Genomic DNA, 54,245 nt, shown 5'->3' with positions numbered 1-54,245 from the left:
GCACCTCGGCGAAGCTGCGCCGGCCCCAGAGCCCGACGGCGGTCTCCCAGGTGGCCGGGGAGCCGGGGACACCCACCGACAGGCCGCTGGTGACGGCGTCGGCGAACGGCAGCGGTGCGCCGTTCTCCAGGAAGAGCGAGGTGTCGGCCTTGCGGGAGGCGGTCTCCCGGCCGTCGATGGTGTGCACCCGGCCGGTGGCGTGGTCGTAGTAGACGAAGTACCCGCCGCCGCCGATCCCGGCCGAGTACGGTTCGGTGACCCCGAGCGCCGCGGCGACCGCGACCGCCGCGTCCACGGCGTTGCCGCCCTTGCGCAGGACCTCGATGCCGGCCGCCGTGGCGTCGGCGTCCACGCTGGCCACCGCCCCGCCCCAGCCCACCGCCTCGGGCACCTTGGCCGGCGGCGGCGCCGCCCCGGCGGGTCCGGTGGCGGACCACACCAGGGCGGTGGCGAGCAGGAGCGACGGGGCGACGCGGGCCAGTGCTCTCATCCGATACTCCTCTGAGTCGACGTCAACTCCGTTGTTTCACAGGAGCCATGACCCCGACAACAGTGCCGCGTCGCTACCAACGGGTAGTTGACGGCGGGCAACCGTTCGGACGACGCCCCGCCGCTACGGCACGGCGCGCTCGACCCGGCGGCGCTTGATGGTGCGGAAGCGGCGGGCGACCTGGCGGGCGAGGTCGGCGGCGCCGACCAGCCCGGCCTCGTTGCCGAGGGCCGCGTGCACGATGGTCGCCTCCGGGCGGAATCCGCGGCCGGTGAGGGTGCGGCGGAAGGTGTCGCGGGCCGGGCCGAGCAGCAGGTCGCCGGCCTCGGAGACGCCGCCGCCGATGACGAAACGGCCCGGGTCGAGGGCGGCGGCCAGGTTGGCGATGCCCACGCCGAGCCAGGTGCCGACCTCGTAGAGCAGCTCGGTGGCGGTCGGGTCGCCGGCCCGGGCGGCCTCGGTGACCAGCGGCCCGGTGATGCCCTCGACGGTGCCGCCGGCCCGGGCCAGCAGCGGCTGGACCACCGGGGACTCCTCGGCGACCAGCTCGCGGGCGTCGCGCACCAGCGCGTTGCCGGAGGAGTACTGCTCCCAGCAGCCGCGGTTGCCGCACGGGCAGCGGTGGCCGCCGGGCACCACCTGCATGTGCCCGAACTCGCCGGCCAGCCCGTACTTCCCCCGGTCCACGAAGCCGTCGCGGACGACGGCGCCGCCGATGCCGGTGCCCAGGGTGAGCATCACCATGTGCTCCTCGCCCCGGCCGGCGCCGAAGCGCCACTCGGCCCAGGCGGCGGCGTTGGCGTCGTTCTCGACGACCACGGGGAACCGCAGCCGGGCGCTGAGCGCCTCCCGCAGCGGCTCGCCGCGCCAGTTGAGGTGCGGGGCGAAGAGCACGGTGGAGCGCTCGGCGTCGACCCAGCCGGCCGCGCCGACGCCGACCGCGTGGACGTCGTGCCGGTCGGCGAGCTCCAGCACCAGGTCGACGATGACGTCCTCGACGACCTTGGGGCTCTTGGACTTGTGGGGCGTGTCGGTGCGCAGCTTCTCCAGCACCTTGCCCTCGCCGTCGACCACGCCGGCGACGACCTTGGTGCCGCCGATGTCGATGCCGATCGTCGGCAGCCGGAGCACGCCGGCGGGCAGCGCCCGGCGGCGGCGCTCGGCGCGCGGCCCGAGGCCGAGCAGGGTGGGCAGGACCGGCGGACGGCTGCCTCCGTGGGGGCTGGTCACGGCTGCGGACGCTCCTTGGTGCCGGGATCGGTGGTCGGACCGGGGGTCGGACCGGCGGCCGGACCGGCGGCCGGACCGGCGGCCGGGTCTGCGGGGGTGCCGGCCCGGGACAGCTCGTGGGAGAGCTCGGCGAGGTCGGAGCCGCCGGCCATCTCGGTGGTGAGCTGTTCGAGGCCGATCTCCGCCCGGGGGTGGCTGCCGGCCATCCGGCCCCGCTTGAGCAGGGTGAAGTGGTCCCCGACCAGGTACGCGTGGTGCGGGTTGTGGGTGATCAGCACGACGCCGAGTCCGGCGTCGCGGGCGGCGGTGACGTACTTGAGCACCACCCCGGACTGCTTGACGCCGAGCGCGGCGGTCGGTTCGTCCAGGACGAGCACCTTGGCACCGAAGTGCACGGCGCGGGCGATGGCCACGCACTGGCGCTGCCCGCCGGAGAGGGTGCCGATCGGGCGGTCGACGTCGGGCAGGTCGATGCCCATGTCGGCGAGCGCCCGGCGGGTGGTGGCGCGCATGGCGTCGGCGTCGATCCGCAGCCCGCCCCAGCGCTTGTGCCCCTGCTCGGAGCCGAGGAAGAAGTTGCGCCAGACGGGCATCAGCGGCACCACGGCGAGGTCCTGGTAGACGGTGGCGATGCCGCGGTCCAGGGCCTGGCGCGGGGAGTCCAGGCGGACCTCCTCGCCGGCCACCGTGAAGGTGCCCTCGTCGTGCCGGTGCAGCCCGGCGATGATCTTGATCAGGGTGGACTTCCCGGCGCCGTTGTCACCGAGCACGCAGCTGATCTCGCCGGAGCGCAGGGTCAGCGAGACGTCCTCCAGGGCGCGCACGGTGCCGTAGGTCTTGCCGACACCCCGCAGGGAGAGGAGCTCGGTCATCGGGGCCCCCGTTCGGCGCGGCGCTTGACGAAGGAGTTCAGCAGGGCGGCCAGCAGCAGCATCGCACCGAGGAAGAACTTGAACCAGTCGGGGTTCCACTGGGCGTAGATGATGCCCTTGCTGGCCATCCCGAAGATCAGCGCGCCCAGCGCGGAGCCCACCACCGAGCCGTAGCCGCCGGTGATCAGGCAGCCGCCGATGACGGCCGCGACGATGTAGATCAGCTCGTTGCCGACGCCCTCGCCGGACTGCACGGTGTCGAAGGAGAACAGCAGGTGCTGGCCGAGCACCCAGGCGCCGAAGCCGACGAACAGGTAGAGCACGGTCTTCGTCCGGGCGACCGGGACGCCCACCGCGCGGGCCGCGGCCGCGTCCCCGCCGACCGCGAAGATCCAGTTGCCGAACCGGGTGCGCAGCAGCACCCAGCTGCCGGCCACCAGCAGGCCCAGCCACCACCAGACGGTGGCCTTGATCGTCAGCCCGCCGACGGTGACCTCGGAGGCGAACAGCCAGCGGCAGGAGGCGAAGCCCTCCATGTCGGAGATCGGCTTGGTGGAGACGGTGCCGGAGACCGCCTTGGTGACGCCGAGGTTGGCGCCGGTCAGCATCAGGAAGGTGCCGAGGGTGACGATGAAGCTCGGCAGCTTGGTGCGCGCCAGCATCCAGCCGTTGAACAGGCCGACCGCCAGCGTGACGGCCAGCGAGACCAGCACGCCCACCCAGGTGACGGCGGTGAGCTGGTAGGAGACCATCGACGAGGTCAGCGCGGCGGTGGTGACCAGGACACCGGCCGACAGGTCGAACTCGCCGCCGATCATCAGCAGGGCGACCGGGACGGCCATGATCCCGATGGTGGAGGCGGCGTACAGCACGGTGCCCAGCGAGGAGACCCGCAGGAAGGGCTCGGCCACGGCGGCGAAGACCAGGAAGACCGCGGCGGCCGCCAGCAGCGCGCCCAGCTCGGGCCGGCCGGCCAGCCGGCGCAGCGCGGCCGGGCGCTCCCGGCGTCCGCCGGCCAGGACGTCGGAGGTGCTCACCTGGTCCCCCTCGCGACGTACTCGGCCAGGGCGTCCGCGTTCTCCCTGGTGAGGATCTGCGGGCCGGTGGCCACCGGCTTGCCGCCGCCGAGCATGTTGAGGTTGAAGCGGTAGAGCCAGAGCAGGTCGACGCCCTCGTAGCCCTGGAGGTAGGGCTGCTGGTCGACGGCGAAGCCGACGGTGCCCGCCTTGAGGCCGGCCACCACCTGGGTGCCCAGGTCGAAGGTGTCGAGCTCGACCGGGCGGCGGGCGTCCTGGACCGCCTGCAGTCCGGTGGCCGCCATCGGGCCGGAGAGGGTGAGCACGGTGTCGATCGCCTGGTCGGCCTGGAGCTTGGCGGAGATCGCCGCCCGGGCGTCGGGCATGTTGACGCCGTCGACGTACAGCACCTGGAAGGCGCCGCCGGAGGTGCCCTGGGCGCCGGAGCAGCGCTGCTCCTGGCCGACGTTGCCCTGCTCGTGGATCACGCACAGGACGTTCTTGCGCCCGCGTTTGGCCAGCTCGGTGCCGGCGGCCTGGCCGGCGGTGGCCTCGTCCTGGCCGATGTGGGTGAGCGCGCCGAACTTCGCGGAGAACTCCTGGCCGGAGTTGATGGTGATCACGGGGATGCCGGCGGCCTTGGCCTTGCCGAGCACGTCGGCCATCGCGTCGCCCTTGGCGAGGGTGACCAGCAGGCCGTCGACCTTCTGGTCGACGGCGGCCTGGACGAGCTGGACCTGGTTCTGGGTCTGCGCGTCGTTGGAGTACAGGAAGGTGATGTTGTCCTTGGCCGCGGCCTGCTCGGCGCCCTTGCGCACGGTGTCCCAGAAGGCGTCGCCGGCGCCCGCGTGGGTCACCATGGCGACCTTCCAGCGCGGGGTGGTGACGGCGCCTCCGGCGGCGGCCGCGGCCTTGGCGCGGGCCTCCTCGGCGCGTCTGCCTCCGGTGCTGCTGCAGCCGGCGACGGCGACCGTGAGGGCCAGGACGGCCAGCGCGGCGGCGAGGGGCCTCAGCCGGCGGACGGGACTCATGCGGGTTGTGCTCATCCCCATAGTCTCGCTTCCCGGCGCACGCGCTTTCGCACCGCCTCGCCCGGTGGGGCGATCCGTCCGGACGGTATCGTGCCCCGCGGGGGGATTCCTGGGAGTCCGCTGGGTGCGACGTCCGGACGAGGTCCGCCGGGGTGGCAGACTGGTCCGGGCCCGGAAAGGGGAGCGTCGCGCGAACGTGATGTTCCTCTCAGGTTCCGCACAGATTCGGACGGCAACCGATCCCCGTTCCAGGCCGTCTGATGCCATTGAGGTGGCGCTCCGGGCGAGTGGGGCCCGGACGGCTTCGAACCCGGATACGAGAACTTCATGCAACTGACAGGTACGCCATTCTTCATCTGCACGGTCATTCTCGTGCCGGTCTCCATCGCGGTGGCGATGTGGTTCTGGGGACGGGTCAAGGGCCCCAAGCCGGTGCGCGTCCTGTCCAGGCTCGCCATGCTCGTGTTCTGCCAGGTCACCGCGGTGGTCATGGTCTTCGTCATGGTCAACAACGCCAACCTCATCTACGGCAACTGGGACGACCTGCTCGGCACCGGCAACCACGTGCGGGCGGTGCCCTCCGTCCCGCCGCAGGAGCCGGCCACGGCCGGCGGCCAGGGCGCGGCCCCGGCGGCCGGTGCCGGGGGCGGCGGCGGTGCGCCGGCCGGTGACGCGGCCCACCCGCCGGCCGCCAAGGTCCAGCAGTCCTTCCGCGGCGTGGACGACCCGAAGGTGCCGGGCGACGTCCAGAAGACCGACCTGAAGGGCCAGCTGTCCGGCGTCGACGGCGAGGTGCTGGTCTGGCTGCCGCCGCAGTACAACGACCCGGCGTTCAAGGACCGGAAGTTCCCGGTGGTCGAGCTGATCCCCGGCTACCCGGGCTCCTCCTCCACCTGGTACGGCACCCTGAAGGTCTCCGAGCAGCTCAAGCCGCTGATGCAGCAGGGCAAGGTGGCGCCGTTCATCCTGGTCTCGCCGCGCACCCTGCTGCTGGGCAACCACACCGACGCGGGCTGCACCGACGTGCCGGGCAAGGTCAACGCGGACACCTGGCTCACCCGGGACGTGCCGCAGATGATCCTGGACAACTTCCGGGCCGACCCGTCCTCCGACCGCTGGGCGATCGCCGGCTACTCGGCGGGCGCGCACTGCGCCGCCAAGCTCTCGCTCGCCCACCCGAACCGCTACCGGGCCGGCGTCAGCCTCTCGGGCTACAACGACCCGGCGACCGAGAAGGACTCGCTGGTCGGCAAGGACCCGAAGCTGCGGGAGGCCAACAACCCGGTCACCCTCGTCAAGGGCGCCGCCCAGCCGCCGAAGGTCGCGCTGTACGTCTCCGGCAACAAGGGCGACGGCTACGAGGACGGCCAGGCGATCGCCGCCGCCGCCAAGGCGCCCACCACCGTCCAGGTCGTCGAGACCACCGGTCCGCACTCCAGCGACGTGTGGAAGGACATGGTGCCGGGCGTCTTCGAGTGGCTGACCGGGATCATCCCGGCCCAGTGACCCGCGCGCGCCGAGGCCCCCGGAGCGTGCCGCTCCGGGGGCCTCGGCCGTCGCGGCGCGCTCAGCCCAGTTCGAGCGCCAGGTAGAAGTCCACCCGGTCCTCCAGGCGGGACAGGTCACGGCCGGTCAACTCCTCGATGCGGCCGATCCGGTAGCGCAGGGTGTTGACGTGGACGTGCAGCTGCGCGGCGCACCTGGTCCACGAGCCGTCCGAGCGCAGGAACGCCTCCAGGGTGCGCAGCAGCTCCGCCTGGTGCTCCTGGTCGTAGGCGATCACGGTGTCCAGCAGCCGGCCGCGGAAGGCCCGGCGGACCTCGTCGGGGACGGCCGCGAGCAGCAGCACGTGCGAGGCCAGCTCCTCCGGCCCGGCCACGCCGACCCGGCCGGCCCTGGCGTCCGCGATCCGGCGGGCGTGGCGGGCCTCCTCCAGCGCACCGCGCAGGCCGGCCGCCTCCCGGGCGGGGGCGGAGACGCCGACGGTGATCCGGCCGTCCGGCCCGAGCCCGGCCTCCAGCGGGGCGAGCAGTTCGCGCAGCGCCTCGGCGGGCACCGGGCCGGCCGGCGCGGGCATCACCACCACCGCGCCGGTCCCGGCCCCGGCGACGAGCGCGCGGTCGGCGCCGCCGTCGAGGGCCTCCTCCAGGACGGCCCGCACCACGCCCTCGGGCAGACCGGTGCCCTCGGCGCTGGCCACCAGCCAGGCGCCCTGCCCCGGCGGGCCCGCCGGGCCGGGCCCCTGATGGCGGGCGGCCGTCGCCGCGGACGCCTCCAGGGTGCGGCCGATCTCCGCCGGGTCGGCGTCGCGCCGCAGCAGGGCGAGCAGGTCGTCGGCGAGGCCGCGGCGCAGCCGGCGGCCCTCGTCGCGGCGGTGGCGCTCGGCGGCGACCAGCCGGGCGAGGTTCTCGGCGAGCTGCTGGCGCTTGGCGCTCCACTCGGTGACGTCGCCGGCGACCACGAGCATCCAGTCGGCGAGCGGGACCGGGACCGGCGGGGCCGGGGCCGGGGGCGCGGCGGGCGCGGGCAGCAGCGAGTAGGTGCCGGACGCCAGCCGGAGCCGGTGCGGGGGGCGGCGGCGCTGGCGCTGGGCGGTGAGGTGGGTGCGGACCAGCTGGTCGCGGTCGTCGGCGGTCAGCCGGTCGGCGGGGCCGGCGATCACCGCGCCGGTCGGGGCGAGCACCCAGCAGTCGAGGTCGAGGTCGCCGCCCAGCAGGTCGAGGACGGCGTCCAGCCCCCCGCCGCCGGCCGCCGAGACCAGCATCCGGTGCCGGTCGACGAGGGCGGCGAGGTCCGAGGCCCGGTCCGCGGAGACCTGTCGGCCGACGAACTCGGTGACGGTGCCGAAGGCGATGTCGTCGGGCACCGCGAGCAGCGGCATCCGGTGCCGGCGGCAGGCCTCGACGAGGTCCTCGGGGACCGGCCCGACCTCGGCCTCGCCGGCCGCGAGGGCGACGGCGCCGCCGGCCGCGAGGGTGCGCACGAACCGCTCGGAGTCGGCCGGGCCGGAGCGCCAGAGCATGCCGGTGAGGACCAGTTCGCCGCCGTGCAGGTACCGGCCCGGGTCGTGCAGGTCGGTCGTCATCACCCCGCTGACCTGCCGGTCCAGCTCCTCCTCGGCCGCGAGCAGGCGCAGGCGCGGGGCGCCGGGGGCGAGCAGGTCACGGACACGCATCCGCGGGCTCCTTCGGGGCTGGGGGTGGGTGGGAGTGGTCCGAGCGCTCGGTCCGCGGTCACAGTCTGCCCGAACACGCGTGCTCGGCGTCACGACCCACGGGTGCCCGGGAGGCGCGGCCGGGCTACGGTCGTAGGTGGGGCCGCGCGCGGGCCGGACCGCGGCGCTGTCCCGCCGCACCGGCCCCTTGGAGGAACGTACAGGATGCCGGGCGTCCCGGCCGCCGGGGTTTCATGCCATCGGTGACTGCCCGGCGCCCGGTCGCGGGGGTTCACTGGCCGGACGGCGCCGGACACACCCCGTGACCGGACGGCGACCACGCGAGGAGGCACCCGTGGAGTTCCTCCGCCCCGCGAGCTGGGACGAGGCGCTCGCCGCGAAGGCCGCGCACCCGGACGCGCTGCCGGTCTGCGGCGGCACGGACGTCATGGTCGAGCTGAACCTCGACCTGCGCCGCCCGCCCGCGCTCCTCGACCTGACCCGCGTCGCCGAGCTCACCACCTGGTCGGACGACGGCGCGATGGTCCGGCTCGGCGCCGCCGTCCCGTACAGCCGGATCATCGCCGAACTGTCCGGTCCGCTGCCCGGCCTGGCGCTGGCCGCCCGCACCGTCGGCTCCCCGCAGATCCGCAACCGGGGCAGCGTCGGCGGCAACCTGGGCGCGGCCTCGCCGGCCGGTGACGCGCACCCGGCGCTGCTGGCGGCCGGCCGGGAGGCCGCCGTCGAGGCGGCCTCGGTGCGCGGCACCCGGCTGATCCCGATCGACGCGTTCTTCACCGGGGTGAAGCGCAACGCCCTGGCGGACGACGAGCTGATCCGCGCGGTGCGGATCCCGGTCGCCGACGGGCCGCAGCAGTTCGCCAAGGTCGGGCCCCGCAACGCGATGGTGATCGCGGTCTGCGCGTTCGGCCTCGCGCTGCACCCGCGCACCGGCACCGTCGGCACCGGGATCGGCTCGGCCGCCCCCACCCCGCGCCGCGCCGTCGAGGCCGAGGAGTACCTGCGCGGGGAGTTCGCCGGGCGCGGCCTGTGGGAGGGCGGCGGGGCGCTGGACGCCGGGCTGGTCCGGCGCTTCGGCGAGCTGGTCGCGGCCGCCGCCGCACCGATCGACGACGTCCGCGGCAGCGCCGCCTACCGGCGGCACGCGCTCGCCGTGATCGCGCGGCGCACCCTCACCTGGGCCTGGAACGATCACCGCCGGCAGATCAGGAGCGCGGCATGAGGATCACCTTCACCGCCAACGGCAGACCGGTCGAGGCCGACGACGTGTGGGAGGGCGAGAGCCTTCTGTACGTTCTGCGCGAACGCGTCGGCCTGCCCGGTTCGAAGAACGCCTGCGAGCAGGGCGAGTGCGGCTCCTGCACGGTCTACCTGGACGGCGTGCCGGTCTGCGCCTGCCTGGTGGCGGCCGGCCAGGCGCAGGACCGCGAGGTGCGCACCGTCGAGGGCCTGGGCGGGGAGGACGGCGCCCTCGGCCCCGTCCAGCAGGCGTTCCTGGACGCCGGCGCCGTCCAGTGCGGCTTCTGCACCCCGGGGCTGCTGGTGCAGACCGACGCGCTGCTGGCCCGGGACCCGCGGCCGTCCGACGCCGACATCCGCGAGGCGCTGTCGGGCAACCTGTGCCGGTGCACCGGGTACGAGAAGATCATGGACGCGGTGCGGCTGGCGGCCGCCCGGACGGCGGGACGGTGAGCGGATGGACGCGCACGCCCGGAACGTGACCGCACGCGCCCGGACCGCGGAGGCGCCGGCCGCCGCCGCGCCCGCGCCGGCCCGCGGCGTGCGGGGGGAGAAGAGCCTCCAGGACCTCCGGCAGAGCAGCCCGGACGGCATCGGCGGCTCGCCGCTGCGCCCGGACGGCGCGCTGAAGGCACGCGGCGAGTTCGCCTACTCCTCCGACCTGTGGCACGAGGACATGCTCTGGGGCACGGCGCTGCGCTCGCCCCACCCCCGGGCCGCGATCCTCTCGGTGGACGTCTCCGGCGCGCTCGCGGTGCCCGGGGTCGCGACGGTGCTCACCCACGAGGACATCCCCGGCACCCCGTACTACGGACTGGACGTCGCCGACCAGCCGGCCCTGGCCGTCGACCGGGTCCGCTACCACGGCGAGCCGATCGCCCTGGTGGCCGCCGACCACCCCGAGACCGCCCGGCGCGCGGCGAAACGGATCGCGGTCGCGTACGAGGTGCTGACCCCGATCGTCACCGAGGAGCAGTGCCTCGACCCGCAGACCCACGGCCACGTGCACGAGCCGGGCGAGGAGCGGTCGCACGCCCGGGGCAACGTCTGCCACGAGCAGTGGGTGGTCTCCGGCCTCGGCGTCACCGACGAGGTGCGGGCGCGGGCCGACGTGGTGGTCCGCGGCACCTACGCGGTGGGGATGCAGGACCAGGCCTTCCTCGGCCCGGAGTCCGGGCTGGCGGTACCGGCCGAGGACGGCGGCGTCGACCTCTACGTCGCCACCCAGTGGCTGCACGCGGACCGGCGGCAGATGGCGCCGGTGCTGGGGCTGCCGGAGGAGAAGGTCCGGCTCACCCTGGCCGGCGTCGGCGGGGCGTTCGGCGGCCGCGAGGACCTCTCGATGCAGATCCACGCCTGCCTGCTGGCCCTGCGCACCGGCCGGCCGGTCAAGATCGTCTACTCCCGGGACGAGTCGTTCTTCGGCCACGTCCACCGCCACCCGGCGCGGATGACCTACGAGCACGGCGCCACCCGGGACGGCCGGCTGGTCTACTCCGACGCCCGGATCGTGCTGGACGGCGGCGCGTACACCTCCACCTCCCCGGCGGTGGTCGGCAACGCGGCCTCGCTCGGCAACGGCCCCTACGTGATCCCGAACGTCCGGATGCACGCCCTCGCGCTGTACAGCAACAACCCTCCCTGCGGGGCGATGCGCGGCTTCGGCGCGGTGCAGGCGGCCTTCGGCTACGAGAGCCAGATGGACCGGCTGGCCGCCGAACTGGGCATGGACCCGGTGGAGTTCCGGCAGCTCAACGCCGTCCGGCAGGGCGACCGGATGCCCACCGGCCAGGAGATCGACGCGCCCGCGCCGGTCGCCGAACTGCTGCGGCGGGTCAAGGAGATGCCGCTGCCGCCGCCGCTCGCCCCGGACGGCCCCGACCAGCGGGAGCTGCCCGGCGCGCTGTCCAACTCCACCCACGGCGAGGGCGTGGTGCGCGGCGTCGGCTACTCGGTGGGCATCAAGAACGTCGGCTTCTCCGAGGGCTTCGACGACTACTCCACCGCGCGGGTGCGGCTGGAGGTGATCGGCGGCGAGCCGGTCGCCCTGGTGCACACCGCGATGGCCGAGGTGGGCCAGGGCGGGGTCACCGTGCAGGCGCAGATCGCCCGCACCGAGCTGGGCGTCGAACACGTGACCATCCAGCCGGCCGCCACCACCGGGATCGGCTCGGCCGGTTCGACCTCGGCCTCCCGGCAGACCTACATGACGGGCGGCGCGGTCAAGCTGGCCGCCGAGGCGGTCGCGCGGGAGCTGATCGAACGGGGCCGGCGCCGCCACGGCTGGACCCAGCGGGACCTCGCGCTCGCCGGCGGCGCGGTCGTCTCCGCGGCGGACGGCCCGCTGGCCGCCGTCGCCGACCTGCTCGGCGACGAGCCGATCGACCTGACCCGGGTCCACCGCCACCGTCCGACCTTCCCCTTCGACCGGGAGACCGGGCAGGGCCGGGGCCACGTCCAGTACAGCTTCTGCGCCAACCGCGCGGTGGTCGACGTGGACGTCGAACTGGGCCTGGTCAGGGTGGTCGAGCTGAGCGCCGTCCAGGACGTCGGCCGGGCGCTCAACCCGCTGGCGGTGGTCGGCCAGATCCAGGGCGCCTGCACCCAGGCGCTGGGGCTCGCGGTGATGGAGGAGATCCTGCTGCGGGACGGCGAGGTGCGCAACGCCTCCTTCACCGACTACCTCGTCCCGACCGTCCTGGACACCCCGCCGATCCCGGTCGAGCTCCTCGAACTGCCCGACCCGCACGCCCCGTACGGGCTGCGCGGGGCGGGCGAGGCGCCGACCGTCTCGGCCACGCCGTCCATCGTGGCGGCCGTGCGCGCCGCCACCGGGCTGGCGCTGAACCGGATCCCGGTGCGGCCCGAGCACCTGACCACCGAACGGCCCGGGCCGCTCTGACCGGCCGCGGGGCCGCCGCACCGCGGCCCTGCCCGCGCGGGAACGCGCCGGGCCTCGCGGGTGCCCGCCGCCGTACGGGATCGTTCTCCCTGCGGCGGCGGTGCCCCCGGCGGCCCGGTTCGCCTACCCTCGAAAGCGCGAAGGAGCTCCCGTCATGCAGGACATCGCCGAGCAGCTGCTGGCCTGGCACGCGTCCGGCCGCCCCTTCGCCGTGGCCACCGTCGTCGGCGTCACCGGCAGCGCCCCGCGCGGGCCGGGCGCCGCGCTCGCCGTCGACGCGGACGGCGAGGCCGTCGGCAGCGTCTCCGGCGGCTGCGTGGAGGGGGCCGTCTACGAGCTGTGCCGGGCCGCCCTCGCCTCCGGCGAACCGGTGCTCCAACGGTTCGGCTACAGCGACGAGGACGCCTTCGCCGTCGGCCTGACCTGCGGCGGGATCCTGGACGTGCTCGTCCAGCCGGTCGTCCCCGGCGCCGCTCCGGCGCTCGACGCCGGCCTCGCGCTCATCGCCGCCGGCACCCCCGTGGCGCTCGCCCGGGTCGTCGCCGGGGGCGCGGGGCCGCTCGGTGCGACCCTCGCCGTCACGGCCGCCGCCCACCACGGCGCCCTCTCCCCCGCCGCCGCGCCGCCGACGCCCCTGGAACGGGCCGTGGTCGCCGAGGCGCGCGCCATGCTCGACGCGGGCCGCACCGGCCGGCTCGTGCTCGGCCCCGACGGGCACCCCTGCGACGACCGCGCGCGGGGCACCGTCACCCTGTTCGTCGAGTCGTACGTGCCCGCGCCCCGGATGCTGGTGTTCGGCGCGATCGACTTCGCCGCGGCGGTCGTGCGGATCGGCCGGTTCCTCGGCTACCACGTCACCGTCTGCGACGCCCGGCCGGTCTTCGCCACGGAACGGCGCTTCCCCGACGCCGACCGGGTGGTCGTCGACTGGCCGCACCGCTACCTGGACTCCCAGCTGGACCGGCTGGACGGGCGCACGGTGGTGTGCGTGCTCACCCACGACCCCAAGTTCGACCTCCCGCTGCTGGAACGGGCGCTGCGCCGGCCGCTCGGCTTCGTCGGCGCGATGGGCTCGCGCCGCACCCACCGCGAGCGCGTGGCCGGGCTGCGCGCCGCCGGGCTGACGGAGGCCGAACTCGCCCGGCTGCGCTCCCCCATCGGCCTCGACCTCGGCGCCCGCACGCCCGAGGAGACCGCCGTGTCGGTCGCCGCCGAGATCGTCGCCCACCGGCGGGGCGGCGGGTGCCTGCCGCTGAGCGCCGGGGACGGGCCGATCCACCACGACCTCGCGGACGGCGGCGCCCCCGGCGGCGCGGCGCACGGCCTCGCCGGGCACCGCCCCACGGCGGGCCGGGCTCAGCTCACCACGTTGTAGGCCTCGCAGATCATCGGTGCGGCGGTCGCCATGCCCACCTCGCGCAGGATCGGCAGCAGCACGGCCGCGAAGCGCTCGAAGGCCTCCCGGGACTCCCAGACGTCGGTGACGTGCCAGCCCCCGCCGTCCGGCAGCGGACCGGCCGCGTGCAGCAGCAGACCGCGCACCGGCCAGTCCTCGGGCCGGTTCAGCCCGGTGCCGCCGGTCAGCCGGTCGACCGACTCCTCGTACTGCTCCCGGGTGACCCCGGGGAGGTCGAACACCGCGATGATCGCCATGGGGCGGCTCCTGTGCCTGCCTGCCGACGGCCCGTCACCGCCCGGTCGCCTCCAGTGCAGCCCGCGGATCCGCGCGGCAGCCAACCCGGTACCGCCGAACGGGTGAATTGCGGCCCCCGCGCGGCGGCGGGAGGCTGGAGACGAGGACTCATCCGAGCCCGGGAAAGGGGCACCGCCATGCGCGCGTTGCTGGAGATCGAACTCGACACCCAGACGGCCAACCGGGCCGTCGCGGACGGCGCCGTCGCGGCGACGTTCGACCGGATCATGGCCGACCTGAAGCCCGAGGCCGCCTACGCCTTCCCCCGCAACGGCCGGCGCTGCCAGATCATCGTGGTGGACGTCCCCGACGAGGCCGCCGTCGTCAGGATCTGCGAGCCGTTCTGGCTGGAGTTCAACGCCCACATCGACCTGCACATCTGCATGGACCCGGAGCAGCTGAACGAGGGTCTGAAGCGGCTGGGCCGCTGAGCCCCGCCGCTCCGTCAGTCGGAGACCGCCAGCTTCAGGCCGAACCCGACCACCACCACACCGGTCACCCGGTCCATCGCCCGGCGCGCCGCCGGCCGGCGCAGCCAGCCGCGCAGTGCCCGGGCGAAGCCCACCAGCACCAGCGACCAGAGCAGCCCCTCCGCCACGTGCACGCAGGTCAGCGCCACCCCGGCGGCGAAGTGCGGCGCCCCCGCCGGGATGAACTGCGGCAGCATCGCCACGTAGAAGACGCCCACCTTGGGGTTGAGCAGATTGGTCAGCAGACCGCGCCGCCAGCCGGCCGCCAGGCCGCCCGCCGGGGCCGCCTTCTCCCCGTCCGCTCCCGGCTCCGGCTGCTCCTCGTCGCCGCCCCCGACCCGGGCGCGGATCATCCCGATCCCCATCCACACCAGGTACGCGGCGCCCGCCCAGCGCAGCACCTCGTAGCCGACCCGCGAGGCGGTGAGCAGCGCCGTCACCCCGGCCGAGGTGAACGTCCCCCAGAGCAGCGTGCCGCTCTGGATGCCCAGCACCACGCCCCAGGCCTGCCGCCGGTGGCCGAGGGCGGACGTCCGCAGGATCAGGGCGGTGTCCAGCCCGGGGGTGAGGGTCAGCAGCCCCACGACGAGGGCGAAGGACCAGAGGGCGGTCGTCATTTCCATGGATCCTCATCGTACGGGGGCACGGAACGCCGGCCGGAACCGGCCTTCCGCCTGCGCCTTCCCGGGGCCGGCAGGGTCAGGCCAGCCGCCGGACCCGCTCGGCGACCCGGCGGCCCTCCTGCCGGGTCTGGTCGTACTCCACCCGCTGGCCCTCGGTCAGCACCCGCTCCTCGCCCCCCGCCGTCAGGATCGAGTCGTAGTACACGTACAGCGGCGGCCCGTCGTCGTCGGGGGTGATCAGGCCGTACCCGTGGTTCGCGTGGTAGGACTGCACGGTGCCGGTGGCCATCGGGTCTCCTCGGGTCCGGTGGTGGGCGCGTGGGCCGGAACACCCCCCGGCCCTCCATGATCGGTGCTGGACCGGCCGGGCGCGCCCCGGCCCCGAACGGGAGGACGGCCCGCCGATGCGCACCGCACGGGCGATCTCACTGCTCCTGCTGCTCCAGGCGCGCCGCAGCATGACCGGGGCCGAACTGGCCGCCGAGCTGGAGGTCTCCGAGCGCACCGTGCAGCGCGACGTGCTGGCCCTGGCCGAGGCCGGCGTCCCCGTGTACGCCGACCGGGGGCGGGCCGGCGGCTACCGGCTGCTCGACGGCTACCGCACCCGGCTGACCGGCCTCGACCGCGCCGAGGCGGAGGTGCTGCTGCTGGCCGGACTGCCCGGGCCGCTCGGGGACATGGGTCTCGCCGACCCGGCGCTGGCCGCCCGGCTCAAGGTCGCCGGCGAGCTGGGCGGCGCCCCGGCCGCCGGGGCCCGGCGGTTCCACCTGGACGCGCCCGGGTGGTTCCGCGACGCGCCCGTGCCGCCGCTGCTGGCCGAGGTCGCGCGGGCGGTCTGGGGCGGGCGGCTGCTGCGGGTCCAGTACCGGCGGCGCCCCGGGGCGGACCCCGGCGCCGGCCCGGTCGAGCGGGTGCTGCGGCCGTACGGGCTGGTGCTGAAGGCGGGCACCTGGTACCTGGTCGCCCGGCCGGACGAGGACGGCCCGGCCCAGGGCCCCGCCGAGGTCCCCGGAAGCGGCCCCGGCAGCGGCCCCGGCAGCGGTCCGGACGACGGCCCGGCGGTGCCGCACCGCGTCTACCGGGTCGACCGGCTGGCCGCCGCCGAGCCGCTGGCCGACCGGCCGTTCGAACGCGACGAGGCGTTCGACCTCGCGGCGTTCTGGGACGCCAAGGCCGCCGGGTTCGCCCGTTCGCTGCTGCGCGAGCGGGTGACCGTGCGGCTCAGCCCACACGGCGTCGATCGCCTGCCGCACCTGCTCGAACCGGTCGCCGTCCGGGAGGCGCTCGACGGCGCCGGGGAGCCGGACGGACACGGGTGGGTGACCGTCCGGCTCCCCGTCGAGTCCCTGGACGTCGGCTACGAGGAGCTGCTGCGGCTCGGACCGGAGGCCGAGGTGCTCGACCCGCCGGCGCTGCGGCAGCGGCTGGCCGGGGCGGCGGCCCGCGCCGCCGCCCTCTACGGCCCGCCTCAGCGGTAGCCGGCCGGGTCCACCGGGCCGTCCGCGCCCTCGACGTCCACCAGGTAGCGGAAGGCGTCCGGGCGGCTGCCGTCCAGGTCGGTGAAGCCGTACTCCGCGGCCAGGGCGCCGCTGGAGAGCGAGGTGCCGTTGAACCGCGCCACCCCGGGGTCGGCGGCCAGCGCCACCACCGCGCGGCCGACGTACAGCGGGGACTCCGAGATGCCGAACTGCGGCTCGGCCGCCGTCGCCTCGCGCCAGGTCTCCTCGGTGACGCCGAAGTGCTCCAGCATCATCTCCGAGCGCATCCACCCGGGCGTCAGCGCCACCGCCGTCGCCCCGCGCGGACCCAGCTCGTGCCCCAGCGCGAACGCCATCCGCAGCACGGCCGCCTTGGCGACGTCGTAGAAGAAGGAGTTGCGGTAACGGGTGGCGTTGTACTCGGCGGTGCCGTCCGTCATCTCCACCACCAGCCCGCCGGGGCGGCGCAGCAGCAGGGGCAGCAGGTGGTGGCTGGTGATCGCGTGCGTCTCGACGGCCAGCCGCAGCAGCCGCAGCCCCTTGTCGAGGTCGTGCTCCCAGACCGGGAGGTCCCACGCGAACAGCTGCTCACCGCCCCAGATGTCGTTCACCAGGATGTCCAGCCCGCCCTGCTCGGCCTCGATCCGCGCGGCCACCGCCGCCACCTCGCCGGGCACCAGGTGGTCGGCACGCACCGCGATGCCGTGCCCGCCGGCCGCCGTCACCAGCGCCGCCGTCTCCTCCAGGGTCTCCGGGCGCCCGTAGTCGCCCCGGTGTCCCCCGGCGCTGCGCCCCGTCCCGTACACCGTCGCCCCGGCGGCGCCCAGCGCCACCGCGATCCCCCGCCCGGCCCCGCGCGTCGCTCCCGCGACCAGCGCGACCTTGCCCTTCAGCGGCTGCTCCGTCATCCCTCGCCCTTCCTCGTGACCGGTGGTGTCTCCACCCGTCACCCCCGATGCTCCCCCGGAATCCCGACACCTCCTGTCGGGATTCGGAAACGGATCAAGGCCGGCTGACGTATGGCGTCGGTACCATACGCATATGGCTCTCAAGCGCACGACCGTCTATGTCGAAGCCGAAGACCTCGCCGTGATCAAGGAGGCTGCGGCCCGTGAAGGGATAGCGGAGGCGGAGATCATCCGGGAGGGCGTCCATCTCGCCGCCATGTCCCGGCGCACCTGGGACGAACCGTTCTTCAGCCGGACCTACAAGCCGATCGGCGAGGCCACCGAGGACGACGTCTGGGCCGAGCAGGCGGCGGCGTACGAGCGGACGAAGCACGCCGCCGCCTCACCCGGGCGGGAGCAGGGCGCCGCGTGATCGTTGTGGTGGCGGACACGTCCGGCCTCCTCGCGGCCCTCGACGAGAGTCACCCGACCGGCCCCGCCGCACGCGAGGTCCTGGACGGCTCGGGCCTCCTGGTGATCTCTCCCGTGCTGCTGAGCGAGCTCGACCACCTGGCCCGGCGGATCCTGGGATTCGACGCGGCCCTCGACGCGGTGAACGACGTCGGGCGACGGGTGCGGTCAGGGCGCGCGGTGATGCCCGAGATCACCGGAGACACCCTGGCGACCGCGCAGGACGTTCGCATTCGTCATCGGGATCTTCGCCTGGACCTCACCGACGCCGTCAACATCGCGCTCGCCGCGAGGTACGGAACCGACGCGATCCTGACGCTCGATCAACGCGATTTCCGGGCGGTCCGACCTCTCACCCTGCACAAGTCCTTTCGCATCCTGCCCTTCGACCTGTGAAGGTCCCGGGTCGCACAGCGTCACCGTGCGACCCGGCCGGTCTCAGGTGACGTTGAGGCGGGCGGCGAGGCGGAGGAGGCCGGGGGCGAGGCGGCTGAGGAAGCGGGCGGCCTTGGCCTCGGGGGTGACGGGGACGACGGCCTTCCCGGTGCGCACCGCGGCGAGGATGGCGGCGGCGACCTTCTCCGGCGGGAAGCCCCGGCGGGCGTAGAGGCGGGCGGCGCGGGCCTGCTTGGCGGCCTGTTCGTCGGCGGTGGTGGCGGAGAAGGTGGAGGTGCGGGTGATGTTGGTGTTGACGATGCCGGGGCAGATGGTGGACACCCCGATGCCGTGGCCGGCGAGTTCGGCGCGCAGGCAGTCGGAGAGCATGAACACCGCGGCCTTGCTGGTGGCGTAGGCGGTGAGCGCCTTGGACGGCAGGTAGGCGGCCGCGGAGGCGAGGTTGACGATGTGGCCGCCCTCGTCGCGCTCGGCCATCAGGGCGCCGAAGGCCCGGCAGCCGTGGATGACGCCCCAGAGGTTGACGTCCAGGACCCGCTGCCACTCCTTCTCGGTGGTCTCCAGGAAGGTGCCGGAGTGACCGATGCCCGCGTTGTTGACGACCACGTCCGGCACCCCGTGCTCGGCGGCGACCTGCTGGGCGAAGGCATCGACCGCGGCGCCGTCGCCGACGTCGACCCGGTAGGCGTACGCGGCCGGGCCGAGCAGCCCGGCCAGCTCGGCGGTGCGGCGGGCCGCGTCGAGGTCGAGGTCGCAGACCACCACCCGGGCGCCCTCCTCGGCGAAGGCGAGCGCGGTGGCCCGGCCGATGCCGCTGCCGCCGCCGGTGATGACGACCAGCCGGCCGTCCCCGGGCCCGGGAGCGCCGGGCGCGGCCGCGCCGGCCTCGGCGCGGGTGATGTGTTCGCGGACCATTCCTGCCACGGTGGTTCCCTTCTCCAGCAGCGCGGACCAGTGGGTGGCGCGCAGGGTGCGGCGGGTCAGCCTGGGCGCCCAGCGCTCCAGGCCCTCGGTGAGGTGGCCCCCGACGAAGCGGTCCTCGGTGAGGGTGATCACCTGGACCGGCACCTCGGTGGGGCGTTCGCGCGGGTCGCGCAGGACCGGGCGCATGTTGGCCCGGTAGAGCTCGATGCCGCGCACCGCGTCGCGCCGCAGGCTCGGCTGCGGGTGGCCGGGGCGCGGGGTGATGCCCTCCAGCCCGTGCAGCAGCCGGGGCCAGGCGCGGGCGAGACCGAGCCGCCAGACGCCGGGGGCGAGGAAGGGCAGGTGGAAGGCGGTGATGTACCAGGAGTCGAGGGTCTGGGCGAGCAGCTGCTTCAGGTGGCGCGGGGTGGGGCGGCGCAGGCGCTCGCGCAGCCAGAAGCCCACGTGGTCGAGGCAGGGGCCGGAGAGGGTGGTGAAGGAGGCGAGGCGGCGTTCGGCCCCGGGGGCGGTGACGGCCTCCCAGGACTGCAGCGAGCCCCAGTCGTGGGCGACGAGGTGCACCGGGCGGTCGGGGCTGACCGCGTCGGCGACGGCGAACAGGTCGGCGGCGAGCTGTTCGAGGCGGTAGCCGGAGCGGTCGGCGGGGACGCCGGAGGCGCCGGCGCCGCGCACGTCGTAGCGGACCACGTGGTGGTCGCGGGCGAGGTCGGCGGCGACGTCGTCCCAGACGGCGTGGGTGTCGGGGTAGCCGTGGACCAGCAGGACGGTGGGCGCGGTCGGGTCGCCCTGCTCGTGGACGGCGAGCGGCAGGCCTCCGGAGTGGACCGTGCGGCGGCGGGTGGGGGTGCTCATCGGGTCGCCTCCTGGCCGGTCGTCAGTGCGTGGGCATTCTGCCAGCGGCGGACGTGCGGGAGGTCGTCGTCCAGCCAGTAGGCGTCGTCCTCCGTGACCACCAGCAGTTCCTCGAACTTGATGCCGGTGTCGCGGAACCCGATGTGCGGCTCCACCGCCCACAGGCCGGGGGTGGGCGCGTGCCGGGAGGAGCGGCCGTCCGCCCAGAGCGGGGAGCGGCCGTGCAGGCGCTCGCTGATGAGTTCGCGGCCGAGCGTCTGCAGGGTGCGCACGCCGAAGCCGAACAGATTCACCCCCGCGGGGCCGCGCGCCGTCGTCCGGGTGACCTGATGGCCGATCACCCGGCCCGGGTAGACCCGGTGGCGGTTGTCGTAGCCGTGCGCCTCGATCTGTGCGTCGACGGCCGCGTAGACCTCGGAGAGCGGCTTGCGGGCGCGGACCTCGGCGAGGATCAGTTCGCGGTAGACCCGCAGGTCGGCGGCGAGGCGGTCCCAGACGCGGTTCTCGCCGACCTTGCCGCCGTAGCCGATGTCCGCGGTGTAGCCGTCGACCACGGGCGCGCAGTCCAGCACGTACGGCATGCCCTCCTGGAGGCGGCGGTTGCCGGCGAAGAACTGCAGCGGGGTGTGGAAGTGACGGAACGCCGTCCGGTCGCCGAACCACGCGAAGGGGACGTGGAAGAAGTCCTGCACGCCGGCGGCGACCAGGCGGCGGCGCAGTTCGGCGGTGGCCTGGCGCTCGGTGACGCCGGGTTCGATCCAGGCGGCGACCTGTTCGGCGCAGTCGTAGGCGAGCTGCTGGGTCTCCCGGAAGCGGGCGAGGTCGCGCTCGGTGAACGGGAAGGCGGGGGTGCGCGGCACGGCGGGGCTCTCCTTCTAGAGGTCCAGCACGAGGGTCTCGCCCTCGGCGGCGCGGGAGACGCAGGGCAGCAGGGCGCCGGCGGCGCGCTGCCCGGGGGTGAGGCGGCGGTCGCGGTGGTCGGCGGTGCCGGCCAGCAGCCGGACCTCGCAGGTGCCACAGAAGCCCTGCGTGCAGGAGTACGCGAGGTCGGGGCGGGCCTCGCGGAGCACGTCCAGGGCGGAGCGGTCGGCGGGGACGGCGAGGTCGGGGCCGTCGACGCCGAGGCGGACGGTGAACGGCTCGCCGTCGGTGACCGGGGCGGCGCCGAAGCGTTCGACGTGCAGGGAGGCGGCGGGCGAGGCATCCAGCGCCTGCTGCACGGCGGCCAGCATCGGGGCGGGGCCGCAGCAGTAGACGGCGGCGCCGCGCGGGGCGTGGGCGAGCAGTTCGGCACCGGTGGGCGGGCCGCCGTGCTCGTCGTCGGTGCGCAGGTGGACCCGGTCCGGGTCGAGGGCGCGCAGCTCGGCGGCGAACGGGAGGGTGCCGGCGCCGCGGCCGGTGTGGACCAGCCGCCAGTCCAGGCCGTGCCGGCGGGCCTCGCGCACCATCGGGAGCAGCGGGGTGATGCCGATGCCGCCGGCCAGCAGCAGCACGGCCGGCTCGGCGCAGAAGGCGAAGCCGTTGCGCGGGCGGCGGGCGGTGAGGCGGGTGCCGGGCCCGACGGTGTCGTGGATCTCGACGGAGCCGCCGCCCCCGTCGGGCAGGCGGCGCACCGCGATCCGGTAGGCGGCACGGTCGGCGGGGTCGCCGCAGAGCGAGTAGTGGCGTTCGCGGCCGGAGGGGAGGGTGAGGCGCAGGTGGGCGCCGGGCTGCCAGGCCGGGAGGCGGCCGCCGGAGGGGGCGGCGAGGGTCAGCTCGACGGCGTCGGCGGCGACGGCGCGGCGGGCGGCGACGACCAGGTCCAGTGCCGGGACGGGGGCGGCCGGGGGGCGCCGGGGGTTGCGGCGCAGCAGCGGGCCGCCGAGGGCGGGGCTGTAGCGGTCGCCGAACGCGGTGAGGAAGCGGAGGAAGGTGTCGGCGCGGGGGCGGCCGTAGAGGTCGGGGGGCGGGGTGCGCAGGTCCATCCGGCGGGGTCCTTGGGGGCTCGGGTGGTACGGGCTCGGGTCCTGGGGCGGCGGGGCGGTCCGGCGGCGGGCCGGCGGCCGGGCCGGTCAGCGGCCGGCGGCGGCGCGGGCGGCCGGGGAGGTGGCGAGGTAGCCGAGGGCCTGGCTGGAGGAGCCCTCCTGGGTGGGGTGGTAGCCGGGCCGCAGGTAGCGCAGGCCGGAGCGCAGCGACCGGACGGGGTCGGGCAGCAGCCCGCGCCGGGCGATCCGGCCCGCCTCGCGCCAGGTGGGCTTGAGCCGGCCGTCGAGGGTGGGGTCGGCGGCGAGCAGGAAGCGGGCGCCGCGCACCCAGAGGTGGACCAGCAGGGGGCCGGAGACCAGCATGCCGCGGATCCGCCGTGCGTAGCCGGGATCGAGGTGGACCATCAGGTCGTAGGCGACGCTGCGGTGCTCGACCTCCTCGGCGCCGTGCCAGCGCAGCAGGTCCAGCATCGTCGGGTCGGCCTTGGCGCGGTCCAGGCCCGGGGAGTTGAGCGCCCAGTCGCCGAGGAAGGCGGTGAAGTGCTCGATCGCCGCGACGAAGGCGACCCGCTCGATGATGTTCTCGCGCCGCCGGGCGGGCGGCAGGCCGGGCCTGTCCCCGAGGACGCGCTGGAACAGCCAGGCGATCTGGCGCACGTAGGGCCGGGGGTCGAGGCCCTGGCCGAGCAGGTGGTCGAGGACTTCCTGGTGCGCCTCGGCGTGGATCGCCTCCTGGCCGATGAACCCGAGGACCTCCTCGCGCAGTTGCTCGTCGCGGACCATCGGCAGGGCCTCTTTGAAGACCTTGACGAACCAGCGCTCGCCCTCGGGCAGGAGCAGGTGCAGGACGTTGATGACGTGGGTGGCCATCGGCTCGTCGGGGATCCAGTGCAGCGGCAGGTCCGCCCAGTCGAAGCGGACGTCGCGGGGCTCCAGGACGAGGCCCTCGTGCACCCGGGCGGCGGGCGCGGCGAGGGCGGGGACGGGGGTGGGGCTGGGCATGGGAGGGCCCTCCTGACCTGCGGGTGGCGGCTCGACCCGGCACAACGTACTCGCGGGTAGCCCCGGCCACAAGGGTTTCGGCCCCCCTTATCGACATCGAGTCTAATAAGTGGCCCGCCCTCGCGCCCGGCCCGGGCCGGCGGCGGGACGATGCCCCTGGAAAGCGCGAGGACCCCGCCGGAGCGGGGTCCCTGGGCGCGGGCGCGCGGTCCGGCCGGACCGCTCAGACCGCCATCGCGAGCATCAGCGGCGCGGCGCGGGCCGCGAGCACCTCGGCCGCCGCCTTCAGCCGGTACACGTTGTCGACCGGCATCGAGGTGGCCAGGCAGCCGACCGTGCTGCCGGCGGTCACCGGCACGGCCGCGCAGACCGTGCCGAGGGCGTACTCCTGGATGTCCAGCACCGGCACGGTGGCCGGCTGGCGCTCCAGACGGTGCATCAGCTGGTCGGTGTCGGTGACCGTGCGCGAGGTGAGGCGGGCCACCGGGTGGCGGGACAGGTGGTCCCGGCGGCCGTCGTGGTCGAGCTGGCTGAGCAGACACTTGCCGATCGCGCTGGCGTGCGCGGTGGCCCGGAAGTCCACCCACTCCTGCACGGCCGGCGCGCGCTCGGAGGCCGAGACCGCCTCGACCGACAACTCCCCGTCGTGGTAGCGGCCGAAGTACACCGCGGCCCCCAACTCGTCGCGGAGCTCGGCGAGCTTGCTGTCCAGCCGGGCGCGGACCAGCTGCTCCCGGTTGTGCTGACCGAGCAACGCGAGGGTCCCGCCGAAGACCCAGCCGCCGTCCTGGCAGAGCAGATAGCCCTCGGTCTCCAGGATCTCCGCGAGCCGGCGGACCGTCGGCAGCCCCAGGGACGTCTCCCTCGCCAGGGCCACCAGGGTGGCACCGCCCGGGTGCCGGTCGACGGCCTCCAGCAGTCTGAGGGCCTGCTGCAGGGAGGTGAACGAACCGGGCACGCCCTGCTCCGGTACGGCGTGACGGCCCGGGGCTGGTGTCGACATGTCGTCCCCTTCCGATGTCCCCGCGCGGCGTGACCGGCGGGTAGGGTCCAGCCTATCGACCGCCGGACACCGCCATCGCCCCCTTCGCCGGAATCCCCGTCAGATGCGGTGGAGCACTTGACTGGCATATGCCTCACCGCGCCCCCTCGTACCCCCTTGCGGCGGACCGGCCCGCCGGACTCGCTCACCAGTGCGTCACCGCCGGGGCGGAGCCGGCCGCCCCGGGAGGCGTGGCCGGGGGGTCAGCCGGGGCGCAGCAGCTGGACGCCGGAGGGCTCGCCGCCGACGTCCACCACCCGCCCGCGCAGCCAGGTGGTGCGCACGGTTCCGGTGAGCGTGCGGCCCGCGTAGGGGGTGACCGGGTGGCGGTGGTGCAGTCCGGCGGCGTGGACGGTGAACGCGCCGTCCGGGTCGAAGGCGACCAGATCGGCGTCGCGGCCGACCGCGACGGCCCCCTTCCGCCCGTCGAGACCGGCCAGCCGGGCGGGCCCCGCGGACATCCACCCCGCCAGGTCGGCGAGGGTGTGGCCGCGTCCACGGGCCTCGGTCCAGACCGCCGGCAGGCCGAGCTGGAGGGAGGAGATGCCGCCCCAGGCCGCCGCGAAGTCGCCGCTGCCGCCGTGCTCGGGCAGCAGCTTCAGCCCGGGGACGGACGGGGAGTGGTCGGAGACCACGGCCGTGAACTCCCCCGCCGCCAGGGCCGTCCAGAGCGCCTCGCGGTTGGCCTCGTCGCGGATCGGCGGGCAGCACTTGAACGCGGTGGCGCCGTCCGGGACGTGCTCGGCGGCCAGCGCGAGGTAGTGCGGGCAGGTCTCGGCGGTGACCTCGACGCCCTGCGCGCGGGCCCGGCGCAGCAGCGGCAGCACCGCCGCCGAGGAGACGTGCAGCACGTGCACCCGGGCGCCGGTGCGGCGGGCCGCCGCCAGCAGCCGGGCGACGGCGGCGGTCTCCGCGCCGGGCGGGCGGGAGGCGAGGAAGTCCCGGTAGCGGACGCCGGCGCGCTGCGGGGCGGCGGCCAGCACGGCCGGGTCCTCGGCGTGGACGACGGCCAGCGCCCCGAGCCTGGCCTGCTCGGCGAGCGCGGCCTCCAGCGCGGTCGGCTCCAGGTGCGGGAACTCCTCGACGCCGCTCGGCGCGAGGAACGACTTGAAGCCGAACACGCCCGCACGGTGCAGGGGTTCGAGATCGGCGAGGTTGCCGGGCACGGCGCCGCCCCAGAAGCCGAGGTCCACCCAGGCCCGGCCGTCGGCGGCCCTCCGCTTGGCCTCCAGACCGGCGGGGGTGGTGGTGGGGGGCACCGAGTTGAGCGGCATGTCGACGATGGTGGTGACGCCGCCGGCCGCGGCGGCCCGGGTGGCGGTGGCGAAGCCCTCCCACGCGGTGCGGCCGGGCTCGTTGACGTGCACGTGGGTGTCGACCAGGCCCGGCAGCAGGGCGGTGCCGCCGAGGTCGGTCAGCCGGCCGCCGCCGGCCGGGAGGGAGCCGTGTGCGGCGATCCGGGCGATCCGCCCGTCCCGGACCAGTACGTCCGCCGGGCGCTCGCCCTCCGGCAGGACCACCCGGCGGGAGCGGATCACCTCGGTCTCGCTGCGGGGCATGGGGCCTCCGGGACCTGGCCTGGACGACGGGCGGGGCGCGGTGCGGCGGTGCGGGGCGCGGTGCGGCGGTGCGGGGCGCGGCAGGGCGCGGTGCGGCGGTGCAGGGCGCGGTGCGGCGGTGCAGGGCGCGGCAGGGCGGTGCAGGGCGCGGCAGGGCGGCGGGGCGGCTCGACGAGGTCCGCCCGGTCGAAGGGCGGGCCCGGAGCGTAGGGCCGCCTCCGACCGGGCGTCAAGGGAACGGACGGCGCCGGGCGGGGGGCGGCGTCAGCCGTGCAGGAGGTCCGCCGCCAGCCGCTCCCCCGCGACCTCGGCCAGCTCTCCGGCCTTGGCCGGGGCGTCCGACGGGCCTCTGCCCAGCTCGCCCAGCGCGTAGGCGGCCACGAAGCCGGCCTCCCGCCACTCGCGTTCGGACAGCTCCACCCGTCCGGCCACGGCGGCCACCGGGACCCCCGCCCGCGCGGCGGCCGCGGCCACCCCGGCGGGGGCCTTGCCGTGGAGCGTCTGCGCGTCCAGGCAGCCCTCGCCGGTGACGACCAGACGTGCCCCGCGCACCGCCGCGTCGAAGCCCAGCAGGTCGAGCAGCAGCCCGATGCCGGGCCGCACGGTGGCGCCCAGCAGGGCCAGCGCGGCGAATCCGACCCCGCCCGCCGCCCCGGCGCCGGGTGCGTCACGGACGTCCCGGCCGACCGTCGCCGCGACCACGTCGGCGAAGCGGGTCAGGCCCTCCTCCAGCACCGCCACGTCCTCGGCGCTCGCGCCCTTCTGCGGACCGTAGACGGCCGCGGCGCCGCGCGGGCCCAGCAGCGGGTTGTCGACGTCGCAGGCCACCACCACCTCGACGCCCGCCAGGACGCGGGCCGACGGGCCGGGGTCCAGCCGCGCCAGCCGTCGCAACGCCGCTCCGCCGGACGGCAGTTCGGTGCCATCGGCGTCCAGCAGGGACACCCCCAGCGCCTGGAGCAGCCCGGCCCCGCCGTCGGTGCAGGCGCTGCCGCCGAGGCCGAGCACGATCCGCCGGGCGCCCTCGTCGAGGGCCCGGACGATCAAGGTGCCGACCCCGGCGGAGCCGGCCGACAGCGGGGCGGGCCGGCCGCCGGGGAGCCGGGCCAGGCCGGCGGCCTGGGCGAGTTCGACCACGGCCGTCCCGCCGTGGACGGCGAACGCGGCGTCCACCGGCAGCCCGGTGGGGCCGGTCACCTCCACCGGGACCCTGGTGAAGCCGGCCGCGAGGGCGGCGGCCAGCGTTCCCTCGCCGCCGTCGGCGACGGGCAGTTCGCGCACCTCGGTCCCGGGGGCGGCGCGGCGGATGCCGGCGGCGATCCGGGCGGCCGCCTCGGCGGCCTCCAGGGTGCCCTTGAACTTGTCGGGCGCTACGACCACATGGCCCTGGCGGGGGTCGGCGGGCATGGCGTGGGCCTCACTTCCGGAAACCGGTCGGGTTCGTCCAGCAGGGGCGGGGGGCGACCGGCGGCTTCCGGCCGTCACTCCCCCTCACGAGCCTGCCACGGACCGGGGAAGCGCCGTACCGCCCCGGTCCGTGAGCGCTGGAGCCCGCCTTCGGACGCCCGTCGACCGCTCGGACGGCGGGCCGGGCGGCGTCCGGCGGGCGGGGGCCGACGACGGACCCCGACGTGAGCGGGTGCGACGGACGGTGGAGCCCGTGACCGGGCCCCCTCGGACCGGACGAGGCGAGGCCCGAGGGCGCCGCCCCGGAGCGGGGCGGCGCCGGGCGGCGCCCCGCTCCACCGGGGACGACCGCCTCAAGGGCGGTTCGAAGTCGAACCGGATCGGGGCCCGAACCGGGGCACACTTGTCTCATCGCACAGAATCCGCCCGGCGAGCGGGCCCGCCGGGGACGTCGGCACCAAAGGTTCACCGACGTGTTGCCGACCCGACCGGGCCGACCTACCTTGTGCGGGTGGTGGCACCAGTCCCCAGGAGGTCCACGCGTGACCGACCGCCCTCATGACCCGGACGTCCTGCACGCCCTGGCGGCCGCGGACGCCGCCGGGCTGAGGGCGACCCTCCTGGACGTGTGCGCCAGCCCCGCCTGGGCCGAGGCCGTCGCCGCGACCCGCCCGTGGCGGGACCGCCGGGCCCTGCTGGACGCCGCCGCCGAGGCGACGGCCGCACTCTCCGCCGCCGACCTGCGCGAGGCGATGGCCGGCCACGCCCGGATCGGCGCACCCGGGGCGGGCGACGCCACCGCCGAACGCGAACAGTCCCGGATCCGCGGGGCCGACCGGGCCCTGCTCGACGAGCTGGACCGGGCGAACGCCGCCTACGAGGCCAAGTTCGGCCATGTGTTCCTGATCTGCGCGACCGGCCGCACCGCGGCCACCGTGCTCGCCGCGCTGCGCGAGCGCCACGCCCATGACCCCGCCACCGAGACGGAGATCGCCCGAGGAGAGCTACGGAAGATCAATGACCTCCGCATCGCCCGCCTGCTCGACGGCCCCTGACGGCCCGTCGCCCCCCACCCGTGAGGCCACCCCCATGACCGGCATCTCCACCCATGTGCTCGACACCAGCCTCGGCCGCCCCGCCGAGGGCGTCCCGGTGGAGCTGGCGCTGCGCACCGCGGACGGCTGGCAGGTGCTCGGCACCACCGCCACCGACTCCGACGGCCGGGCCCGGGACCTCCCGGCCGTGGCGGCCGGCTCGGTCGTCCGGCTGGTCTTCGACACCGCCGCCCACCTCGCGCGGACGGCCGGCGGCGACCCGCCGTTCTTCCCGGAGGTCTCGGTCGTCCTCACCGTGGCGCCCGGGCAGCACCACTACCACGTGCCGCTGCTGCTGAACCCGTTCGGCTACTCGGTCTACCGCGGAAGCTAGGCCCACCCACTGACAGGGGACCCCTCATGGCCCACGTGCTCGGCCAGAACCAGTACGGCAAGGCGGAGAACCGCATCGTGCACGTCCGCCGGGGCAGCGCCCGCCACGAGATCAAGGACCTGAACGTCTCGGTCTCCCTCTCCGGAGCGTTCGAGGACGTCCACCTCCACGGGTCCAACGCCGACTGCCTGCCCACCGACACCGTCAAGAACACCGTCTTCGCCTTCGCCAAGCAGTACGGCATCGACTCCGCCGAGGACTTCGGCATCCTGCTGGCCCGGCACTTCGTGGACGACACCGAGCGCGGCGTCGTCCACCGGGCCCGGGTCCGGATCGAGGAGTACGCCTGGGAGCGGATCCCCGCGGCCGACGGAGGGGAGGGGACCGGCCACTCCTTCGTCCGCAGCGGCCAGGAGACCCGCACCGCCGAGATCGGCTACGACGGCGCGTCCGTCCGGGTGATCTCCGGCCTCAGGGACCTGGTCGTGCTGAACTCCACCGGCTCGGAGTTCCGGGGCTACCTCAAGGACCGCTACACCACCCTCCAGGAGGCCCGCGACCGGATCCTCGCCACCCAGGTCACCGCCCGCTGGAGGTACGGCCACACCGGCCGCGACGACGACAGCGCGCCGCACTGGGACCACTGCTACGCCCGGGTGAAGCGGCAGCTGCTGGAGGCCTTCGCCGGCACCTACTCCCACTCGCTGCAGCAGACCCTGCACGCGATGGGCACCCACGTCCTCGACCACAGCGCCGAGGTCGACGAGATCCGCCTCGAACTCCCCAACAAGCACCACTTCCTGGTCGACCTGGAGCCGTTCGGCCTGCACAACGACGACGAGGTCTACTACGCCGCCGACCGGATGTACGGCCTCATCGAGGGCACCGTGCACCGCGAGGGCGTCGTCCCGGTCATCCCGGTCACCTGACCACTTGGAGCCACCCCATGGCAGTCCAGCCCCCGCCCGCCGACCGGCGGACCGTCATCGAGAACGCGGCGATCGCCACCGTCGACGCCCACGGCACCGAGTACGCCCGCGGCCACGTGGTCGTCCTCGGCAACCGGATCGAGGCGGTCGGCGACGGCCCCGCCCCCACCCGGCCGGACGGCGCGGCCCGCCGGATCGACGCCGAGGGCCACCTGCTCACCCCCGGCCTGGTCAACACCCACCACCACTTCTACCAGTGGATCACCCGCGGCCTCGCCCAGGACGACGTCCTCTTCGACTGGCTGGTCGCCCTCTACCCCTCCTGGGCCCGGATCGACGACCGGCTGGTGCACACCGCCGCCCTGGGCTCCGCCGCCGCGCTGCTCAGGTCCGGCTGCACCACCGCCGCCGACCACCACTACGTCTTCCCCCGCGGCGGCGGCGACCTCCTCGGCGCCGAGATCGAGGCGGTGCGCGAACTCGGTCTGCGGTTCACCGCCTCGCGCGGCTCCATGGACCGGGGCAGGAGCGACGGCGGCCTGCCCCCGGACCACGCCGTCGAGGAGCCCGACGCCATCCTGGCCGCCTCCGAGGAGGCCGTCGACCGCCACCACGACCCCTCCCCCGGCTCCATGCTGCGGATCGCCCTGGCGCCCTGCTCGCCGTTCTCGGTCTCCACCCGGCTGATGCGCGAGTCCGCCGAGCTCGCCCGCCGCAAGGGCGTGCGGCTGCACACCCACGGCTCCGAGACGGCCGAGGAGGCGGCGTACTGCCGGAAGCAGTTCGGCATGGGCCCCACCGACTACTTCGAGTCGGTCGGCTGGCTCGGCGAGGACGTCTGGATGGCGCACTGCGTCCACCTGGACGACTCCGACATCGCCAAGTTCGCCGCGACGGGCACCGGCGTCGCGCACTGCCCGTCCTCCAACGCCCGCCTGGCCGCCGGGACGGCGCGGGTGCCCGACATGCTGGCGGCCGGCGTCCCGGTCGGCCTCGGCGTCGACGGCACCGCCTCCAACGAGTCCGGCGAACTCGGCACCGAACTGCGCAACGCCCTGCTGGTCAACCGCCTGCACGGCGGCCCGAAGGCGCTCACCACCCGCCAGGCGCTGCGGCTGGGCACCATGGGCGGCGCCCGGGTGCTCGGGCGCCAGGACGAGATCGGCTCGATCGAGGCCGGCAAGCTCGCCGACCTCGCGCTGTGGAAGGTCGACGGCCTGATGCACTCCTCGGTCGCCGACCCGGTGGCCGCGCTCGTCCTCGGCGCGCTGCCGCCGCTGGCCGCCCTCCTCGTCAACGGCAACACCGTCGTCGAGGACGGCCGGCTGACCACGGCGGACGAGGAGCGGATCGCGCGCTCCTGCGCCCTGGCCGCCAAGGAGCTGGCGGACCGCGCCGGGTGACGGCGCCAGCGGGTGACAGCGGAAGACCGGCGCCGGCTCCCACCCCCGTGGGGCGCCGGCACCGGTCCGGCTCACGGGGCCGCCGGCGCGGGCGCGACCGCCGCCCCTCGCACGGCCGGCAGCAGCGCGGGCCCGGCCAGTGCGAACAGCCCCGCCAGCACCAGCCAGCCGGCCGCCCCGTGGTCCACCGCCGTCAGCGTGACCACCAGCGGCCCGATCACATGCGCGGCCGCCTGCCCGCTCAGGAACACCCCCTGGTACTCACCGTGCGCCCGCGGGTCCGCCAGGTCCAGACTGAGCGTCCAGCCGCCCGCGGAGGTCAGCAGCTCACCCAGCGTGTGCACCAGCGCAGCGGCCAGCAGCGCCGCACCGGCCGCCCAGGCCGGGCCGTACTGCGCCGCCGCGTAGCCCGCGCAGCCGGCCGCCAGCAGCAGCGCCCCGACCGCACAGGCCCGGGCCGCCGACCGGACGTCCGTCACCCCCCGGCTCGCCCGCACCTGGAACAGCACCACCAGCAGGCAGTTGACCACGTTCACCGCCGCGACCAGCGCGGCCGGGGCCCGTGTCCCGAGCACGATCCACAGCGGCAATCCGACGGTCAGCACGGCGAGTTGCAGCTCCAGAACGGCGTGCAGCGCGGTGACCAGCAGATAGCGGCGGTCCCCCAGCGCCGTCCGGCGCCCGCCCGCCGCACCGCCGCGCACCGGCTCCCCGGGGGCGGGCGCCGCGGGAACCGGCAGCCCCGCCAGCAGCGCGGTCACCCCCAGGAAGCTCGCCGCGTCCAGCGCCAGCACCGTCACGTACCCGGCGTAGGAGTCCGCCTGCAGGGCGAGCGCCGCGCCGCCCGAGCCGACCACCAGGCCCGCGTTCGCCACCGAGCGCAGCAGCGCCCGCGACCGCACCTGCCCCTCGGCCGGCAGCGCCCGCGCGATCAGCGCGCTGCGCACCGCCGCCGCCCCGCGCGACAGCACCGTGGCCACGCAGGCCAGCACCACGAAGGCGGCGAAGGAGCGCACGAAGGCGTAGCCGAGCACCGCCGCCGCCTCCAGCGGGCCGAGCACCAGCAGCAGCCGCCTGCTCCCGGTCCGGTCGGCGAGCCGCCCCATCGGCACCCCGGCGAACACCCCGCACACCCCGGCGACGGTGAGGCCGAGCGCCACCGAACCCGGTGTCAGGCCGAGCGAGCGGGTGAAGAACAGCACGTTCACGGTGACGAACAGCCCGTCGCCGACGGCGTTCACCAGGGTCATCAGCACGAGTCCGCGCAGCAGTGGACCGGCGGGCAGCAGGCGGCGGCCGAGGGCACGCGGGCGCGCCCCCGCCGGGGCGGAGGAGGTCATGGCAGAAGCACAGCGGGGTTCCCGGGCGGGCGGAATTCTTTTACCGTTACGGTCAATGTTCGAGTTCCGTCTCGGCGTCGAGGACCTCGCCGCCACCTGGTTCGCCTACTCCCCGCTGCAGGAGGCGGTGTTGGGCCTGCGCGCCCGCCGCCGGCCGTCGTACTACCCGGAGCAGCAGCCGTGGATCGCCGGCTGGCGGGACCGCTACGCCGCCCTGGACACCGAACTGCTGGACGTGCTGACCGCGCCGAACGGCTTCGTGCCGGACTTCCTGACGCCCCGTCCGGCGGTGCCCCGGCCGGCCTTCGAGGACGAGCTCGCCCGGATGGCCCGCACCCCCGCGGAGGTGGTGCGGGCGGATCTGCTGGCCGCCTACCCGGGCGGCGGGTGCCCGCTGCCGCCGGTGCTGGCGGCGGCGGTCGACGACCCGGCGGCGCTGGCCGCGCTGACCGCCCGGGCGGCGGAGGCGCTGGCGGCGTACTGGGCGCGGTGCCTGGCCCCCGCGTGGTGGCCGAGGGCACGGTCGGTGCTGGAGGCGGACCTCGCGTACCGGGCCCGGCTGCTCTCCGAGCGCGGCGCGGAGGGGCTGTTCGCGGACCTGGACGGCCGGATCTCCTGGCGGGACGGAGTGCTGCGGCTGGTCGACAGCACTCCGGTGGTCGTGGCGCTGGGCACCTCGGTGGTGGACGTGGCCGGGCGGGGGCTGGTGCTGATCCCGACGCTGGGCGGGCGCGGCGCGCAGACCGACATCACCCAGGACGGCCCGCCGCTGATCACCTATCCGGCGCGCGGCCGGGCCACCATGGCGGAGGGCCTGCCGGGGTCCGCCGGTGCGCCGGGAGCGGCGGACGCGGCCGGCGCGGCCGGCGCGGCCGGCGCACCCGCCGGGCTGGTGGGGCTGATCGGCCCGGCCCGGGCGCGGCTGCTGATGCTGCTGGCGGCCCCGGCCGCCACCACGGAACTCGCCCACCGGCTGGGCGTGACGCCGGGCGCGGTCAGCCGGCACCTGGGCGCGCTGGCGGCGGCCGGGCTGCTGGAGCGCACCCGGCACGGCCGCCGGGTGCTCTACCGGCGCAGCGGGCTGGGCGACGCGCTGGCCCGCGACCGGTCCTGAGCCCGGCGGCGGCGTCGAAGCCCTGACCCGCACAGCCCCGGGAGAAGGACGCGATTCTGTAGGGTGGATCCTTGTTTCCACGATGCAGAATTCCGACGGGAAGGGAACGCCGGTGGCCCCGACCTCCTCCGACGGCACGGAGCGAACGACCGAGGGAACGACGACCGAGGGAACGACGACCGGGGGAACGGCGACCGGGGGACCGAGGACGGAGCGAACGACGACCGAGCGCGCGAGCGGCGGGGTCCAGTCCGTCGAGCGGGCCTTCCAGCTGCTGGAGGCGCTCGCCGACGCGGGCGGCGTGGCGACGCTCAGCGAGCTGTCCACCTCCTCGGGCCTGCCCATGCCGACCATCCACCGCCTGGTCCGCACCCTCGTCCAGCAGGGCTACGTCCGCCAGGACGCCACCCGGCGCTACACCCTCGGCCCCCGGCTGATCCGGCTCGGCGAGACCGCCGGCCGGCTGCTCGGCAACTGGGCCCGCCCCTACCTGGCGGAGCTGATGGAGGCCACCGGCGAGACCGCCAACCTGGCGGTGCTGGAGGGCGGCGAGGTGGTGTACGTCGGCCAGGTGCAGTCCCGGCGCTCGATGCGGACGTTCACCGAGGTCGGCCGCCGGGTGCAGCCGCACTGCACCGGCGTCGGGAAGGCGCTGCTGGCACAGCTGCCGGCGGAGGAGGCCCGCGCCGTCCTCGGCCCCGGACCGCTGCCCGCACTCACCCCGCACACGGTGACCGATCCGCAGGAGCTGATGCGGCGGCTGGCCGGGGCGCGCGAGCACGGCTACGTGGTGGACGACCAGGAGCAGGAGATCGGGGTGCGCTGCATCGCGCTCGCCGTCCCCGGCTCGCCGACCCCGGCGGCGCTCTCGGTCTCCGGCCCGGAGGCCCGGATCCGGGCGCTGGAGGAGCGGGCCGGCGCGGCGTCCCTGGTGCCGGTGATGCAGGGGATCGCCGCCCGGCTCGGGCAGGTCCTGGCTCCCTGACGGCCCGGCTCCCCGCCCGGCCGCGGTCCCGGCGCCAAGGGCGGCCGGCTGCGCGACGGGCGTTCGCCCGTTCGAGCCACCCGAGGGCGGGTTGCCCCGGGGTTGCCCCGGCCCCGGCGGACCCGTCGGTGACGCTGGAGCGGACGCGGCCCGCGACGGCGCGGGGCGCCGGACACGGAGGGCAGGGTGAGCGGGATGGCCCGCAGCGGATCCGTTCGAGGTCTCCTCGGCAGATCGATGGCAGTGGGGTGCGCGGTGGTGGCACTGGCCGCCGGGCAGGCGTGGGCGGACACCTGCGCGCCGGAGGACAAGGCGCTCGCGCCTGGGGCGAGCGCCCCTGCGGCGGAGCCGGCGGCCGATCCGGCCGGGGAGACCGGCGAGGAGGCGGCTGCGGAGGCGGGCACGACGGACGGTCCGGCTTCTGCGGGGCCGTCTTCTGCGGGCACGGCCTCGGCGGGTCCGGCCTCGGCGGGTCCGGGCGGCGCGGCCGGCGCGGCTGCGGCCGCCGATCCGGCCTCGGCCGTCCAGCCGTCGGACTCCGACCTCGTCGCGATCGGGATCGACCCGGACGCCGCCACGCCCGGCGGCACGACCACCGTGCACGCCTTCGTCGGCAACCTCGGCCCGGACGCCACGGCCTCGCCGTTCACCGTCGTGGTCACCCTCCCCGAGGGCGTCACCGCCGAGGGCCCGTACGTCCCGGACAACTGCTACGCCTTCCAGGAGGGCCACCGGGTGCGCTGCACCTTCCCGGCCGGCCTGGCGCCGTACCGCAGCGCGACGGCGCTCATCCCGGTCCGGCTGGCCGCCACCGTCCCGGCCCCCGGCACCCTGACCGGTGGCTGGGTGGCGGTGCGCAGCCCCGACGACTGCAACGAGGAGAACAACAAGCAGCCCTTCGAGATCCCGGTCGTCGAGCCGACCGGTCCGCGCCCGGCCGTCTGACCTGCGGCGACGGCGGCCGCCCGGCGAAGGGTGGCCGCGGTCGACGGGCCCTCGCGGCGGCCCGCCGGGGCGGCGGACCGGCCGGTGTGGCGGAACCGGGGGGAAGGTGCGCCGGGTGGGCGGGGCGGTCGGATAGGTTGGAGCTCCGTCCGCGACGCCCGACAAGGAGACCCGCCCCGCCATGACCGCGCCCCTGCCCGCCTTCGCCGGCCGCACCTACCTGTTCCGGGTCGACAACGGCGCGGCCTTCCGCAACGCCTACTCGGCCGACGGCAAGCGGCTGCGCTGGGAGGGCCTCGGCGAGTCGGCGGGCCAGTGGGAGGACGTCACCCTGCACGTCGCCGAGGTCGGCCCGCAGGTGTACTTCGTGAGCTGGACGGAGGTGAGCGGCATCACCGTCAGCCACGTCATGGACCTGGCCCGGATGACGGTCCGGGCGTTCTGGACGTACGAGGGCGAGGGCGGCCGGGTCGGCGAGCTGCACACCGGTACCCTGGAGCAGGTGGCCTGACGCCGCGGCCGCGGAGCCGCTCCCGGCCCGGTCAGGCCGGCCGGCCGGCGGCCGGAACGACCAGGTGCTGGGAGATCCACTCCAGCGAGGACGGCAGCAGCCGGCTCCAGGTCTCGAAGTTGTGGCCGCCGGTCTCCAGCATGCTGTAGGAGACCTTCATCGGGCTGTGCGCGGCGGCCACGAACGCCTCGGTCTCGCGCCGGTAGTCGCCGTCGCCCTGCTTGGTGCCGGCCAGCAGCACCGCGACCTTCGGCTGCGGGAGGTTCTTCAGCCGCCACATCAGGTCGGCCTCGTTGCGCCGCTGGGCGCTGCCCTTGAAGAGGTCGCCGGTGGTCGGGTCCTCGGCGGCCTGGTAGTAGCCGGAGAGCGAGACGGCGGTCGGGAAGACCTCCGGATGGCGCATCGCCAGCTTGAGGGCGCAGTAGCCACCGGTCGAGTTGCCCATGAACGCCCAGGCCTGGGGATCGGACGACACCCGGTAGGTCGCCTGGAGCGCCGAGGGCACGTCCTTGACGAAGTAGGTCTCGGACTGCGCGCCGCCCGGGACGTCCTCGCACTCGGTGTCCTGCGGCAGCGCCGGCGAGGGGCGCACCAGCACCATCACGGTCGGCTGCATCCGGCCCTCCTGGAGCAGCTTGAGCGCCGCGCCCGGGTAGTTGAGCCGAGTGACCAGGTTCTTGGCGATGCCCGGGAAACCGGTGCTGACGATCAGCACCGGGAACTGCTTCTGCTCGTACTCCGGCTGGAAGTACTGCGGCGGCAGGTAGACGTACCCCTCGGTGGAGAGCCGGGTGGTGGCGCCGTCGATGCGGACCTCGCGGATCTCGCCGGACTTGCCGGGGTCGCGGCCGAGCGCCCCGCCGCCCTGGACCTCGGCGTGGCCGATGGTCTCGACGCGCAGCCGGCCGGAGGCGTCCACCTTGTTCTGGATGACCACCGGGCCGTTGTCGCCGGTGCCCAGCAGGTCGTCCCAACTGCTGTAGAACGCGAAGTAGTTGTTGGCCACCAGGCCGAGCGCGGCGAGCACCGTCAGCTGGGTCGCGAGCAGGGCGCCGATCCGGCCGAGCACGGCCTGCCAGCTGCGCTTCGACAGTCTCGGCCACAGCCAGACCGTTCCGGCCATCGCCGCGAGGGCGATCAGGACGGTCAATGCCAGCACCTTGTGGCTCGTCAGACCCATGTCGTGTTCGCTCCCACGCCTCGTACTCCCCCGCCCCCGGGGGAAGGACACCCGGGAGGGCCGCCCCGGTTCCCCCGTCCGCAACGAGGCGCTCGTCCCGGGCGCGACCACTCAGCCTAGCGCCCGCGCGGACCGGACCGCCCCCGCCGACCAGCGGTGATGCCCTCGGCCTGGAGGAGGAGGGCGCCGCGCGGGGGGGGTGTGACGCGGGCGCGGTCAGTCGACGCGGTTCCAGAGGCCGAGGCCCGCGGTGAGTTCGCGCACGCAGCGGGCCCCGAGTTCGCGGGGCGAGCCGGGGCCGGCGGGCGGGGCACCGGACGCCGCCCACTCCTCCAGGGCGACCCGGATGGCGGTGGTGGCGGCGGCCGCGGCGAGGCGGATCTCCAGGGCGTCGGTCCCCGGCGGGCAGCGGTCGGCGATGGCGGCCCGCAGCCGCTCCTCGGAGTCGGCGTGCACCCGCTGCCAGACCGTGGCGAGGCGGGGGTCGCGCAGCAGCTCCCGGGTCCAGCGCATGGCCTCACCGGCCTGCGCGTCGGCCGGGCTCAGCGACTCGGCCGCCGAGCGCTCCAGCGCCTCGCGGAGCGGCAGGCCGGACGCGCTCTCGGTGAACAGCCGCACCCAGCGGTCGCCGCCGGCCGCGAGCAGCGGGGCGACGGCGTCCTCCTTCTCCGAGAAGTAGCGGTAGAAGGTGCGCAGCGAGATGCCGGCGGCATCGGCGATCTCCTCGGCGGTGGTGGCCTCGGCCCCGCGCGCGGCGAACAGGCCGGCCGCCGCCCGGGCGATCTCCAGCCGGGTGCTCTCGCGGCGGCGCTGGGTCAGGGAGGGGCGTCCGGTCACGGGGCCAGGGTACGCGAGGCGGCACGTCGAGACTTTTTGGCACAACGTGCCACATAGGCGTAACGTGCCAGCCAGGGGCGGGCCGCGGACGAACGACCGGAACGAACGAACGGAGAACCACCATGGAGCGCTTCAGCGGACGGAACGTCCTGATCACCGGCGGCGGCTCGGGCATCGGCCGGGCCACCGTGCACCGGATCCTCGCCGAGGGCGGGCGGGTCGTCGCGGCCGACGTCGACGGGAACGGCCTGAGGGGCACGCTGGAGCGCGCCGCCGCCGACGGCACCGACGGCCGCCTCACCACGGCGGTGCTGGACGTGTCGGACGAGGCCGCCGTCCGGGCGGGCGTCGCCGGGGCCGTGGCCTCGCTCGGCGGCCTGGACGTGCTGGTCAACGCGGCCGGCATCCTGCGGTCCGCGCACACCCACGAGACCAGCCTGGAGTTCTGGAACACGGTGCTCGCGGTCAACCTGACCGGCACCTTCCTGATGACCCGCGAGGCGCTGCCCGCGCTGCTCGCGGGCGGCAGGGGCGTGGTGGTGAACTTCAGCTCCACCTCGGCGGCCTTCGCCCACCCCTACATGGCCGCCTACGCCGCGACCAAGGGCGGCATCCAGTCCTTCACCCACGCGATCGCCGCCGAGTACGCCCGGCAGGGGCTGCGCGCGGTCTGCGTCGCGCCGGGCAGCATCGACAGCGGCATGACCCACGACCCGGGCCTGCCGGCCGACGCGGACCTCAGCCTCCTCGCCAAGCTCTCCCCCGCGATCGGGCAGGGCTTCGCCGGGCCGGAGACCGTGGCCGGCGTGATCGCCATGCTCGCCTCGGACGACGGCGCGTTCGTCACCGGGACCGAGCTGCGGATCGACGGCGGCACCCACATGTGAGGCCGGCGCCCGGCAGCCGGCGGCGCCCGCCCGTCAGCTGCCGGCCGGCGCCCCGCCGGGGGCCGGTGCCCGCCACGGCGCCGCGAAGGCCCGGGCGGGGTTGGCGGCGAGGAGGCGGTGCGGGAGCCCGGGCCCGAACTCACGGGCCAGGCGGGGGGCGAGGGCGGTGAGCAGGTGGGCGGGGCCCGGGGCGTGCCGGGCGCCGCGGGTGGTGGTGTCGCCGCCGAGCAGCAGGCGGTCCGCGTGACCGGCCTCGACGACGGCCGCGACCGTGTCGAAGAGGTGGTGGTCGGTCGCGTGGTGCGCGCGGGAGGGGCCGTCCAGCGCCAGGAAGGCGCCGGTGGCGGCGAGCCGGCGGTGCAGCCGGAGATCAGGGTGCCGGTTGAGGTGGCCGAGGATCACCCGGCCGGGCGGCACGCCGTGACGGTCGCAGAGCAGGTCGAGGACGTCCGTCGCGGCGGTGCCGAGTTCGTGGTGGACGGCGATCGGCGCACCGGTGGCGTGATGCGCCTCGGCGGCGGCCGCCATCACCCGGCGGGTGTGGGCGCCCAGCCCGTGGAAGTCGCCGGCCACCTTGATCAGTCCGGCGCGGACGCCCGCGGGCGCGCCGTGCAGGCCGGTGGTGAGCTCGGCGGTGAAGAACCCGGCGAGCCCGGCGTAGCGCCGTTCGAGGTCGGCCGGGTCGTAGTGGACGGCCTGGTGGAGTCCGGTGGCGGCGACCAGGTGGACCCCGGTCGCCCGGGACAGCTCCGGCAGCGCGCCGGCCCGACGCCCCATCCCGGCGGGCGTCCACTGGACGAACGCCCGGCCGCCGGCCGCCGCGAAGGCGCGCAGCACCTGCTCGGCGGCGGCGGGGTCGTCGAGCTCCTCGCCGGGCAGCACGGGACTGCGCAGGAAGAGGTGGTCATGGGCGTCGCAGACCCCGAGTTCCGCGGGGTCGAGGTCGCCGAGGACGGTGCGGACGGCGGCCGCGGCGGTGTTCACGCCGTCGCGGCGAAGGTCGCGGCGGCGACCCGCAGCCCGGCCAGGGCCTTGGGGACGCCGACGTAGGGCGCGAGGTGCACCAGGACCTCGGTGATCTCCTCCCTGGTCAGGCCGATCCGCAGGCCGATGCGGACGTGGTCGGCGAGCTGCGGCTCCACGCCGCCGAGCGCGGTGAGCGCGGCGAGGTTGGCCACCTGGCGGTCACGCAGGGCCAGCCCGGGCCGCTGGTAGGTGCCGCCGAAGAGCGCGGTGACGATCCAGTCGGGGAAGCCGGGGGCGAGGTCGTCGAGCGGGCCGAGGGTCTCCGCCCCGGTCCTCGGCCCGGCGATCTCGGCGAGCAGGGCGTAGCCGGCGGCCCGGTCGAACGGGGCGGGTCCGAGGCCGTCGGCGGTCGGATCTTCGTCGGCGATCGGATCGGCGGCGGTCGGATCGGCGGCGGCGGGGGCGGGGTGCATCGGGCGGGGCGGTCCTTTCACCAGTGGCGGCCGACGGGCAGCCGGTCGAGCTCGGGGCTGGAGAGGTGGTGCACGCGGTAGCGGGTGCCGGGCACGGTGTCCGGGGCGGCGGCGTGCCACAGGGCGAAGCGCAGCAGCTCCCAGCGGGCCGGGTCGACGGCGACGGCCGCGGTGTGCAGCCCGGGGTGGTCCGGCAGCGCGGCGAGGGCGGCCTCGACGGCCTCGGCGGGGTCGGCGCCCTCCGGGAGGCGCTCGGCCTGCCGGGTGGCGGTGGCGGGCGCGGACGCGGCGGGGCCGTCGGCGGCCGGCCCGCGGCGCAGTCCCGCGCCGAGCCAGTGCCGCACGGCGGGGCGGCCGAAGTCGGCGGCCAGGGCGCGGAAGCCGGGGCCCCAGAGGAAGGCGTTCATGCCCTCGGTGGTGCGCCACAGGTAGAACGGCGCGTACTGGTTGACGGGCGAGCCGTCGAGCCCGCGCTCGCGGACGAGGTAGGACTTGAGGCCGAGACCGGGGTGGGCGTCGAGCAGGTGGCCCCGCCCGGCGATCCTCCGATGGACGATCCCCATGTCGTAGTCGGCGGGGAGGGTGATCTCGTACTGCATGGCGTGCACGGCGGGCTCCCTCAGGAGGACGGACCGGCGGCCCGGCCGGGGCGGTGGGCGGCGAGCAGGGCGAGCGCGCCGCGCACGGCCCGCTCGAAGGGCTCGGCGCTGTCCGCGGCCCGGGCGAGCACGTAGCCGCCCTGCACGACCGCGACCACGGCGGCGGCGAGGTCGGCGGGATCGGCGTCCGGGCGCAGGTCACCGGCCCGCTGGCCGTCGGCGATCACCTCGGCGATCCGGCCGCGCAGCCAGTCGAAGGTCTCCTCCACGGGCGCGCGCAGCCGGGGGTCGGCGACCACCTCCGGGTCCTGCGCCATCCGGCCGATCCGGCAGCCGCGCAGGGCGTCGCGCTCGCGCCGCAGGTAGGCGGCCACCCGGTCGTGGGCGCTGCCGGGGCCGGCGAGGTCGGCCTCGGCGACGGCACGCATCTGCTCGGCGCTGCGGCGCAGTGCGGCGGCCGCGAGGTCCGGCTTCCCGTCGAAGTGGTGGTACATGCTGCCCTGGCCGACGCCGGCGCGCTGCTGGATGGCCTTGGGGCTGGTGCCGACGTAGCCGCGCTCCCAGAGGAGTTCCTGGGTGCTCTCGATGAGGCGGTCCTGGGTTGCCATGCCGGTCACTGTACCCAGGGGTACAGAAAATGTACATACCAGTAGGTACAGAGCCTGCGGTGACCGGCCGCGGCCGGTCACCGCGACCGGTCACCACGGCGCCCCGGGGAAGCCGTGAGGCCGTGGGCCGCCCCCCGGCGGTCCACGGCCCTGTGTGGTCGTCGTCCCCTCCCGCGCCGTGCGGCACTCCTCGGCGGACCGTGGCACGGATCACCCCCGGAGGGCCGCGGGCTGGCAGGATGGTCGCCATGACCTACCTCGCCGCGGATGACCGCTATGCCTCGATGACCTACCGCCGGGCCGGGCGCAGTGGCGTGCTGCTCCCCGCCGTCTCGCTGGGCCTGTGGCACAACTTCGGTGACGCCCAGCCGCTCGACGTCCAGCGGGCGGTGCTGCGCCGCGCCTTCGACCGGGGTGTCACCCACTTCGACCTGGCCAACAACTACGGCCCGCCGTACGGCAGCGCGGAGCGCAACTTCGGCCACCTCTTCGCGCAGGACTTCCGCCCGTACCGGGACGAGCTGTTCATCGCCTCCAAGGCCGGCTACGACATGTGGCCCGGCCCGTACGGCGAGGGCGGCAGCCGCAAGTACCTGACGGCCAGCCTGGACCAGTCGCTGGGCCGGATGGGCCTCGACTACGTGGACGTCTTCTACTCGCACCGCTACGACCCGCAGACCCCGCTCGACGAGACCATGGGCGCCCTGGACGCGGCGGTCCGGGCGGGCAAGGCGCTGTACGCGGGCATCTCCAACTACCCGGCGGAGCAGCACCGGGAGGCGGTGGCGATCCTGCGCGAGCTGGGCACGCCGGTCCTGATGAACCAGTGTGCGTACTCCGTCCTCAACCGCTACGTCGAGGACGAGGGCGTGCTGGACGCGGTCGCCGAGACGCAGACCAGCCTGATCGCCTACTCCCCGCTGGCGCAGGGCCTGCTGACCGACCGCTACCTGTCGGGGCAGGTGCCGGCCGGGTCGCGGATGTCGATCGGCAAGTTCCTGCGCGAGGAGGCGCTCACCGAGGCGAAGCTGGAGCAGCTGCGGGCGCTGGACAAGGTGGCGGAGCGGCGCGGGCAGAGCCTGGCGCAGCTGGCGCTGAGCTGGGTGCTGCGGGACCCCCGGGTGGTGTCGGTGATCATCGGGGCGAGCAGCGTGGCGCAGCTGGACCAGAACCTCGACGCGCTGGCGGGCGGTCCGCTGAGCGCCGAGGAGCTGGCCGAGATCGACACCCTGAGCCGCTGAGCCGGTGACGCGGCGAGCCGGCGAGCCGCCGGTCCGGTGAGCCGCCGGGCATGCGGCGGTGCCCGGCCGGTCGGGGCGTGACCGGCCGGGCACCGCGCTCGTTGGACCGTCCGTACGCGTCCTTCGAGACCTCGGGAGCCCGCCGTGCGGACGTACCTCCTCCGGGCCGTCGCCCGGTTCGCCCGGCAGCTGGCGCTGACCTCGCCGCTGCCGTTCCCCGTCCTGCCCGGGGCCCAGCCCGGGTTCCCGCCCCCGGGCGTCCTGACGGGAGTCCTGCCGGGCGCCCTACCGCCGCTGGACGCCCAGCGCGGGTAGCACCGTCTCGGCGACCCGGTGGGCCTCCTCCAGCAGCGGGTTGCCGGAGAGGATGAAGGTGTCCACGCCGAGCGACTCGAACTCCTGGAGCCGTTCGATCACCTGGGCGGTCGAGCCGACCACGGCGGTGCCGGGGCCGGGGCGGAACAGGCTCATCCCGGGCCAGAGGTTGGGGTGCACCTCCAGCTCCCGTGCCCGCGCGGGCACCTTGCCGCCGTGCTGGCGGAACTGCCGCTGCCAGCCGACCCCGTCCTCGCCGCGCACCCCGCCGAGCTGACGGGCGTAGGTGGCCTCGCTGGTGACGTCGAGCAGCCGGTCGGCGGCGGCCCAGGCCTCGTCCTCGGTGTCTCGGACGATCAGGTGCAGCCGCAGCCCGATCCGCAGGCTGCGGCCGTGCGCGGCGGCCCGCGCGCGGACCAGGTCGAGCTTCTCCTTCAGCTGCTGCGGCGGCTCGCCCCAGGTTAGGTAGACGTCGACGTGCTCGGCGGCCATCTCGATGCCGGCCGGTGAACTGCCGCCGAACCACAGCGGGATGCCGCCCGGCTGGACCGGGGGGAGTTCGCGCAGGCTCGCCCCGGCGTTGCGCAGGTCGTAGAACTCGCCCTTGTGGTCGAAGACCTCACCGGCGGTGAGGCGCTTGACGATCGACCAGTACTCGGCGCTGAGCCGGTAGCGGTCGTCGTGCTCGACGTGCAGGCCGTACTCGCGCAGCTGTTCGGTGGAGCCGTTGACCACGTTGAAGCGCAGCCGTCCGCCGTGCAGGTGGTCGAAGCTGAGCGCCATCTTCGCCAGCAGGGTGGGCGAGACCAGCCCGGGGTGGACGGCCAGCAGCGGCTTGAACGCCGGGGTGGTGGCGGCGGCCAGGGCGTTGCCGAGGTCCCACACGTCGTAGAGGTCGGTCGCCAGCAGCGCGCCGGTGTAGCCCAGGCGCTCGACGCTGCCGGCGAGTTGCTGGAGGTAGCGCAGGTCGACCGGGCGGCGGCCGGCCGGCTCCCACGGGTAGTGGCCCTCGCGCGGGATGATGTACCAGAGGATCTCGGAGGCCATCGGTCAGACCGCCTCGGAGCCGGTGCCGGGCGCGGCGGCGGGCGCGACGGCGGCGGCCACCGGGGCCTCCAGCGCGGGCAGGTGGGCGTCGGCGACGGTCACCGCGCGGTCGATGAAGCCGACCCGGTGGAAGATGTCGGCCGCCTCCTGCTGCTCGGCGACGAACGCGGCCGTCGCCGGCTCCAGCCGCCACGGCAGCCCGGCCAGTGCGGTGTGCCAGTCCTCGGCAGTGCCGCCGAGGTCCTCGGCGGCGATCGCGGCGGCCTCGGGCAGGTGCGCGGCCACCCAGGCGTCCGCGCGGCGCAGGGCGGCGGCGATCGCGGCGACCACCTCGGGGCGCTCGGCCGCGAAGCCCCGGCGGGTGAAGAACACCGAGCGGTCGGTGATCACGTCACCGGTGCGGACCAGCTCGCGGAACCCGCCGTCGCGGCGGGCGGCGGCCAGCTCGGCGCCCTGGGCGATCCAGCCGGCGATCTCGCCCTCGCGCAGCCGCCGCGCCTGGTCCTCACCGGCGGCCGGGCGGACGGCGGTGACGTCCTCGGCGTAGGAGAGGCCCTCGGCGTGCAGGGCCTTGGCGAGCAGGTGGGTCTGCCAGGAGCCGATGGCGAGGACGACGGTGCCGCCCTTGAGGTCGGCGACGGTGTGCACCGGGCCGTCGGCGCGCACCAGCAGCGCGCCGTGGTCGGGGCGGGGCGCGGAGACCGCCGCGTAGACGAGGTCGTGCCCGGCGGCCTGGGCGGTGACCGGCGGGGTGGAGCCGGTGCCGCCGAAGTCGATGGTGCCGTCGGCGAGCAGTTCGCCGGTGCGGGTGCCGTCGCGGTAGTGGTGGAACGCGCCGCTCTCCCCGAGCGGGGCCAGCTCCTCGTCCAGGTAGGCGAGCCGGGAGAGGTAGTAGAGCGAGGGGTTGCTGGCGTGGACGCCGAGGGTGATGGTCACGGGGATCAGCTCCTGTGGTGCGGGCGGGGGTGGGGAAGGTCCGGGGTGGGTCAGTGGACGCCGAGATCGGCGAGCAGGCGCCGGCGCAGCTCGGCGAAGGCCGGGTCGGCCGGGTCGCGGGGGCGCTCGACGGCGACGCGCTCGTCGCGCACCAGCGCGCCGTCACGGAGCACCGCGACCCGGTCGGCGAGCCGCACGGCCTCGTCCACGTCGTGGGTGACCAGCAGGACGGCGGGCCGGTGGCGGCGGACGAGGTCGCCCACGAGGTCCTGCATGCGCAGCCGGGTCAGCGCGTCCAGGGCGGCGAACGGCTCGTCGAGCAATAGCAGTTGCGGCTCGCGGACGAGCGCCCGGGCGAGCGCGGCACGCTGCGCCTCGCCGCCGGAGAGGGTGGCCGGCCAGGCGTCGGCGTGCCGGTCGAGGCCGACCTCGGCGAGCGCCTTGAGCCCGGTCTCCCGGGTGGCGGCGCCGCGCGGCAGGCCGACGGTGACGTTGGCGAGCACCCGCTTGGAGGGAACCAGCCGGGGCTCCTGGAAGACCACCGTGCGCACCGGCGGCACCAGGACGGTGCCGGCGTCGGCCCGGTCCAGGGCGCCGAGGATCCGCAGCAGGGTGGTCTTCCCGGTGCCGCTGGCGCCGAGCAGGGCGACGAACTCGCCGCGGTCGATGTCGAGGTCGACGCCGTCGAGGACGGCCCGGGTGCCGAACACCCGGCGCAGGCCGCGCAGATGGACGGCCGGAACGGGGCCGGGAACGGTGTCGGGCGCGGGGGCGGTGGCGGTGCTCATCGGGTGGCTCCCTGGGTGGCCTTGCGCCAGGGCATCAGGAAGCGCTCCAGGAGGCGCACGATGCCGTCGGCGGTGAGTCCCAGCAGTCCGTAGACCAGGATGCAGACGGCGAGGACGTCGGTGCGGGAGTAGTTCTGGGCCTGGGCCATCAGGTAGCCGATGCCCTCGGTGGAGTTGATCTCCTCGGCGGCGATCAGCGCGATCACGCTGAGCGTCATGGACAGCCGCAGTCCGGACAGCAGCGCCGGCAGCGCGCCGGGCAGGACGACGGTGCGCACGATCGCCCAGCGGCCGAGGCCGAAGCTGCGCATGGCCTCGATGAGCTTGCGGTCGGTGTTGCGCACGCCGCCGGAGGTCGACACGTACATCGGGAAGCTGGTGGCGACGCCGATGAGGGCGACCTTGGCGGTCTCGGTGATGCCGAACCAGACCATGAACAGCGGGACGAGCGCGAGGAAGGGGACGGTGCGCAGCACCTGGACGGCGGAGTCCAGCAGCTCCTCGCCGAGGCGGAAGAAGCCGGTCACGACGCCGAGCACCAGCCCGGCGGTGGCGCCGATCAGCAGGCCGAGGCCGGCCCGGGTGAGCGAGACGGTGAGGGCGTCGGCGAGCTGGCCGTTGCCCCACAGTTCGCCGACCGCCTCGGCCACCTGGGCGGGCGAGGCCAGCACGTCCTGGGTGAGGGCGCCGGTGGCGGAGGCGAGGGCCCAGCCGCCGAGCAGGGCCAGCGGGCCGAGGGTGCGCAGGCCGAGGGCGAGCGCCCGGGGGCGCGGGGCCCGCAGGCGGGTGCGGGGCTCGACCAGGCCGGCCGCGCGGGCGGCGGCGGTGCCGCGGTCGGCGTCCGGCGCGGCGGTGCCAGCTCCGGCGGCGGTGCCGCGGTCGGCGGCGTCCGGTCCGGCGGCGTTCGGTCCGGCGTCCGCGGGGCCGCTCAACGGGTCGGTGGTGACGGTCACTTGGCACCCGACCCGAGCTTGTCGACGTCGATCAGGTAGGGCTTGACGTCGACCAGTTGCTTGGTGACCTTCTGGTCCGCGAAGAACGCGGCGACGGTGCCGAACCGGGTGATGTCGGCCTCGCCGATGGCGCCGACGGCCGAACCCTGCCGGGAGACCTCGATCGCGACGTCCTTCTCGGCGGGGGTGACGGCCGTCGGTCCGGAGTCGGTGAAGACGTTGAGGTAGGCGGCCGGGTCGGCCTTCTCCTTGAGCCCGTTCTCGCGCAGGTAGTCGTAGAAGGCCCTGACCACCTCGGGGTGCTTGTCGGCGAAGCCGTTGCGGACGGCCCAGACGGCGTAGTTGTCGGAGCCGACCTCCTTGCCGTTGACCAGGAAGTGGGAGCCGGAGTTGGCGATCGACGGGGTGGAGAAGGTGTTCCAGGTGGCCCAGGCGTCGACCTGGCCGGAGTTGAAGACGCCCGAGGTCTGGTCGGCCCGCAGGTAGACCCGCTCGACCTTGTCCGCCGGGACGCCGTTCTTCTCCAGCGCCTTCAGCAGCAGGTACTCGCTGGTGCCGCCCTGGCTGACGGCGACCTTGCGGCCGACGAGGTCCTGGACGCTCTTGATCGGCGAGTCGTTCTTCACCAGGATCCCCTCGCCGACGCCGTCGGGGGCGGTCTGGGCGAACAGCTTGAAGCCGGGCTTCTGGGCGAGCGCGGCGACGGCGGAGGTGATCGAGCCCTGGGCGACGTCGAGCTGGTCGGCGGAGAGCGCCTGGGCGGCGGGGGCGAACGGACCGGCGCTGCCGGTCCAGGCCACCTTGGCGTGGACGGCGCCCAGCGCCCGGTCGAGCGAGCCGTCCTTCTTGCCGAGGGCGAGGAAGCCGTTGTTGCCGGGGTCGGGCACCCGGAGGACCACCTCGGACTTGCCGTCGGCGGCGGAGTTCCCGGCGCCGTCGGCGGACGAGCCGCAGGCGGCCAGGGCGGTGGTGGCGAGCAGGGCGGCGGCGGCGAGGGCGAGGCGGGAGGGGTTCACGGGTCGACTTCCTGAGAGGGGGCGAGGTCGGGTCGGGGGCGTCGGCGAGTTCGGGGGACGCCGACGGGGGGCGGGGGGCGCCGGCGGGGGCGGGCCGGCCGGCGGAGGGCTTCGGGGACCGGTGGGCCGTCAGCCGCCGTGCGTCCGCCCTTCGGCGCGGCGGGCGGCGAGGAGGGCACGGGCGGCACGGAGCGGCTCGGGGTCGGCCCAGGAGGGGACGTCGACCGGACCGGCCAGGAACCCGTGCCGCTCCAGGAACCGGTTCTGCTGCTCCAGGAGGGCCAGCCGCTCCTCGGAGAGGTCGAGGTGCAGGGTGCGGTGGCCGCCGCGGGCGTAGGCGCCGGCGACGCCCTCCTCCCCCGCGCCCGTCTCGGCGCTCAGGATGCGGGCGACCTCCTCCGGGCGTTCGGCGGCCCAGTCGGCCGCCTCCAGCAGGACGGCGAGGAAGCGGGCGACCAGGTCCGGGTGCTCGTCCAGCAGCTGCTGGTGGACGGTGATCGGCCGGGGCGTGCCGTTGTTCACCCGGGCGCGGCGGTCCGGCGCCGCGTCCAGCTCGACGGCGACCTCCGCGCCGATCCGCCGGGCCGCCTCGACCGCGAGCGCGCCCTTCACGTAGACCGCGTCCACCACGCCGTCGCGCAGCGCGGCCAGTTCCGCGGCCCACTGGCCGCCGTCCGGCGCGGCCGGCACGTCCACCAGCTCGGCGTCGTCCAGGGTGAGGCCGGCGAGCGAGAGCGCTCCGTGCAGCCCGGCCAGCGCCATCGCCCGCCAGAAGTCGATCGCGATCCCATGTCGTGGGACGGCGAGCCTGCGGCCGCGCAGCTGCCCGGGACCGGTGATGCCGCTGCCGGCCCGGACCAGGACGACCTGCCGCTCCTCGATCCAGGTGAGCCCGATCAGCCTGGTCCGCTCGCCGCGCGAACGGGCCCAGAGCGCCGGCACGTTGCCGCCCTCGCGGAACAGTCCGGTCAGGGCGTGGGTGTAGTGGTGGTCGGCGGCCACCTCCGGCGGCACGTCCTGGAGCGAGCGGACGGCGATGCCGTCGGCGGCGAACTCCCGGCCCAGCCAGCCCCGGTCGGCCGCGATGCCGGTCGCGGTGGGGACGGGGCAGCGGGTGAACCAGAGGGTGTCGGGCGCCTCGGGGGCGGTCGCGGTCGGAGCCGCGGCGGCGGCGGTGGGGCGGTCGTGGCTGGGCACGGTGGGCTGGTCCTCTGCGGCAGGGTGCGCGCGGCTGCGGCGGGGCGCGGCGCGGCACGGGTCACCAGGCGTGGCGGGGCGTGGAGTTGCGTAGGGTGGTCGACGCGGACGGGAGCGGCGCGTCAGCGACAACAGGCGCAGGGGGCGGGGCACCGGCGGTACGTCACGGCGCTGCTCCTTCCTGCGGTCGGCGCGCGGTGGACGGGACTCGTCCGATGCGCTGTGCCGAGCGTTCCACGACGAGCGGCCAATGGACAAGGGTTTGCCACATCATGGGATCGGTTGTTCATGAACGGCATCCTTTTGCAACGCCGTTGACACATTCCCGCAGCACCCGCTGCCATAGTCTGGGAGCAACTCCGGTGAACCGGCCGGAGCCGAGAACAGAACGAGAGGTGCCATGGCCGAGGCCGCCACCGCCGCCCAGGGACCGCCGGCCGGCGCCCAGGCCGTCCAGCGGGCCCTCGGGCTGCTGCACTGCTTCCACGACAACGGCCCCGACCTGAGCGCCTCGGACCTGGCCCGCCGGATGGCCCTGTCGGTCTCCACCGCGCACCGGCTGGCCCGCACCCTGGTCAGCGCCGGCTTCCTGGAGCAGGACGAGCAGACGGCCCGCTACCGGCTCGGCCCGGCCGTCGCCGAGCTGGGCCAACTCTCCTTCCACCAACGGGGCCTGCACCTGGCCGCACCCGAGCTCGACCTGCTGTCGCGGCGCACCGGCGCCGCCGCCGACCTGGCGATCCGCAGCGGCCCCCACGCGGTGATCCTGGTCGGCGCCTCGGTCCGCCCGGACACCGGGCTCGGACTGCGCCGGCCCCTGCACTCCACCGCGCTCGGAAAGGTGCTGCTGGCCTGGCCGCGCCCCGGCGACGCGGGCGTCTCGACCCTGGGTCCGCTGCCGCCGTTCACCGACCGGACCATCACCGAACCGGTGCGCCTGGACGAGGAGTTGGAGAAGGTCCGGACGGCCGGCTACGCGCTCAACGACGGCGAGTCGGCGGCCGGGGTGCGCACGGTGGCGGTCCCGGTGCTGGACGGTGCCGGACAGGCCCGGTTCGCGCTCGCCGTCCGCTCGACGCCCGCCCACCTCACCGACGAGCGGCTGGACTGGTTCCTCGGCCACGCGCGCTCCTGCGCCGGCGCGCTCGCCGTCCTGCTGCTGCCGCCGGACCAGCGGATCTGAGGGCGCGTCACTCGCGCGCGGGCCGGCAAAGCCCGCGGGGCCGGGCGTTCGGAGGAACGCCCGGCCCCGCAGCGAAACCGATCAGGCGACCGGGGTGTACTTGTAGCCGACCCGTCGGACCGTCACGATGCTGTCCCGGTACGCCACGCCGAGCTTGCGGCGCAGCCGGGCCACGTGCACGTCCACCGTGCGGCCGTCGCCGACGTGGCCGTAGCCCCAGACGGCGGAGACCAGGTGGTCACGGGTGTGCACCCGCTGCGGGTGCTCGGTCAGGTGGGCGAGCAGCTCGAACTCCAGGTAGGTGAGGTCGAGCAGCCGCCCGTCCACGTAGGCGTTGCGGCGCTCCACGTCGACGGTGATGCCGCGGCCGGCGGGCCGCACGGGACGCACGTGGCTCCCGGCCGCGGACGGCGCGGTGGCGGAGGAGGCAGCGGACACCGGCGCGGCGGCGGACGGGCCGGAGGCGAAGGGCGCGGAGCCGAAGGGGGCGGAGGCCGGGGCCTGGGCCTGGGCACCGATGGACGCGACCGGGAAGCCGGCCGGCGCGGCGCCGCCCTCGGCCGGGACCAGCACCAGGTAGCCGACCATCGGCTGCCCCGCCGAGGCGCCGAACTGCGCCCCGTACTGGGCGAGCAGGGCCTGCGGCAGCGAGCCCTGCGGGAGCGCGGCGACCACCGCCGCGCCCTCGGGCAGCGCCGCGAGCAGCGCCTGCGGCGGGAGCGAGGGCACGACCGGGGCCTGGCCGGGGGCCTGTGCGGGCACGGACGGGCCGGCCGTCACGGGCGGGACGGGCCCGCCGTGGCGGCGGTCGGGGTTCGGGGAGACGGAGCGGACCGCGCGCAGGTGCGGGGTCGCGGAGGGAAGGGGAAGGGTGGCGGTGGAGGTGGAGGACATGATGCCGCTCATTTCGCGCGTGACGGACGGGGTGGAGTCGTCTGCGCGTCGACCGGGCGTGCTGCCGAGGACTGACCCGAGGTCAGCGGAAGGAGTGCCGGGACGCGCTGGGCGACCCCGGACACGTCTGATCGAACAGGTGCGGCTGCCGGGACGTCCAGAACGGCTCAAGGTCGGGGTACCGACCTCTGCTTCCGTCCACGGCGTGGTTCCCGCGCCCATCCGGCCAGGTGGCCCCCGTCGCGCACCGCATCGCCCGTGTCGCCCCGGCCGTCCCCGCGGCGGCGCGGAGAACGGCGCCGACGGTGACGGTGGTGGCGGTGGCCGGGTGGAGGGTGGTGCTGGCGAGGTTCACTGGTGCTCTCCGCGAAGCGGGCAGGGACGACGGCGGCCCGCCGGACGGCTGTCCGGAGGTACCGGGTCGACGGTGCGAGGGGCCGTCGCCTTCCGCCGGACCCGGTGGGGCGGTCCGGAGGGGCCGAACCGGCCGGGAGGGCTCCCGGGACGGCGGACGGCGGCGACGGTGAGGTGGTCGGCGAAGGGTGGCGACGTCAGCGACAGCAGGCGCTGCAGATCAGCGCGTGGTCGATGTACCGCCGGACGGTCAGCGCCGGGGTGACCGGGGCGGGAAGGACCAGGGCGGCGGACACGGCCGCGGCACGTCGCTGCTCGGCGTTCACGGTGCGGCCCTCCCCCCTCTGGTCCCGGTGCGCCGGCACGTCCCTGTGGCGTGCTGCGACGCACGTGCCGGACACCTTCGGTGCGCGGCACGTTCGAGGCACCCCGGCGGCTGGCCGGGCGGCCTTCTTCCCAGAGCCTTCCACGCCGGGCCGGTCAAGGCAACCTGCCGCGCTGGAATCGTCCGGCATGTGAACACCGGAATGAGACGCTGACGCGGCGCCACCCGCCGTGGAGGGCACCGGCGCAGCCGCGCCGCGGCCCCTCAGACCGCCGCCGGGGCGCTCCGGCGGCGGGCCGCCGCGTGCTCGACCAACGCCACCAGCAGCTCCTTGCCGTCCTCGCGCAGGCGGGCGTCGCAGAGCACCACCGGGATCCCCGGGTCCAGGTCGAGCGCGTCCCGGACCTCCTCGGGCGCGAAGACCTCGCTGCCCTCGAAGCAGTTCACGGCCACCAGGAACGGGATGCCGCGCTGCTCGAAGAAGTCCACCGAGGGGAAGCAGTCCGCCAGCCGCCGGGTGTCGGCGAGCACCACCGCGCCGAGCGCGCCCCGGGCCAGCTCGTCCCAGACGAACCAGAACCGGTCCTGGCCGGGCGTGCCGAACAGGTAGAGGGCGAGCCCGGGCCGCAGGTCGATCCGGCCGAAGTCCATCGCCACGGTGGTGGTGCGCTTGGCCTCCACGCCCGCGGTGTCGTCCACCGGGCGGCCCAGCTCGCTGAGCTCCTCCTCGGTGCGCAGCGGGCGGATCTCGCTGACCGAGCCGACCAGGGTGGTCTTCCCCGCGCCGAAGCCGCCGGCGACCAGGATCTTCACCGCGACCGCCGGGCCGCCCCGCCAGCGCGGGTCGTTGGCCCGGTCGCCGGCGGCCGGCGCCGGGGCGGCCGGCGCCGGGGCGGACGCGGTCGCGGGGAGGTCAGAGCGCACGGAGTCCATTGATCACGTCTCGCAGCAGGCGCTCGTCCGGCAGCTCGGCGAGCGGAACGGGTCGGGTGACGCTGATCAGGTCGGCGTCGTAGAGGTCGCCGAGCAGGACGCGCACGACGCTGACCGGCAGGTCGGTGTAGGAGCCGAGCTCGGCCACGGAGATCGGCTCCCGGCGGCACCAGGCCAGGATGGTCTGGTGTTCCGGGTCGAGCACGTGCGCGGGCACGGCCCCCGTGGCCGGCGCGGGGTCCTTGGCGGTGATCAGCGAGATCAGGTCGAACAGGCCGTCCTCGACCGGCCGGGTGCGGCCGCGGGTCATCGAGTACAGCCGCACCACCGGGCCGGCGTCGTCGTCGAACCAGCGGTCGTCGACCGGGGTCCGCGGCTGGAACAGGTCGAGCCCGGGCTCGTCCCCGTCCGGGCCGGCCGGCTCCCGCTCGTCCGGCCCCGGGCCGTCCGGTCCCGGGCCCGGCCCCGAGACCGGGGCCTGGTCCGGATCCGGCGGCACCGGTGTCGGTTCCTCGTCCGCCATCGGACCGCTCATCTCCCGGGCGGGGCCACGTCGGCGCGCGGCTCGGCGGCCAGGTGCTCGCCGACCCGCTTGACCAGCAGGGCCATCTCGTAGGCGATCTGGCCGATGTCCGCCTCGGCCTCGCTCAGCACCGCCAGGCAACTGCCGTCACCGGCGGCGGTGATGAACAGGAAGGCCTCGTCCAGCTCGACCATGGTCTGGCGCACGCCACCGACCTTGAAGTGCCCGCCGGCACCCTTGGCCAGGCTGTGGAAGCCCGCCGCGACGGCGGCCAGGTGCTCGGCGTCCTCGCGGTCGAGGTCGCGGGAGGCGCCGGTGGCCAGGCCGTCGCTGGAGAGGATCACCGCATGCCGCAGGGCGGCGACGCGTCCCACCAGGTCGTCCAGGAGCCAGTTGAGGTCTCCGGGCGACTGCGTCGTAGTGGTCATGAATCTGTTCCTTCCGCTGGTGCGGGTGGTGCGTGTCCTGCGTGTGGTGCGTGTCCTGCGTGCGGTGCGGGTCCTGCGTGCGGTGCGGGTCGAACGGGTCGTGCCGGTGGTGCGGGTGGTGCGGTGCCTTCGGTCGGCCCGTCGGACAACGGACCGGCGGGTGCGCCCGGTTCCGCCGTGACGCGCGGAGCCCGGACGAGCCTGGTCGGCGGCGGTACGGGCGCGCGGCGGGCCAGCGGCGCCGGCTCGCCGCCGGACGGGCCGGGCAGCGCCGCCGGGGCGGGCGCCGGGCTGATCGCGCGGCGCCCGGGGTCCGGCGGCTGCCAGCCGGGCGCGGGCCGCGGCGACGGTGCCGGCCGCGGCGACGCTGCGGGGGCGGCCGGGGTGCCGGTGGCGCCCCGGCCGCGGGTGAAGCCGCGCTGGAACGAGGCGAAGGTGGCCCGGGCCTCCTCGGGCGAACGCTCACGGGCCGCCTCGGCACCGTCCGGGCCCGTACCGGCCGGGGCGGCGGCAGCGCTCTCCGCCGTCCGCTCGCGCAACTGCGGGGCGAGGCTCGCCTGCCGGACGCGGCGCGGCAGGCCGCCCGGGGAGACGGCCTCGGCCGGCGCCCCGTCACGCGGTGCCGCGTCACCCGGCGGGACGGTGGGCGCGGGGGCCCCGGCCACGGCGTCCGCCCCGGCCGCGCCCCGCTCCCCGGCACGCCGGTGCCGGCCGGTACCCGGCTCGGCGGGCTCGCCGCCCGGCGCCGGGACGAGCACCGGCCCGCCGGTGCCCCGCGCCCGGCGCGGCAGTCCGCCGGGCGTGCGCGCGGGTTCGGGCGCCGAGGGGCGCGGCCCGCCGCTGCTCCGGTGCCGTCCGCCCTCCCCGTGGGCGCCGTTCGCCGGGGACGCGCCGTTCGCCGGGGTCGCGCCGTTCGTCCCGCCGGGCGCGGGCACCGCGACGAGGTCACGCCGGCCCGCCGCCGCCCGCCGTCCCCCGGCCGCGGCCGCACCGGAGCCCGCACCGGGCGGCTCCGGCAGCCCGTCCGGGGCCTCCGCCAGCAGCTCGCGCGGTATCAGCACCACCGCCGTGGTCCCCCCGTACGGCGAGGGCCGCAGGTGCACCCGGATGCCGTGCCGCCGGGCCAGCCGGCTGACCACGAACAGCCCCAGCCGGTCGGTGTCCGCGAGGTCGAACTCCTGCTC

Annotated in this window: 57 protein-coding genes (2 of these 57 cut by a window edge); 21 read left to right on the top strand and 36 right to left on the bottom strand. The window is 75.8% G+C overall.

Annotated elements, in window-relative coordinates; translation table 11 throughout:
* The 5 genes from ggt to ACF1AK_RS13330 all read right to left on the bottom strand — a co-directional run.
* Positions 1-490 carry the 5' end (the start) of a gamma-glutamyltransferase gene (gene ggt / locus ACF1AK_RS13350; protein ID WP_391498911.1) on the bottom strand. The gene continues 1,301 nt to the left of window position 1, outside the view, so only the first 490 of its 1,791 coding nucleotides appear in the window; the start codon lies at positions 488-490; its stop codon lies off the left edge, out of view.
* 123 nt (positions 491-613) lie between these two features.
* A complete protein-coding gene (locus ACF1AK_RS13345; protein WP_391498910.1) occupies positions 614-1,720 on the bottom strand; it encodes an ROK family glucokinase in 1,107 nt (368 codons plus the stop codon).
* Positions 1,717-2,592: an ATP-binding cassette domain-containing protein gene (locus ACF1AK_RS13340; protein WP_391498909.1), complete on the bottom strand. Its 876-nt coding sequence runs from the start codon at positions 2,590-2,592 to the stop codon at positions 1,717-1,719. The genes ACF1AK_RS13345 and ACF1AK_RS13340 overlap by 4 nt, the downstream gene beginning before the upstream one ends.
* A complete protein-coding gene (locus ACF1AK_RS13335; protein WP_391498908.1) occupies positions 2,589-3,629 on the bottom strand; it encodes an ABC transporter permease in 1,041 nt (346 codons plus the stop codon). Before ACF1AK_RS13335 ends, ACF1AK_RS13340 begins: the two co-directional genes overlap by 4 nt.
* Complete coding sequence (locus ACF1AK_RS13330) at positions 3,626-4,654, bottom strand: substrate-binding domain-containing protein (RefSeq protein WP_391498907.1); 1,029 nt, start codon at positions 4,652-4,654, stop codon at positions 3,626-3,628. Before ACF1AK_RS13330 ends, ACF1AK_RS13335 begins: the two co-directional genes overlap by 4 nt.
* A 357-nt stretch (positions 4,655-5,011) precedes the next feature.
* On the opposite strand from ACF1AK_RS13330, the gene ACF1AK_RS13325 reads away from it, so the two are divergent.
* Positions 5,012-6,145 carry an alpha/beta hydrolase gene (locus ACF1AK_RS13325; protein WP_391498906.1) on the top strand — a complete coding sequence of 378 codons (1,134 nt, stop codon included), beginning with the start codon at positions 5,012-5,014 and terminating at the stop codon, positions 6,143-6,145.
* Positions 6,146-6,206: 61 nt separating this feature from the next.
* Here ACF1AK_RS13325 and ACF1AK_RS13320 read toward each other — a convergent pair whose 3' ends face one another.
* The gene (locus tag ACF1AK_RS13320; protein WP_391498905.1) at positions 6,207-7,814 is read right to left on the bottom strand and encodes a PucR family transcriptional regulator; all 1,608 of its coding nucleotides are present in this window, start codon (positions 7,812-7,814) and stop codon (positions 6,207-6,209) included.
* Between the two features lie 334 nt (positions 7,815-8,148).
* Here ACF1AK_RS13320 and ACF1AK_RS13315 point away from each other — a divergent pair, with 334 nt between their 5' ends.
* The 4 genes from ACF1AK_RS13315 (at position 8,149) to ACF1AK_RS13300 (ending at position 13,330) form a co-directional block, all read left to right on the top strand.
* Positions 8,149-9,036 (top strand): FAD binding domain-containing protein, encoded by an 888-nt coding sequence (locus tag ACF1AK_RS13315; RefSeq protein ID WP_391498904.1) that lies wholly within the window; start codon positions 8,149-8,151, stop codon positions 9,034-9,036.
* The gene (locus tag ACF1AK_RS13310; RefSeq protein WP_391498903.1) at positions 9,033-9,506 is read left to right on the top strand and encodes a (2Fe-2S)-binding protein; all 474 of its coding nucleotides are present in this window, start codon (positions 9,033-9,035) and stop codon (positions 9,504-9,506) included. The genes ACF1AK_RS13315 and ACF1AK_RS13310 overlap by 4 nt, the downstream gene beginning before the upstream one ends.
* Positions 9,507-9,510: 4 nt before the next feature.
* Positions 9,511-11,955: a xanthine dehydrogenase subunit D gene (pucD, locus tag ACF1AK_RS13305; protein ID WP_391498902.1), complete on the top strand. Its 2,445-nt coding sequence runs from the start codon at positions 9,511-9,513 to the stop codon at positions 11,953-11,955.
* A gap of 154 nt (positions 11,956-12,109) precedes the next feature.
* Positions 12,110-13,330, top strand: coding sequence for an XdhC family protein (locus ACF1AK_RS13300; protein ID WP_391498901.1), 1,221 nt, complete (start codon positions 12,110-12,112; stop codon positions 13,328-13,330).
* On the opposite strand, the gene ACF1AK_RS13295 is transcribed toward ACF1AK_RS13300, so the two are convergent.
* Positions 13,312-13,608: a hypothetical protein gene (locus tag ACF1AK_RS13295; RefSeq protein WP_391498900.1), complete on the bottom strand. Its 297-nt coding sequence runs from the start codon at positions 13,606-13,608 to the stop codon at positions 13,312-13,314. The genes ACF1AK_RS13300 and ACF1AK_RS13295 overlap by 19 nt on opposite strands.
* 177 nt (positions 13,609-13,785) lie before the next feature.
* Here ACF1AK_RS13295 and ACF1AK_RS13290 point away from each other — a divergent pair, with 177 nt between their 5' ends.
* Positions 13,786-14,079 carry a hypothetical protein gene (locus tag ACF1AK_RS13290; RefSeq protein WP_391498899.1) on the top strand — a complete coding sequence of 98 codons (294 nt, stop codon included), beginning with the start codon at positions 13,786-13,788 and terminating at the stop codon, positions 14,077-14,079.
* 14 nt (positions 14,080-14,093) lie between these two features.
* Here the strand turns inward: ACF1AK_RS13290 and ACF1AK_RS13285 are convergent, their stop codons facing one another.
* Together ACF1AK_RS13285 and ACF1AK_RS13280 are read right to left on the bottom strand one after the other, a co-directional pair.
* Complete coding sequence (locus ACF1AK_RS13285; RefSeq protein WP_391498898.1) at positions 14,094-14,741, bottom strand: LysE family translocator; 648 nt, start codon at positions 14,739-14,741, stop codon at positions 14,094-14,096.
* 76 nt (positions 14,742-14,817) lie between these two features.
* Positions 14,818-15,030, bottom strand: a complete 213-nt coding sequence (locus ACF1AK_RS13280; RefSeq protein WP_391498897.1) for a cold-shock protein — start codon at positions 15,028-15,030, stop codon at positions 14,818-14,820.
* Between the two features lie 115 nt (positions 15,031-15,145).
* Between ACF1AK_RS13280 and ACF1AK_RS13275 the strand changes: the two genes are divergently transcribed.
* Positions 15,146-16,219 carry a helix-turn-helix transcriptional regulator gene (locus tag ACF1AK_RS13275; RefSeq protein ID WP_391498896.1) on the top strand — a complete coding sequence of 358 codons (1,074 nt, stop codon included), beginning with the start codon at positions 15,146-15,148 and terminating at the stop codon, positions 16,217-16,219.
* Here ACF1AK_RS13275 and ACF1AK_RS13270 read toward each other — a convergent pair.
* The gene (locus ACF1AK_RS13270) at positions 16,210-17,127 is read right to left on the bottom strand and encodes an SDR family oxidoreductase (RefSeq protein ID WP_391498895.1); all 918 of its coding nucleotides are present in this window, start codon (positions 17,125-17,127) and stop codon (positions 16,210-16,212) included. The two genes, ACF1AK_RS13275 and ACF1AK_RS13270, sit on opposite strands and share 10 nt — an antisense overlap.
* A gap of 133 nt (positions 17,128-17,260) precedes the next feature.
* On the opposite strand from ACF1AK_RS13270, the gene ACF1AK_RS13265 reads away from it, so the two are divergent.
* Together ACF1AK_RS13265 and ACF1AK_RS13260 are read left to right on the top strand one after the other, a co-directional pair.
* Positions 17,261-17,539, top strand: a complete 279-nt coding sequence (locus tag ACF1AK_RS13265) for a CopG family transcriptional regulator (protein ID WP_391498894.1) — start codon at positions 17,261-17,263, stop codon at positions 17,537-17,539.
* Positions 17,536-17,973 carry a PIN domain-containing protein gene (locus ACF1AK_RS13260; RefSeq protein ID WP_391498893.1) on the top strand — a complete coding sequence of 146 codons (438 nt, stop codon included), beginning with the start codon at positions 17,536-17,538 and terminating at the stop codon, positions 17,971-17,973. Before ACF1AK_RS13265 ends, ACF1AK_RS13260 begins: the two co-directional genes overlap by 4 nt.
* Positions 17,974-18,015: 42 nt before the next feature.
* Here ACF1AK_RS13260 and ACF1AK_RS13255 read toward each other — a convergent pair whose 3' ends face one another.
* The 7 genes from ACF1AK_RS13255 to ACF1AK_RS13225 form a co-directional block, all read right to left on the bottom strand.
* A complete protein-coding gene (locus ACF1AK_RS13255; RefSeq protein WP_391498892.1) occupies positions 18,016-19,749 on the bottom strand; it encodes an SDR family oxidoreductase in 1,734 nt (577 codons plus the stop codon).
* Positions 19,746-20,609 carry a M24 family metallopeptidase gene (locus tag ACF1AK_RS13250; RefSeq protein ID WP_391498891.1) on the bottom strand — a complete coding sequence of 288 codons (864 nt, stop codon included), beginning with the start codon at positions 20,607-20,609 and terminating at the stop codon, positions 19,746-19,748. Before ACF1AK_RS13250 ends, ACF1AK_RS13255 begins: the two co-directional genes overlap by 4 nt.
* 15 nt (positions 20,610-20,624) lie before the next feature.
* Positions 20,625-21,713: a PDR/VanB family oxidoreductase gene (locus tag ACF1AK_RS13245; RefSeq protein WP_391498890.1), complete on the bottom strand. Its 1,089-nt coding sequence runs from the start codon at positions 21,711-21,713 to the stop codon at positions 20,625-20,627.
* 87 nt (positions 21,714-21,800) lie between these two features.
* Positions 21,801-22,715: a metal-dependent hydrolase gene (locus ACF1AK_RS13240; protein WP_391498889.1), complete on the bottom strand. Its 915-nt coding sequence runs from the start codon at positions 22,713-22,715 to the stop codon at positions 21,801-21,803.
* A gap of 223 nt (positions 22,716-22,938) precedes the next feature.
* On the bottom strand, positions 22,939-23,718 hold the full coding sequence (locus ACF1AK_RS13235) for an IclR family transcriptional regulator (protein WP_391498888.1): 780 nt from the start codon (positions 23,716-23,718) through the stop codon (positions 22,939-22,941).
* A gap of 242 nt (positions 23,719-23,960) precedes the next feature.
* Entirely contained in the window at positions 23,961-25,316 is a 1,356-nt protein-coding gene (gene allB, locus ACF1AK_RS13230; protein ID WP_391498887.1) for an allantoinase AllB, read from the bottom strand.
* A 264-nt stretch (positions 25,317-25,580) separates the two neighbouring features.
* Positions 25,581-26,723 carry a glycerate kinase gene (locus ACF1AK_RS13225; RefSeq protein ID WP_391498886.1) on the bottom strand — a complete coding sequence of 381 codons (1,143 nt, stop codon included), beginning with the start codon at positions 26,721-26,723 and terminating at the stop codon, positions 25,581-25,583.
* A 542-nt stretch (positions 26,724-27,265) separates the two neighbouring features.
* Here ACF1AK_RS13225 and uraD point away from each other — a divergent pair.
* From uraD to ACF1AK_RS13205, 4 genes are read left to right on the top strand one after another with little or no spacing between them, the layout of a single operon-like run.
* Positions 27,266-27,778, top strand: a complete 513-nt coding sequence (gene uraD / locus ACF1AK_RS13220; protein ID WP_391498885.1) for a 2-oxo-4-hydroxy-4-carboxy-5-ureidoimidazoline decarboxylase — start codon at positions 27,266-27,268, stop codon at positions 27,776-27,778.
* Between the two features lie 34 nt (positions 27,779-27,812).
* Complete coding sequence (gene uraH, locus ACF1AK_RS13215) at positions 27,813-28,151, top strand: hydroxyisourate hydrolase (protein ID WP_391498884.1); 339 nt, start codon at positions 27,813-27,815, stop codon at positions 28,149-28,151.
* Positions 28,152-28,177: 26 nt separating this feature from the next.
* The gene (gene pucL / locus ACF1AK_RS13210; protein WP_391498883.1) at positions 28,178-29,080 is read left to right on the top strand and encodes a factor-independent urate hydroxylase; all 903 of its coding nucleotides are present in this window, start codon (positions 28,178-28,180) and stop codon (positions 29,078-29,080) included.
* A gap of 17 nt (positions 29,081-29,097) precedes the next feature.
* The gene (locus tag ACF1AK_RS13205; protein ID WP_391498882.1) at positions 29,098-30,483 is read left to right on the top strand and encodes an 8-oxoguanine deaminase; all 1,386 of its coding nucleotides are present in this window, start codon (positions 29,098-29,100) and stop codon (positions 30,481-30,483) included.
* Positions 30,484-30,554: 71 nt separating this feature from the next.
* On the opposite strand, the gene ACF1AK_RS13200 is transcribed toward ACF1AK_RS13205, so the two are convergent.
* Positions 30,555-31,823, bottom strand: a complete 1,269-nt coding sequence (locus tag ACF1AK_RS13200; protein ID WP_391498881.1) for an MFS transporter — start codon at positions 31,821-31,823, stop codon at positions 30,555-30,557.
* 55 nt (positions 31,824-31,878) lie between these two features.
* Between ACF1AK_RS13200 and ACF1AK_RS13195 the strand changes: the two genes are divergently transcribed.
* From ACF1AK_RS13195 to ACF1AK_RS13180, 4 genes are all read left to right on the top strand, one after another.
* On the top strand, positions 31,879-32,937 hold the full coding sequence (locus ACF1AK_RS13195; protein ID WP_391498880.1) for a helix-turn-helix domain-containing protein: 1,059 nt from the start codon (positions 31,879-31,881) through the stop codon (positions 32,935-32,937).
* A 112-nt stretch (positions 32,938-33,049) separates the two neighbouring features.
* Positions 33,050-33,922: an IclR family transcriptional regulator gene (locus ACF1AK_RS13190; RefSeq protein WP_391498879.1), complete on the top strand. Its 873-nt coding sequence runs from the start codon at positions 33,050-33,052 to the stop codon at positions 33,920-33,922.
* A gap of 237 nt (positions 33,923-34,159) precedes the next feature.
* Entirely contained in the window at positions 34,160-34,867 is a 708-nt protein-coding gene (locus ACF1AK_RS13185; protein ID WP_391498878.1) for a hypothetical protein, read from the top strand.
* Between the two features lie 181 nt (positions 34,868-35,048).
* Complete coding sequence (locus ACF1AK_RS13180) at positions 35,049-35,378, top strand: hypothetical protein (protein ID WP_380297982.1); 330 nt, start codon at positions 35,049-35,051, stop codon at positions 35,376-35,378.
* Between the two features lie 31 nt (positions 35,379-35,409).
* On the opposite strand, the gene ACF1AK_RS13175 is transcribed toward ACF1AK_RS13180, so the two are convergent.
* Entirely contained in the window at positions 35,410-36,558 is a 1,149-nt protein-coding gene (locus ACF1AK_RS13175; protein WP_391498877.1) for an alpha/beta hydrolase, read from the bottom strand.
* 216 nt (positions 36,559-36,774) lie between these two features.
* Positions 36,775-37,395, bottom strand: coding sequence for a TetR/AcrR family transcriptional regulator (locus tag ACF1AK_RS13170; RefSeq protein ID WP_391498876.1), 621 nt, complete (start codon positions 37,393-37,395; stop codon positions 36,775-36,777).
* A gap of 122 nt (positions 37,396-37,517) precedes the next feature.
* On the opposite strand from ACF1AK_RS13170, the gene ACF1AK_RS13165 reads away from it, so the two are divergent.
* Complete coding sequence (locus ACF1AK_RS13165) at positions 37,518-38,282, top strand: SDR family NAD(P)-dependent oxidoreductase (RefSeq protein ID WP_391498875.1); 765 nt, start codon at positions 37,518-37,520, stop codon at positions 38,280-38,282.
* 33 nt (positions 38,283-38,315) lie between these two features.
* Here ACF1AK_RS13165 and ACF1AK_RS13160 read toward each other — a convergent pair whose 3' ends face one another.
* The 4 genes from ACF1AK_RS13160 to ACF1AK_RS13145 are packed head-to-tail and all read right to left on the bottom strand — an operon-like array spanning position 38,316 to position 40,928.
* Positions 38,316-39,266 (bottom strand): phosphotriesterase, encoded by a 951-nt coding sequence (locus ACF1AK_RS13160; protein WP_391498874.1) that lies wholly within the window; start codon positions 39,264-39,266, stop codon positions 38,316-38,318.
* A complete protein-coding gene (locus ACF1AK_RS13155) occupies positions 39,263-39,721 on the bottom strand; it encodes a carboxymuconolactone decarboxylase family protein (RefSeq protein ID WP_391498873.1) in 459 nt (152 codons plus the stop codon). The genes ACF1AK_RS13160 and ACF1AK_RS13155 overlap by 4 nt, the downstream gene beginning before the upstream one ends.
* A gap of 17 nt (positions 39,722-39,738) precedes the next feature.
* Positions 39,739-40,329 (bottom strand): DUF4865 family protein, encoded by a 591-nt coding sequence (locus ACF1AK_RS13150; protein WP_391498872.1) that lies wholly within the window; start codon positions 40,327-40,329, stop codon positions 39,739-39,741.
* A gap of 11 nt (positions 40,330-40,340) precedes the next feature.
* Positions 40,341-40,928 carry a TetR/AcrR family transcriptional regulator gene (locus ACF1AK_RS13145; protein ID WP_391498871.1) on the bottom strand — a complete coding sequence of 196 codons (588 nt, stop codon included), beginning with the start codon at positions 40,926-40,928 and terminating at the stop codon, positions 40,341-40,343.
* 248 nt (positions 40,929-41,176) lie between these two features.
* On the opposite strand from ACF1AK_RS13145, the gene ACF1AK_RS13140 reads away from it, so the two are divergent.
* Positions 41,177-42,169, top strand: coding sequence for an aldo/keto reductase (locus ACF1AK_RS13140; protein ID WP_391498870.1), 993 nt, complete (start codon positions 41,177-41,179; stop codon positions 42,167-42,169).
* Positions 42,170-42,313: 144 nt separating this feature from the next.
* The gene (locus ACF1AK_RS13135) at positions 42,314-42,484 is read left to right on the top strand and encodes a hypothetical protein (RefSeq protein WP_391498869.1); all 171 of its coding nucleotides are present in this window, start codon (positions 42,314-42,316) and stop codon (positions 42,482-42,484) included.
* Here ACF1AK_RS13135 and ACF1AK_RS13130 read toward each other — a convergent pair.
* The 6 genes from ACF1AK_RS13130 to ACF1AK_RS13105 form a co-directional block, all read right to left on the bottom strand.
* Positions 42,455-43,531 carry an LLM class flavin-dependent oxidoreductase gene (locus tag ACF1AK_RS13130; RefSeq protein WP_391498868.1) on the bottom strand — a complete coding sequence of 359 codons (1,077 nt, stop codon included), beginning with the start codon at positions 43,529-43,531 and terminating at the stop codon, positions 42,455-42,457. The two genes, ACF1AK_RS13135 and ACF1AK_RS13130, sit on opposite strands and share 30 nt — an antisense overlap.
* A gap of 3 nt (positions 43,532-43,534) precedes the next feature.
* Positions 43,535-44,467 (bottom strand): ABC transporter substrate-binding protein, encoded by a 933-nt coding sequence (locus tag ACF1AK_RS13125; protein WP_391498867.1) that lies wholly within the window; start codon positions 44,465-44,467, stop codon positions 43,535-43,537.
* A gap of 50 nt (positions 44,468-44,517) precedes the next feature.
* Positions 44,518-45,255, bottom strand: a complete 738-nt coding sequence (locus ACF1AK_RS13120) for an ABC transporter ATP-binding protein (RefSeq protein ID WP_391498866.1) — start codon at positions 45,253-45,255, stop codon at positions 44,518-44,520.
* Positions 45,252-46,058 carry an ABC transporter permease gene (locus ACF1AK_RS13115; protein WP_391499060.1) on the bottom strand — a complete coding sequence of 269 codons (807 nt, stop codon included), beginning with the start codon at positions 46,056-46,058 and terminating at the stop codon, positions 45,252-45,254. Before ACF1AK_RS13115 ends, ACF1AK_RS13120 begins: the two co-directional genes overlap by 4 nt.
* Positions 46,059-46,204: 146 nt before the next feature.
* The gene (locus tag ACF1AK_RS13110; RefSeq protein WP_391498865.1) at positions 46,205-47,224 is read right to left on the bottom strand and encodes an NrtA/SsuA/CpmA family ABC transporter substrate-binding protein; all 1,020 of its coding nucleotides are present in this window, start codon (positions 47,222-47,224) and stop codon (positions 46,205-46,207) included.
* A gap of 129 nt (positions 47,225-47,353) precedes the next feature.
* Positions 47,354-48,421: an ABC transporter substrate-binding protein gene (locus ACF1AK_RS13105; protein WP_391498864.1), complete on the bottom strand. Its 1,068-nt coding sequence runs from the start codon at positions 48,419-48,421 to the stop codon at positions 47,354-47,356.
* Positions 48,422-48,821: 400 nt separating this feature from the next.
* Between ACF1AK_RS13105 and ACF1AK_RS13100 the strand changes: the two genes are divergently transcribed.
* Complete coding sequence (locus ACF1AK_RS13100) at positions 48,822-49,604, top strand: IclR family transcriptional regulator (protein WP_391498863.1); 783 nt, start codon at positions 48,822-48,824, stop codon at positions 49,602-49,604.
* An 81-nt stretch (positions 49,605-49,685) separates the two neighbouring features.
* Here ACF1AK_RS13100 and ACF1AK_RS13095 read toward each other — a convergent pair whose 3' ends face one another.
* The 6 genes from ACF1AK_RS13095 to ACF1AK_RS13070 form a co-directional block, all read right to left on the bottom strand.
* Positions 49,686-50,498, bottom strand: a complete 813-nt coding sequence (locus tag ACF1AK_RS13095; protein WP_391498862.1) for a winged helix-turn-helix domain-containing protein — start codon at positions 50,496-50,498, stop codon at positions 49,686-49,688.
* Between the two features lie 551 nt (positions 50,499-51,049).
* On the bottom strand, positions 51,050-51,178 hold the full coding sequence (locus ACF1AK_RS13090; protein WP_380297305.1) for a hypothetical protein: 129 nt from the start codon (positions 51,176-51,178) through the stop codon (positions 51,050-51,052).
* A gap of 263 nt (positions 51,179-51,441) precedes the next feature.
* Positions 51,442-52,110 (bottom strand): ATP/GTP-binding protein, encoded by a 669-nt coding sequence (locus tag ACF1AK_RS13085; protein ID WP_391498861.1) that lies wholly within the window; start codon positions 52,108-52,110, stop codon positions 51,442-51,444.
* A complete protein-coding gene (locus ACF1AK_RS13080) occupies positions 52,091-52,420 on the bottom strand; it encodes a DUF742 domain-containing protein (RefSeq protein ID WP_391499059.1) in 330 nt (109 codons plus the stop codon). The genes ACF1AK_RS13085 and ACF1AK_RS13080 overlap by 20 nt, the downstream gene beginning before the upstream one ends.
* 221 nt (positions 52,421-52,641) lie before the next feature.
* On the bottom strand, positions 52,642-53,061 hold the full coding sequence (locus ACF1AK_RS13075; RefSeq protein WP_380297310.1) for a roadblock/LC7 domain-containing protein: 420 nt from the start codon (positions 53,059-53,061) through the stop codon (positions 52,642-52,644).
* Positions 53,058-54,245 carry the 3' end of a nitrate- and nitrite sensing domain-containing protein gene (locus tag ACF1AK_RS13070; RefSeq protein WP_391498860.1) on the bottom strand. It continues 1,737 nt past the right edge of the window, so 1,188 of the gene's 2,925 nt are visible here — the last part of the coding sequence; the start codon falls outside the window, past its right edge — the gene reads right to left on this strand; the stop codon is at positions 53,058-53,060. Before ACF1AK_RS13070 ends, ACF1AK_RS13075 begins: the two co-directional genes overlap by 4 nt.

The sequence above is a fragment of the Kitasatospora sp. NPDC015120 genome (assembly GCF_043080305.1).
Taxonomy (GTDB): Bacteria; Actinomycetota; Actinomycetes; order Streptomycetales; family Streptomycetaceae; genus Kitasatospora.
This window is presented reverse-complemented; position numbering and strand designations above follow the sequence as displayed.

Bases quoted from the DNA above. Each gene is read 5' to 3' on its own strand.
- ACF1AK_RS13130 (WP_391498868.1), bottom strand. From the start codon at position 43,531: ATGGCCTCCGAGATCCTCTGGTACATCATCCCGCGCGAGGGCCACTAC.
- allB (WP_391498887.1), bottom strand. From the start codon at position 25,316: ATGCCCCGCAGCGAGACCGAGGTGATCCGCTCCCGCCGGGTGGTCCTG.
- ACF1AK_RS13255 (WP_391498892.1), bottom strand. From the start codon at position 19,749: ATGAGCACCCCCACCCGCCGCCGCACGGTCCACTCCGGAGGCCTGCCG.
- ACF1AK_RS13265 (WP_391498894.1), top strand. From the start codon at position 17,261: ATGGCTCTCAAGCGCACGACCGTCTATGTCGAAGCCGAAGACCTCGCC.
- ACF1AK_RS13075 (WP_380297310.1), bottom strand. From the start codon at position 53,061: ATGACCACTACGACGCAGTCGCCCGGAGACCTCAACTGGCTCCTGGAC.
- ACF1AK_RS13200 (WP_391498881.1), bottom strand. From the start codon at position 31,823: ATGACCTCCTCCGCCCCGGCGGGGGCGCGCCCGCGTGCCCTCGGCCGC.
- ACF1AK_RS13080 (WP_391499059.1), bottom strand. From the start codon at position 52,420: ATGACCCGCGGCCGCACCCGGCCGGTCGAGGACGGCCTGTTCGACCTG.
- ACF1AK_RS13085 (WP_391498861.1), bottom strand. From the start codon at position 52,110: ATGGACTCCGTGCGCTCTGACCTCCCCGCGACCGCGTCCGCCCCGGCG.
- ACF1AK_RS13295 (WP_391498900.1), bottom strand. From the start codon at position 13,608: ATGGCGATCATCGCGGTGTTCGACCTCCCCGGGGTCACCCGGGAGCAG.
- ACF1AK_RS13165 (WP_391498875.1), top strand. From the start codon at position 37,518: ATGGAGCGCTTCAGCGGACGGAACGTCCTGATCACCGGCGGCGGCTCG.
- ACF1AK_RS13195 (WP_391498880.1), top strand. From the start codon at position 31,879: ATGTTCGAGTTCCGTCTCGGCGTCGAGGACCTCGCCGCCACCTGGTTC.
- ACF1AK_RS13180 (WP_380297982.1), top strand. From the start codon at position 35,049: ATGACCGCGCCCCTGCCCGCCTTCGCCGGCCGCACCTACCTGTTCCGG.
- ACF1AK_RS13320 (WP_391498905.1), bottom strand. From the start codon at position 7,814: ATGCGTGTCCGTGACCTGCTCGCCCCCGGCGCCCCGCGCCTGCGCCTG.
- ACF1AK_RS13140 (WP_391498870.1), top strand. From the start codon at position 41,177: ATGACCTACCTCGCCGCGGATGACCGCTATGCCTCGATGACCTACCGC.
- ACF1AK_RS13120 (WP_391498866.1), bottom strand. From the start codon at position 45,255: ATGAGCACCGCCACCGCCCCCGCGCCCGACACCGTTCCCGGCCCCGTT.
- ACF1AK_RS13280 (WP_391498897.1), bottom strand. From the start codon at position 15,030: ATGGCCACCGGCACCGTGCAGTCCTACCACGCGAACCACGGGTACGGC.
- ACF1AK_RS13235 (WP_391498888.1), bottom strand. From the start codon at position 23,718: ATGTCGACACCAGCCCCGGGCCGTCACGCCGTACCGGAGCAGGGCGTG.
- ACF1AK_RS13340 (WP_391498909.1), bottom strand. From the start codon at position 2,592: ATGACCGAGCTCCTCTCCCTGCGGGGTGTCGGCAAGACCTACGGCACC.
- ACF1AK_RS13330 (WP_391498907.1), bottom strand. From the start codon at position 4,654: ATGAGCACAACCCGCATGAGTCCCGTCCGCCGGCTGAGGCCCCTCGCC.
- uraH (WP_391498884.1), top strand. From the start codon at position 27,813: ATGACCGGCATCTCCACCCATGTGCTCGACACCAGCCTCGGCCGCCCC.
- ACF1AK_RS13285 (WP_391498898.1), bottom strand. From the start codon at position 14,741: ATGGAAATGACGACCGCCCTCTGGTCCTTCGCCCTCGTCGTGGGGCTG.
- pucL (WP_391498883.1), top strand. From the start codon at position 28,178: ATGGCCCACGTGCTCGGCCAGAACCAGTACGGCAAGGCGGAGAACCGC.
- ACF1AK_RS13100 (WP_391498863.1), top strand. From the start codon at position 48,822: ATGGCCGAGGCCGCCACCGCCGCCCAGGGACCGCCGGCCGGCGCCCAG.
- ACF1AK_RS13225 (WP_391498886.1), bottom strand. From the start codon at position 26,723: ATGCCCGCCGACCCCCGCCAGGGCCATGTGGTCGTAGCGCCCGACAAG.
- ACF1AK_RS13245 (WP_391498890.1), bottom strand. From the start codon at position 21,713: ATGGACCTGCGCACCCCGCCCCCCGACCTCTACGGCCGCCCCCGCGCC.
- ACF1AK_RS13185 (WP_391498878.1), top strand. From the start codon at position 34,160: ATGGCAGTGGGGTGCGCGGTGGTGGCACTGGCCGCCGGGCAGGCGTGG.
- ACF1AK_RS13175 (WP_391498877.1), bottom strand. From the start codon at position 36,558: ATGGGTCTGACGAGCCACAAGGTGCTGGCATTGACCGTCCTGATCGCC.
- ACF1AK_RS13275 (WP_391498896.1), top strand. From the start codon at position 15,146: ATGCGCACCGCACGGGCGATCTCACTGCTCCTGCTGCTCCAGGCGCGC.
- ACF1AK_RS13270 (WP_391498895.1), bottom strand. From the start codon at position 17,127: ATGACGGAGCAGCCGCTGAAGGGCAAGGTCGCGCTGGTCGCGGGAGCG.
- ACF1AK_RS13290 (WP_391498899.1), top strand. From the start codon at position 13,786: ATGCGCGCGTTGCTGGAGATCGAACTCGACACCCAGACGGCCAACCGG.
- ACF1AK_RS13145 (WP_391498871.1), bottom strand. From the start codon at position 40,928: ATGGCAACCCAGGACCGCCTCATCGAGAGCACCCAGGAACTCCTCTGG.
- ACF1AK_RS13310 (WP_391498903.1), top strand. From the start codon at position 9,033: ATGAGGATCACCTTCACCGCCAACGGCAGACCGGTCGAGGCCGACGAC.
- ACF1AK_RS13095 (WP_391498862.1), bottom strand. From the start codon at position 50,498: ATGTCCTCCACCTCCACCGCCACCCTTCCCCTTCCCTCCGCGACCCCG.
- ACF1AK_RS13240 (WP_391498889.1), bottom strand. From the start codon at position 22,715: ATGCCCAGCCCCACCCCCGTCCCCGCCCTCGCCGCGCCCGCCGCCCGG.
- pucD (WP_391498902.1), top strand. From the start codon at position 9,511: ATGGACGCGCACGCCCGGAACGTGACCGCACGCGCCCGGACCGCGGAG.
- ACF1AK_RS13205 (WP_391498882.1), top strand. From the start codon at position 29,098: ATGGCAGTCCAGCCCCCGCCCGCCGACCGGCGGACCGTCATCGAGAAC.
- ACF1AK_RS13155 (WP_391498873.1), bottom strand. From the start codon at position 39,721: ATGCACCCCGCCCCCGCCGCCGCCGATCCGACCGCCGCCGATCCGATC.
- ACF1AK_RS13300 (WP_391498901.1), top strand. From the start codon at position 12,110: ATGCAGGACATCGCCGAGCAGCTGCTGGCCTGGCACGCGTCCGGCCGC.